Source organism: Stenotrophomonas indicatrix, assembly GCF_050573115.1.
GTDB classification, from domain to species: Bacteria; Pseudomonadota; Gammaproteobacteria; order Xanthomonadales; family Xanthomonadaceae; genus Stenotrophomonas; species Stenotrophomonas lactitubi_A.
Genome location: NZ_JBNYZT010000004.1, coordinates 57,672 through 114,253 on the forward strand (window position 1 = coordinate 57,672; position 56,582 = coordinate 114,253).

Consider the following 56,582-nt stretch of genomic DNA (forward strand, 5'->3'; position numbering starts at 1 on the left):
ATGGGTGCTGAAAGCGAGGGCATGGATCGCGGCCTGGCCAGCCTGTGCGACCAGCAGTTGTCGATTCCCGGCAGCGGTGCGGTGGAAAGCCTGAATGTCGCTTCCGCCACGGCCGTGTTGTTGGCGCAGTGGGTCAGCCAGCGCGGCTGAGCCCCTGACCGGGGTCAGATCCCTCGCCACGGCGAGGGCTCTGACCCCACTGTGTCACCGCATCATTCGTTCGGCGGCGTGGTTGCCTTCGCTTCACTGCCGAAACTGCCATCGGCTTCGGCGGCCAGATACGCAAACACGGTGTAGGCCGCTACGTTCTGCGCCAGCGCCTTCGGGTCGATCTTGTCGAGCGTGTCGTCGGCGGTGTGGTGCAGATGGAAGTAATCCGAGCCATCCTGCGCCAGCCACGCCCACGCACCGCCCTTGGCGGCCAGCGGACCGACATCCGGGCCCGGGCCCCCCTTGTCGGCGGCGTACTCGATGCCGAGCGGCTTCATCACCTCGGCGATCTGCTTGGTAGCCTCGCGCGAGCCTTCCGGGTTCGGCGAACCTGTGTTGAAGGCGTAGATGCGGCCAGCGCCGAAATCGCTCTCGGCGGCCAGCTGGTGCAGGGCTACGTCCTTGGCATGTGCCTCGGCGTAGGCCTTGCCGCCATACAGCCCCTGTTCTTCATTGGCGAAGGCGATCACGCGGATGGTGCGCTTCGGTGCCTGCTTCAGCTGGCCGATCAGATGGCCGGCGGCCATGGTGATGCCCACGCCCGCGCCGTCATCGACCGCGCCGGTGCCCAGGTCCCATGAATCCAGATGGCCGCCGATCACCACCACTTCCTTCGGCAGCGTGCGGCCGGTGATCTCACCGATCACGTTGTACGAGGTCGCCGTGCCATCCCAACCGCAGTCCAGCGCCACCTTCACCGTGGTTGCGCCACGGGCCAGCAGGCGCGCCAGCTGGTCGGCATCGGGTACCGACAGCGCCGCCGACGGCACCGGGGTCAGGCCGTCATCGAAGCGGGTGATGCCGGTGTGCGGCACACGGTGCGAGTCGGTGCCGGCCGAGCGCATCAGGAAGCCGACCGCACCCTTGCGGATCGCCTCGGACGGGCCCTTGCTGCGGATCGCACCGCCGCGGCCATAGTCGCGGCCATCGCGGAACGGCAGCATCTGGTAGTCGACAAAGGCGATCTTGCCCTTCAGCGAGCCCACCGGTGCGGCCTGCAGTGCAGCCAGATCAGCGAAGCGCACGACCTCGGCTTCGACGGTGCCGCCAGGGCTGCCGCCCAGCGCAGTGATCTGCAACGGCTGCGGGTTCCTGCCGGTCACGGCGGCGTGTTCACTACGGCGCTCCCACTTCGGGAACGTCACCGGTTCCTTCCAGACCTTGTCAAAGCCCAGTGCCTTGAACTTGGCTTCGGCCCAGGCCACCGCGCGGGCATCGGCTTCGCCGCCGGCGATGCGCGGGCCGATCTCGGTGGTCAGCGATTCGACCACCTTCCAGCCGGTGTCATCGGCCAGCGCCTGGTCGCGCAGCTGTGCGGCGGTGGCCAGCGAGGCTGGCGGCAGGGTGGTGGCATGCGGCGCCGCGAAGGCCGGCGCGGCCAGCAGGGCGAGGGAGGATGCGATGGCAAGGACGCGGCGACGCATGGACAGCTCCGGGAAGGGTGTAAGCCTTGGAGCTTAACAGTCGTTCAGCGCCGCGCATGGGCGGGAGGTCATGGCTGGTGCGGATGCTGTTTTCCGCCAGATGCGGCAAAGCGAAAGCCCCGCCGGAGCGGGGCTTTCGTGTGTTCAGGGTAGTGCCGGCCGCTGGCCGGCACCTCCGCCATTCCGACGTTGCCGGCCAGCGGCCGGCACTACCGGTATGCGTTCTTACTTCTTCAGGCTGTCGCGGATCTCGCGCAGCAGTACCACTTCCTCGGCCGGCGCTGCCGGTGCGGCTTCCTTCTTGCGCGACAGGCGGTTGATCACCTTGATCACCAAGAAGATGGCGAAGGCCACGATCACGAACTGGATCAGCGTGTTGATGAAATCACCGTAGCCGATCACCACTGCCGGGATTTCCTTGCCATCGGCGCCGATGCTGGCCGGCGACAGCGTCCACGCCAGATGCGAGAAATCCACACGGCCGATCAGATAACCCAGCGGCGGCATGATGATCTTTTCCACCAGCGCGGTGACGATCTTGCCGAAGGCCGCGCCGATCACCACGCCGACGGCGAGGTCGATGACATTGCCGCGCATCGCGAATTCCTTGAATTCGGTGAGCATTCCCATTGTTGTTTTTCTCCTGAGGGCGAGGGGGGACAGCGCGAAGGGTAGCGCAGGTGATGTCAGCCGGCGATCACGCCGTGGCGCTCGGCCACGTTCTCAAGGCGTGCGCTGAAACGGTCGCCAGGCTTCAGCGCGGCCACGCCGGACGGCGTACCCATGAACACCAGGTCGCCGGCACGCAGCTGCCACAGCTTGGACAGCTCGTGCAGGACCTCCGGCACGTTCCAGATCATCTGGTCGAGCAGGGACTGCTGGCGTACTTCGCCATTGATCTCCAACGACAGGTTAAGCGCGGCCAGGTCACCGACTTCACCGGCATGCACGATCTCGCTGATCGGCGCGGAGGCATCGAAGCCCTTGGCCGCATCCCACGGGTGGCCCTTTTCCTTGGCGGCGGCCTGCAGGTCGCGGCGGGTCAGGTCCAGGCCCACGGCATAGCCATACACCAGTGCCTCGGCATCGGCCACGGCCAGTTCGCCGGCGGGCGCATCACGGCCGATCGCCACCACCAGTTCCACCTCGTGGTGCAGGTTGCGGGTGGCCGGCGGATAGGGGATCACATCATCGTGGCCGACCACGATGGCGTCGGCCGGCTTGGTGAAGAACATCGGGCGGCCGCGATCGTCTGCTGCAGGCACGGCAGCGCCCATCTCACGCGCATGGTCGGCGAAGTTGCGGCCGACGCAGTAGATGCGGTGCACAGGAAAACTGCCGCCGCCAACAACCGGTACACGCGGCGTGGCTGCAGCAGGGATCACATCGGAGACATCGGACATGCGGGCATCCAGGAAGGGAGTGCCCGCAGTCTAGAACGCAGCAAGGCCCGCCGTCAGCGGGCAGCGTCGATCAGCGCGAGGCCGGCAGCGCCGACTTGCGCACCACGTGGTACTCACCCTCGACCACGTTCGGGTCGGCAGGACGGCTCGGGCCGGGCTTGCGCGAAGCCAGCAGCTTCCACGCCAGACCCACCAGGATCATGGCGGCACCGACGAAAACGCCGATGAACACCATCGCGGCCAGGATCGCCAGGCCGAGCAGGCCTACGGCAACGCGCACCAACGGATGGCGCGGCTTGCGCGGGGCAAACAGGGTGCGGAACTGGTTGAAGGCGAAATCGCGATTGAACATGGTGGCTCGATAGGCTGGAAATCAGCGAGCCATGAGTATCGGCAGCTGCCACTGTCATTGAGTGAAAAACTCGTTAAATATAGCCTTGGCTTATTACGGATCAATGACTTGTGTTCATGTCGCAGCTAGTCACATGACCAGGCATGCGACAATGCGCGATTCCGTCCGAGCCTTCGCCATGACTGCCGCTGTCGCCCTGATCACCCTTGATGCCATTGCCGATGGCGCGTTTGCCGAGGTTGAAGCGGTGGTCGATGGCGATGCCGAGTCGCTGCTGCTGTACCGCGACGGTGAACAGGTGCGCGCGTTCCTGAACATCTGTCCGCACGCGGGCCGCCGCCTGGACTGGGCACCCGGCCAGTTCCTGAAGAGCCGCGAAGGCCACCTGGTCTGCGCTGCCCACGGCGCCTCGTTTGCGCTGGACAGCGGCGACTGCATCGCCGGCCCCTGCAAGGGCGACCGCCTGCGCGCCGTGCCGGTGGACGTGCGCGACGGGCAGGTCTACCTGGCCTGATGTATCGGTGTGCGGACCAACGGTCCGCACCCACCAAGCCAACAGTCCGCACCCAATAGATCAACAGGTATCCAGAGATCCATCCACGCATGGCGTGGATCTACTGCAGATTGCGGTGATCTGTCGAAGGCGGGGTGGGTCCGGTTGCGGGGGCGTGAGCGCCATGGATGGCGCGACCGAGCTTACATGGACGTACTTGCAGCGCCCCCCGCAACCGTGCCCACCCTGCCATCCCACGGATAGCAGGCTGTTGTTGTTGTCGTTGCTTCTGCGGGTGCAGGGCGCAGCCCTGCAGAGAAGACCCCTCAGAACATCAGATTGATCATCACCACCACCACGCAGGTATAGATCAGCGACAGCGGGCCGCCGACCCGCCACATCTCGCGCGGGGTGTAGTTGGCCGGGCCGGTGATCATCGAAATCACCGGGTTCGACGCCGTCATCAGGTTGTTGGACGCCGACAGCGCCACGATCAGCGCGAACGCGGTCGGGTTGCCACCGGCCGCCAGCGCCAGGTTCACCGCGATCGGCACCATCACGATGGTCGCCCCCACATGGCTGATCACCAGCGAGAACACCGTGGTCAGCAGGGCCAGCGCCAACTCCAGCACCCAGATCGGAATGCCGGTGGGCAGCTTGTCGATGGTATGGCCGGCCACCCACGCCGCGGCACCGCTGGAATCCATCGCCCAGCCGAGCGGAATCAGCCCGGCCATCATGAATACCGTCTTCCAGTTGATCGAGGCATAGGCCTCGTCCATGCGCAGCACGCCGGTCAACAGCATGCCGGCCACGCCGGTCATCAGGGTCAGCGCGACCGGCAGTTTGCTGGTCAGCGCGATCAGGATGGTCAGGGCGAAGATCGCCATGGCGATCTTGAACTTGTGCGGGCGCTGCTCGCCAGTGGGGTAATCGGTGACCACCACGAAGTCGCGGCTCTTGGCGGCCTGCGCGAGGTCGGTCCAGATGCTGTGGAAGACCAGCATGTCGCCGGCGCGCAGCTGCACATCGCGTACATCCTCGCGGATCACCTGCTTGTCGCGGTTGATCGCCAGCAGGCTGATGCCGCGTTCCTTGCGCAGGCGCAGCTCGCCTGCGGTCTTGCCGATGACGCCGGAGGTCGGCGGCACCACCGCCTCGGAAATGCCGGCGCGGCTGGGATTGAACAGATCGCCAAGGTGCTTCAGGCGCGAGGACATGCGCAGGAACTGGTTCTGCGCGAAATCGTGGATCTGCTGGCGCGGTCCCATCGCGCCGAGCACGCTGCCCACCCAGATGCGCATTTCCGCCGGCGGTGCCAGGCGGGTGTCATTGCCGGTCTTCAGTGCCAGCAGCAGCGGCGCGTCATGCAGGTTCTCGGCCTCGCCCAGGGTCATGCCGACCAGCGGGCTCTCGGCGGTGACCACCAGCTCGAACACGTCGCCTTCGATGCCGTAGGTCTTGGCGAAGTAGCTCTCGGTGCGGGCCGGCGTGGTGCCGTCGTTGACCAGGCTTTCCTCTTCCACCAGCTTGCGGTCGCCGTAGTAGCGGAAATACAGCAGCGAGGCGATCAGCAGGGCGATGCCGATCGGCAGCGGCGCGAACATGCGCAGCGGCTCGATGGTGGCCAGGCCGGAGGGCAGGTTGTTGTTGGCCGAGGCCAGCAGATCGTTCAGCAGGATCAGCGGCGAGTTGCCGACCATGGTCAGCGCGCCACCCATCACGATCGCCGCCGAGATCGGCAGCAGCAGGCGCTGCATGGTCAGCCCGGTGCGCGCGGCCAGGCGCGAGGCAACCGGCAGGTACAGCGCCATCACCGACGGGTTCTGCATGAAGGACGAGTTCAGGCCGGCGATGGCCGTGGTCATCATCAGCAGCCGCTGCTCCACGCCATGGCCGCGCCGCAGCAGCCAGGCCGCGAGCCGGTTCAAGGCACCGGTGCGGTCCAGGCCCGCGCCGAGGATGGTGGTGGCGATGATGCTCATCACCGCGTTGCCGGAGAAGCCGCCGAAGATCTCCTCCGGCGCGATCAGGCCGGTCACGCCCAGCACCACCAGCACCACCAGCGCGACCACGTCGGCGCGGATGCGCTCGAACAGGAACATCGCCATTGTGAAGCCGACCAGCCCGAGCACGAGCTTCATGTCAGTGGTCAGCGTCAGCGCGGTATCCATGTGGGGCGCGGCGTCCTCAGGCGTTCATCAGGTGCGGTCGTACAACAGGTCCCAGACGCCATGGCCGAGCTTCTGGCCGCGGGTCTCGAAGTGGGTCTGCGGGCGCCAGTCCGGGCGCGGCACGCTGCCACGCGGGCCGGCGCGGTTGACCAGGCCGGGGGTGGCATCGAGCACGTCCCACATCTGCTCGGCGTAATCCTCCCAGTCGGTGGCACAGTGCAGGCGGCCACCGGGGCGCAGCTTGCGCACCAGCAGCTCGGCAAAACCCGGCTGGATCAGGCGACGCTTGTTGTGGCGCTTCTTGTGCCACGGGTCGGGGAAGTAGATGCGCACTTCGTCCAGCGCGCCATCGGCGATTTCCTTTTCCAGCACTTCCACTGCGTCGTGGTGGTACAGGCGCACGTGGTCGGCGTTGTCGTCGGCCAGCGCGTTCAGCAGGCGGCCCACGCCGGGCGCGTGCACTTCAAGGCCGATGTAGTCGCGGCTGGGGTCCTGCTGCGCGGCGAAGCGCAGCGCGGCGCCGTTGCCGAAGCCGATTTCCAGCACCTTGTGCGCATCGCGGCCGAAGGTGGCATCCAGATCACGCGGTTCACCGCTGAAATCCAGGCCGAAACGCGGCCAGCGCTCGTCGAACGCGCGCTGCTGGGCGGGGGTGAAACGGCCCTGGCGCAGCACGAAGCTGCGCACTTCACGGCGGCCTTCGTTGACCGTGAACGGCTTGGGCGGCGCCTTCGAACCGGCGCTGTCGAATGGATTGGTCATCAGCCGATCAACCCATCGATCGGCGAGGACGCACTGGCGTAGCGCTTGCGCGGAATGCGCCCGGCCAGGAATGCCTCGCGGCCTGCTTCCACGGCCTTGCGCATCGCGCTGGCCATCAGCACCGGGTGGCGCGCACCGGCGATGGCGGTGTTCATCAGCACGCCGTCGCAGCCCAGTTCCATCGCGATCGCCGCGTCCGAAGCAGTGCCCACGCCGGCGTCGACGATGATCGGCACCTTGGCGTCTTCGATGATCTGCAGCAGGTTGTACTTGTTCTGGATGCCCAGGCCCGAGCCGATCGGCGCGGCCAGCGGCATCACCGCAGCGCAGCCGAGCTCTTCCAGGCGCTTGGCCAGGATCGGGTCGTCGGAGGTATAGACCATCACCTCGAAACCGTCCTTGACCAGCTGTTCGGCGGCCTTGAGGGTCTGCACCACATCCGGGTACAGCGACTTCTGGTCGCCCAGCACTTCCAGCTTGGTCAGGTTGTGGCCGTCCAGCAGTTCGCGGGCCAGGCGGCAGGTGCGCACGGCATCCTCGGCGGTGTAGCAGCCGGCGGTGTTGGGCAGGATGGTGTAACGGTCCGGCGGCAGCACGTCGAGCAGGTTCGGTTCGCCCGGGTTCTGGCCGATGTTGGTGCGGCGGATGGCCACGGTGACGATCCGGGCGCCTGCGGCCTCGGTGGCCAGGCGGGTTTCTTCCAGATCCTTGAACTTGCCGGTGCCGGTGAGCAGCCGCGAGCTGTAGGTCTTGCCGGCGATCACCAGCGAATCGGGGGAGACATGAGCGTTCATGGCGCGATTATCGCTTATCCGCCTGAAGATGGGGTCACGTAATGGAGTGCCGGCCGTAGATCAATGAGGGTAGTGCCGGCCGCTGGACGGCAGATGCGGCGCGTCGGACAGCATCGGATTGCCGGTCAGCGGCCGGCGCCATCTTGACTGACGTCAACCACCGCCCAGCGCATGCACGATCTCCACCACATCGCCTTCGGCCAGCACATGCTCGGCATGACGGCTGCGGCTGACGATCTCGCCGTTGACCTCCACCGCCACCCGGCGTTGCAGCAGCTGCTCGGCCGTGAGCAAGTCCAGGAGGGTTGCCGAAGCGGGCAGGGTGCGGGGGGCGCCATTGAGCTGGATGTTCATGCAGCCATTGTCGCTGATCGCCGGTTCGCATCGGAACTGTTGCAAAGTTGTGCGCTACACCCGCACCGGCAAAGCCCGCCGGGCGTGGCTCGGGCGACAATCCATGCGGCGGCGCAGCGTGAGCAATTGGCGGCGCAGTGAAACCATTCACCGTGCGCCGGCGTACGTGCGTCGGATCCTCAACGATATCCCCACAGGAGTTTTTACATGCTGCTCAGCAAACGCCCGATCCGCTCCCTCATGGCGGCCGCGATCGCGCTGGCCGCGCTGCCGGCCATGGCAGGCGAATCCCCGTTCTCGCGCACCGTGTTCATCGGTGACAGCCTGACCGATAGCGGCTACTTCCGCCCGCTGCTGCCGGTCGATGTGCGTCCGGTCACCGGCCAGTCCACCACCAACCCCGGCTGGGAGTGGGCACAGTGGGTGGCCGATTACTACGGCACCAATGCCGGCCCGAACGGTAACGGCCAGACCGGCGACAACTACGCTGTCGGCGGCGCCCGGGTCGGTACCGACTTCCGCAACCCGCAGCTGGGCAACGTGCTGGTGCCGTCGTTGAAGACGCAGACCGCCAACTACCTGGCTGCCAACGGTGGCAAGGCAGATCCGCGCGCGCTGTACACCGTGTGGGGTGGCGCAAACGACCTGTTCCAGATCACCAACCCGGCCCAGGCGCCGGCCGTGATCGGTTCTGCGGTCACTGACCAGATCGGCATCGTGGCCAGCCTGAAGCAGGCCGGCGCCGAGTACGTGCTGGTTCCGAACCTGCCCGATATCGGCTCCACTCCGGGCTTCATCGATCGCGGCGCTGCCGCGCGCGTGCAGGGGACGGCGCTGTCCAACGCCTACAACAGTGCCCTCTACGGCGGCTTGAAGCAGGCCGGCATCGACTTCATTCCGCTGGACACCTATACGCTGCTGCGCGAGATCATCGCCACCCCGGGCATGTACGGCTTCAGCAACGTTACCGGCCGGGCGTGCACCGTGCCGTCGTCGCTGACCTGCAGCCCCCTGGCCTATGTGCGTCCGGATGCGGCAAGCACCTACCTGTTCGCCGATGACGTCCACCCGACCACTGCCGCCCACCAGATGCTGGGCCAGTACGCCATTTCGATCCTGGAAGGCCCGCGCCTGCAGCAGGTGCTGAGCCACTCGGCACAGACCATCGGCCGCTCGCGTGCCGACCAGGTCAGCCTGCACCGGGCCGGCCGCCCGGCTGATGGCCTGTCGTGGTGGGGCGGCGTGCGCGGCGACATGCAGCGCTACGACCACGCCGATCTGTACGACGGCCTGGCTCCGGCCGGTCTGTTCGGTGTCGACTGGGCGCGTGACGGCATGGTCTTTGGCGGCTTCGCCGGCTTTGGCCGTCTGAATGCCGACTTCGGCAACAGCCGTGGCGATTTCACACAGAAGGACACCACCGCCGGTCTGTTCGCCGGTTGGTATGGCGACCGCATCTGGGTCAATGGCCAGGTCAGCTACACCTGGCTGTCCTACGACGTGAACCGCAAGGTCCAGCTCGGCCCGGCGACCCGCGAACACGGCGGCTCGCCGGACGGCAGCAACCTGACCGCCGCCTTGAACGCCGGTTACGAGTTCGGCACCGAAGGCGGCTTCCGCCACGGTCCGATCGCCTCGGTGATCTGGCAGCAGGTCAAGATCGACGGTTACACCGAAAGCGCCGATGCCGGCACCATGGCTACCGCGCTTGGCTACGGCAAACAGGATGTCGATTCCACCGTGGGCCGTATCGGTTGGCAGGCCCGCTTCGACGGCGGCACCGTCAAGCCGTACGTGCAGGTGACCTACGACCACGAGTTCGAAGACACCAAGCAGGCCAGCGCCTGGGTGCAGAGCCTGCCGGACGTGGGCATGTACCGCGTGCCGGGCATGGACTTCGACAAGAACTATGCAACCGCCATCATGGGCGCGCGCATGGAACTGTTCGGCCTGCAGAGCAACATCGGCCTGAGCGCCACCACCCTGCAGAAGCGTGCGCAGGACGCGACGTTGTTTGCCAGCTTCAGCGGCAGCTTCTGATGCGGACGACGGCGGGCCTGCGGGCCTGCCGTCTACTCAACGGGCAGGCTCCACGGGCCCGCCCGTTGCGTTTGAACACGTGCCCCGCATAGACTTGTCGGGCAATGCGGGCGTAGCTCAATGGTAGAGCTGTAGCTTCCCAAGCTACTGACGAGGGTTCGATTCCCTTCGCCCGCTCCAGAATCCAGACCCCGGTAGCGGCATTGTCGCTTCCGGGGTTTTTCGTTTGCGCACGGCGCAAAGATTCAAACAATCGGCATGTCCGGCCGCTGCGGCCTCCGCTAGCGTATTGCTCTCATTTCAGGGAGTACACAGGCATGGATCGCAGGGATGACGTCGTCACCGCGCTGCATCGGATCTTTCTTTCCGCCGGCATCGGCTCGGCCAAACAGGTCGAAGCGGTTCGAGCACTCGGGCGCGCCGGTGGTCCAGAGGCAGCGCAGTTGATCGGGCAGATCTATCAGGACGCCTTCAGCGGGTCGGCTATCCAGATGGCCTGCATCGCGGCGCTGGGCGAAGCGGCGCGTGCCTACCCGTCGGTGCTGCCGGGCACGGAGTGAGCTGGGCAGCCACTGCCGCGCAAAAGCATCATCCAGGCGCAACGCCGCCACGCTATGCTGCGCGCCTGCCGACCGATCCCACTGCGATGAAGCTCGCCATCCTGTCCCGCAACACCCGGCTGTACTCCACCCGCCGGCTGGTCGAGGCCGCGCGCGCGCGCGGCCATACCGTACGCATCCTCGACCCCCTGCGCTGCTACATGCGCATCGCTGCGGACGGCTTTTCCATGCACTACAAGGGGCGGCCCATGACCGGCGTGGACGCAGTCATTCCGCGCATCGGTGCTTCGGTCACCCGCTATGGCACCGCCGTGCTGCGCCAGTTCGAACTGATGGGTGCACGCACGCCCAACCCGTCCGACGCGATCCTGCGCTCGCGCGACAAGCTGCGGGCACACCAGCTGCTGGCGGCCAAGGGCATCGACATGCCGGTCACCGTCTTTGGCGACAACCCGGATGACACCGTCGACCTGTTGTCCATGCTCGGCCCGCCGCCGCACGTGGTGAAGCTCAATGAAGGCACCCAGGGCCGCGGTGTGATCCTCACCGAGAAGGCCAGCGCTTCGCGCGGCATCGTCGAAGCCCTGCGGGGGCTGTATGCCAACTTCCTGATGCAGGAGTTCATCGGCGAGGCGAAGGGCGCCGACCTGCGCTGCTTCGTGGTCGGCGACCAGGTGGTGGCGTCGATGCAACGCCAGGCTCCGGAAGGGGATTTCCGCTCGAATCTGCATGCCGGCGGTACCGCGGTGGCGTCCAAGGCCAGCCGGGCCGAGCAACAGGTGGCAGTGCGTTCGGCCAAGGCGCTGGGGCTAGGGGTATGCGGGGTGGACCTGATCCGCTCCGAGCGCGGCCCGCTGGTGCTGGAGGTGAACTCCACCCCCGGTCTGGAAGGCATCGAGGCTGCCTGCGGGGTGGACGTGGCCGCACGCATCATCGAGCATGTAGAGAAAATAAAAAAATCCTGATATTTCAGTGACTTGAAATTAAATTCAGGCGAGGTTTGCGGGTTTAACACTGCTTTAATCGCCCCGGGCGTAGCCTTCAACGAACCGCAGCTCTGCCTCTCAGCAGGATCGGTATCGGGATACAACTTCAGGCCCAGGCGGGTGCACCGCCTGGGTCTTTTTTATGCCCAGTGTCCCCCTGCCAAGGGGCCCTTGTGGGCACGTGGGGACACTCGTAGAGTTGGGCCTTCGTTCCGAAGGATCGGGAGGTTGGTGATGTACCGCACCACGATGATCGTGCTGTTGCTGTGCCTGCCTGGCGTTGCACTGGCCAAGCCGGAAAAGGCGGCTGTGCAGATGGACCGCCAGAGCCCGGTGGCCGAGCAGGTCCGCCAGGTCGAAAAAGCCCTGCAGCAGGGCGACTACAACGAAATCTCCGCCGACGACCGCAGTCAGGTCCAGCAGGCCTTGGCGCGGATTACCCAGCGGATGGGCGACCGGCAGACCGTCCAGGAGCTGCCGCCGCAGGTACAGAATGATGTTTTCAACGATCAGGAACGGGTCAACAGCATCCTGACGCGCGCCCACGACGACAGTCGCCAGATCTGCTCGTACCAGCGCACTACGGGCAGCAACATGCCCAAGAGCCGCTGCCTGACCGTCGCCGAACGTCGCCGCATCGAGGAGAAGGGCAAGGCCCTGCTCAACGACCAGCGCACCTACAGCAACTTGAACCCCGATTCCAAGCTTTAGGGCCGCCTGCACCCTGCCGGCCAGCACTTGCTGGCAGAGCGCGCATCCGCATACAGTCGGCGTTCACCTCAGACAGGGATTCGTTTGTATGAAGCATCCAGTGATATCAGCGGTTCTGGTTTCGGCGTTGGCCCTGGTTGCTGCCTCGGCAGCGGCCAAGAGTGCCGAAGAGGTATTCCTGCCGGGCAAGCCGCTGCTGCAGCAGGTTGAGCGCATCGAGATCGAGCTCAACGATGGCGAAACCTATTCCGAGCTGCGTCAGGAAGAACGAGGCAAGGTCCGCGAGACCCTGGTTCGCATCCGCACTGCCGCCGAGCAGTATCCGACCAAGGACGCGATGCCTGAATCGGTACGAACTGAGGTCTTCAACGATCAGCAGGTCGTGAACACCGTTTTGACACAGGCGCGTGAAGATAGTCGTCTAATATGCCGACGTGAGAAGGCCATCGGTTCCAACATGTCGTCCACGCAATGCATGACCGTCGCCGAGCGTGCTCGGCAGAAGGACAAGGCACAGCGCGACATGGGCCAGGCCCAGCGCGTCGGTAAATTCGTCAATTAGAGGTGACAGTGAGAATCCTGGTAATCGAAGACAACAGCGACATTGCGGCCAATCTGGGCGACTACCTGGAGGACCGGGGCCACACCGTGGACTTCGCTGCCGACGGAGTGACCGGGTTGCATCTGGCTGTCGTGCATGAGTTCGACGCGATTGTCCTGGATCTCAACCTGCCCGGCATGGATGGTATCGAGGTATGCCGCAAGCTTCGCAACGAAGCGCGCAAGCAGACCCCGGTGCTGATGTTGACCGCGCGCGATTCGCTGGACAACAAACTGGCCGGCTTCGATTCCGGTGCTGACGACTACCTGATCAAGCCGTTTGCGCTGCAGGAAGTCGAAGTACGTCTGAACGCCCTGTCGCGTCGCGGCAAGGGCGTGCAGACCCGCGTACTGGAGACCGGTGATCTGGAATACAACCTGGATACGCTGGAAGTGCGCCGCCAGGGCAAGCTGCTGCAGCTCAACCCGACCGCACTGAAGATCCTGCAGGCGTTGATGGAAGCAGCCCCGGCCGTGGTCACCCGGCAGGAACTGGAAACCCGTGTCTGGGGCGAAGAGCTGCCGGACTCCGATTCGCTGCGCGTGCACATCCATGGCCTGCGCGCCGTGGTGGACAAGCCCTTTGAAGTGCCGATGATCCAGACCCGCCATGGCATCGGATACCGCATCGCCACGCCGGAAGCCTGATTCTGTGGCAAGCAAGGGGGAGCGCCGGCGCACGCCTTATCGGCGGCGTCTGCGCAGCCGCATCATCGTCTCGTTCGTGTTGTTGGGCTTCTGCCTGACGACACTGTTCGCGTTCGCCACCAACTGGGCCCGCATGCGGGTGGAAAACCAGTTGGTGGAAGACGTGATGAACCGCAACATCAGCGAGTACGTGCGGCGTTACTACGAAAGCCCCGACCGCAATCCCGACCTGCCCGTGCAGCAGATGCGCGCGCGCCTGATCAAGCCGGACAAGTTCGAAGCGCTGCGCGAGGAAGAGCCGGACTGGTACGAGTTCAAGGACGGCCTGTACAACATGGGCGGTGTGGACGAGCGCGGTGAGCGCTATTCCTACAAACTGGCCGTGCGCAAGACCCCCGATGCCTGGGCGTTCCTCGCCTACGACATGACCGACAGCGTTCGCGGTGGGCAGCAGCTCAACCGCGCGCTGTTCCTGTCGGTGCTGGTGTTCAGCCTGCTGTCGCTGGTGCTGGGCTGGTGGTCGGCCTCCAAGGTGATGAAGCCGGTCTCGGATCTGGCCGCACGTCTACGTGCGTACCGTGGCGGCACCAGCGACCCCGAACCCTTGGCGCCGCGCTTCCCCGATGACGAAGTGGGGCAGCTGGCCCAGGCGCTGGATGACTATTCTTCGCGGCTGACTGAAGTGGTGCAGCGCGACCGTGAGTTCAATGCGGACGTCAGCCATGAACTGCGCACGCCGTTGGCGGTGATCCGTGGCGCTACCGAGCTGCTGCTGACCCGCCCGGGCCTGGACGAGAAGGTGCTGCAGCGCCTGCAGCGCATCCAGCGTGCCGAGCAACAGTGCAGCGATCTGATCGGTGCCTTGCTGCTGCTGTCGCGCAACGAACGCGGTCAGGGCAGCAGCAATGTGGCCCGTGTGGCCGAACAGCTGCTGGATGCCCATCGCGCGCAGTTGGGTGGCAAGCCGCTGGAACTGCACCTGGATGGCGAACGCGATCTGGTCATCGATGCCCCCGAAGCGGCGTTGTCGGTGGCGCTGGGTAACCTGATCGGCAATGCGGTGAAGTACTCGCAGGATGGCGAGGTCCGTGTGCATGTGGGCGCCAACGCTGTGTCGGTGACCGACAGCGGGCCGGGCCTGAGCGAGGAAGATGCCGCCAAGCTGTTCCAGCGCGGCTATCGCGGTACCCATGCCGGTCACTCGCAGGGCGGCGGCATCGGCCTGTCGATCGTCAGCCGCCTGTGCGATCTGTACGGCTGGCAGGTGAGCGTGCGCCCGGGCGGTGCCCGCGGCGTGATCGCCACGCTGACGTTCTCGCCGAAGCCGCTGTAACCCGTTTTGCCTGCTGCTTTGGTAGGTGCCGACCTTGGTCGGCACGAATCCATCCGTCGTCGAAATCTCACGCTCGGTCAAGTGGGCGCGGAGAAGCTTCAACGCAGCCATGCGCTGGCCGCCATTCAATAGTCCTTCAACAACTGTTGTCAGTTGTGTCGGCATGTTCATGGCGAGTCGGCGGATAGCGTATGGGCAGAAACGTTGCCCCAGGGAATGCTGGGAGATGTCCACACGAGGATGAGGAATGTCAAAGCGTAGACCGAAGCGCAGGCCCCTTGTCGCACTGCTCAGTCTGGCCCTTGCCACCTGCTCGGCTGTGAGCGGCTGGGCCGTACTCCATTATGGAGTCAACGAACTCCCCGGTCGCTGCCGCGCGTTTTGTGGCGTGGGCGCGATGGTCAAGCATCTCTTCGGACCGTTGGCGTATCAATGGGGTGTTGCGATGATCTTCTTTCTCGTCGCAGTCCTGCTTGTGGATCTGGCAATCCGCCGGGGCATTCAAGGACGTTGATTGCCCCGGAGCGACCTGGTGAATTGCCTTGATCGACGCATTGTCCTGCGCGGTGCAGATCCCAAGGGGGCCAGCATCAGCCATGCCATGCATGCTGAGGCCCGCCCTTACCCGGCTGCCAACCCCAGATACCGAGCGTGCAATCGCTCCACCTGCGCCTGCAGGTCATCCGGATGGCCGTCATTGCCCACCACGTCATCGGCCAGCGCCAACCGCTGCGCGCGGGTGGCCTGGGCGGCAATCATCTGGTCGGCCAGCGCTGCATCAATGCCGTCGCGCTGCATCAGTCGGGCGTGCTGGACGGCTTCCGGTGCATCCACCACCAGTACGCGGTCCAGCCATGGGTAGGCCGTGCGCCCGCCCACTTCGGTCAGTAGCGGAATAGCCGCCATCGCGTAGGGACTGACCGCCTGCTCGCACTGCTGTTGCATGAGCAGGCGGATAGCCGGGTGGGTGATCGCTTCCAGCGCCGTCCGCTCGGCCGGGTCGGCAAAGATGTGGGCACGCAGGCGGGCCCGGTCAAGGCTGCCATCGGCCAGCAGGATTCCCGTGCCGAAGCGCTCTGCAATCAGGGCAAGGGCAGGGCTGCCCACCGCCACCACCGCGCGCGCGGCCAGATCGGCATCGGCCACGACAATCCCCAGCGCCTCGAAGCGCCGGGTCACTTCACTCTTGCCCGAGGCGATGCCGCCGGTCAGGCCCACCACATAACGGCTCATCGGTGCGCCCTCAGCGCAGCCCGCTCATCACCAGATACTGGTTCAACAGGGGCTCGCCCCACATGAAGAACAGCCAGCCGGCCAAAGCCAGATAGGGTCCGAACGGGATCGGCGTCGCCCGGTCACGGCCACGGCTGTACAGCCAGATCGAGCCGATGATGGCGCCCAGTACCGACGACATCAGGATGATCGGCAGGATGCCCTTCATCCCGCACCAGGCGCCCAGCGCGGCCAGCAGCTTGAAATCGCCGTGGCCCATGCCTTCCTTGCCGGTCAGCTGCTTGAACAGCCACCACACCGACCACAGCGACAGATAGCCGAGCAGGGCGCCCAGCAGGGCCGGTTTGGCGGGCATGTACAGGTTGTCGATGCTGCCTATCAACCCCAGCCACATCAGTGGCAGGGTCAATTGATCCGGTAGCAGTTGGGTGCGCAGGTCGATGCCGGACAGGGCGATCAGGAAGCAGGTCAGCACGATGGCGCCGAAGCCCTGCCAGCCGAAGCCGAATTGCCATACGCACGCCAGCACCATCACAGCGGTCAGTGCCTCCACCAGCGGGTACTGGATGGAGATCGGTGCCTTGCAGTGGCGGCACTTGCCGCCCTGGATGATCCAGCTGAACAGCGGGATGTTCTCGTACCAGGCCAGCTTGTGCTTGCAGTGCGGGCAGTGCGAAGGCTCCACCACGATGCCCGGCGGGGGCGGCTCGTAGAAGTCCGGCTCCTCCAGTACTTCGCGGGCGTCGCGCTTCCACTCCCACTCCAGCCGCTTGGGCAGGCGCAGGATGACGACATTGAGGAAGCTGCCCAGCAGCAGTCCAAAGGCGGCCGCGGCGGGATAGCCGAGGCCGGGATGCTGGTCGAGAAATGCCATTGTTACCTTTAGCCGACGACGGCGCCGAGTTTGAAGATGGGCAGGTACATCGCAATGACCAAACCACCGACAAGGGTACCAATGAATACCATGATCATCGGTTCCAGCAGGCTGCTCAGGGCGTCCACTGCGTTGTTGACCTCCTGCTCATAATACTCGGCTACCTTGAACAGCATCGTGTCCAATGCGCCAGCCTCTTCGCCGATGCCGGTCATCTGGATGACCATGTGCGGAAACAGGTTGAGCTGTTTCATGGCCATGTTGACCGGATAGCCCACCGACACGTCGTCGCGCATGCGCAGGACGCCATCGCTGTAGACCTTGTTGCCGGTCGCGCCGGCAACGATGCCCAAGGCCTCCACCAAGGGGACGCCGGCCTTGAACGTCACTGCCGTGGTGCGGGCGAAGCGGGCAATGGCGCTGTTGTGCATGATCTGGCCGATCACCGGCACCTTCAGTATCAGGCGGTCCACCGTATGTTGCATCTTTTCCGAGCGCCGGTAGGTCATTGCGATTGCGACAACCGAGCCGATCAGCACGATCGCCATCAACCACCACCACGACACCATGAACCGGGACAGGTTCACCACCATCTGTGTGAAGGCGGGTAGATCGGCGCCGAAGCTCTGGAACACCTCTTCGAACTGAGGGACGACCCATACCAGAAGGATGGTGCTGACCAGGAATGCGACGGCCAGGACCATCGCGGGGTAGAACAAGGCCTTCTTGATCTTGCCCTTCAGAGCTTCGATGTTCTCTTTGTAGGTGGCAATGGTGTCGAGCACCGTTTCCAGCACACCCGCGCTTTCGCCTGCCCTCACCAGGTTTCGATACAGTTCGTCGAACTGCACCGGGTGGCGGCTGATCGCTTCATACAGGGAGGAGCCGCCCTCGATGTCGGTGCGCACCGTATCGACCAGCTTCTTCATTCGCGGATTTTTGTGGCCGCTGCCGATGATTTCCAGCGCCGACACGATCGGCACGCCGGACTTCATCATTGTGGCCATCTGGCGACTGAAGAACGCAATGTCCTTCGCCGATACCGGCTTGCCGGCAGCACCGAAAAACGGCTTTGGCTTTACCTTTACCTGGCCGGGGTTGATGCCCTGGCGGCGTAGTTCGGCGCGCAGCAGATTGGCATTCTTGGCCAACTGCTCGCCCTTCATCTTGATTCCCCGCTTGTCGGTCCCCTCCCAGACAAACGGCTGCAACTCCATGGTGCTTCGCGCCACGGGCTCTTTCTTGATCGCACTGCGACTGACAGACATGTTGGCTCCCCGGCCCGCCATCCCCAGACGGGCATCTGCCGATGGTAGCGGGTTCGTCGCCGTCTTGGCAGATCCGGAAGGGGGCAGAATGCGAATTCGTGCCGGCTGCCGACCAAAGGTGACGCACTGCGTCACATTGCTGGGTTCGTCGCAATTCCTGTTAAGGGGGCTTCCCATTCAAGAATTTGCTGCCATCATTGGCCCCGGGGAAATCCAGGGGGAGGCGTGCCGGGGTTGGCACGCAACCTGCGTAGATCCACCCGCAGGGTGCAGGACACGCTCAGCCGACCGTAGGTCGGACCGATCCAGCGCACTGACTCAACCACCACTATCTTGGGGATGTATCACTATGAAGAACCAGAAGGGCTTCACCCTTATCGAACTGATGATCGTTGTTGCGATCATCGCCATCCTGGCCGCCATCGCGCTGCCGGCATACTCGAACTACACCAAGAAGGCCAAGGTCTCGGAAGTGATCCTGGCAGCTTCTTCGCTGCGTACCGACCTGTCGGAGTACGTGGCCAGCAACAACAAGCTGCCGGACAACAAGTGGCAGCCGGACTTCCAGGAAACCAAGTACGTGAAGTCGCTCGCATGGAACGGCACCGCCATCGTTGCGACCGCTCAGGCGATCGGTGATGCGGCCATCGATGCCAAGACCATCACCCTCACCCCGGACGCCTCCAAGGTTGCCAACGGCGTGATCCCGTCCTGGGTCTGTGAAGGTTCGATCGACACCAAGTTCCGCCCGGGTTCCTGCCAGGGTGCTACCAAGGCTCCGTAACTCTACGGATCTGTTGGAAGCTTTGGACGGGGAGCGCAAGCTCCCCGTTTTTGTTTGCAGGCGAGGTTGGCGGTGCCTGCGCTGCCTGGCTCAACCAATGGGGCTTGCCTGCAGCCGGCCAATAGTGTGTTGTTGGCAGCTGGATTCTGCGACTGGGGAGCTCGCAATGAACCGCACCATCGTCGGCCATGGTCCTTGGCTGCTGCTTGTTTTCGTTCTGTCTGGCTTTGCCGGCCTCATCTATCAGTCCATCTGGACGCAATACCTAGGGCTGTTCCTAGGCCATTCCTCCCACGCGCAATCGCTTGTGCTGGTCCTGTTCATGGGCGGAATGGCGCTGGGTGCCTGGCTCGTCAGCCGACGCTCCGCACTGCTGCGCCGGCCGCTGCTTGCCTATGCTGTGATCGAGCTGGTGATCGGCGCACTGGGCATCGGTTTCGACGGCATCTTCCAGGGTGCGACGGGCTGGGCCTATGCGCACTGGCTGCCGGGGATGGAGGGGGCTTCGTCAACCAGCCTGCGCTGGGCATTGGCCACCGCGCTGGTATTGCCCCAGTGCGTGCTGCTTGGCGCCACATTCCCGCTGATGAGCGCCGGCTACATGCGGCTGCAGCCAGGCGCACAAGGCGAAGTGCTGGCAGGCCTGTATTTTTCCAACAGCTTGGGCGCTGCTGCTGGTGCCCTGTCTGCAACCTACCTGTTGCTGCCTGCGGTGGGACTGCCCGGCACCGTACTCAGTGCGGGTCTGCTCAACGTGATCGTGGCACTGCTGGTGTATCCGCTGGCCCGCAACGATATGCCGCTGCCCATCAATGTCGGCGTTGCAGCGGATGCGGGCTCCAGCGGGAGGGATCGTGCCGTTCCGGTGTTGCTGGTGCTACTGGTAGCTGCAATGACGGGTGCCTCGTCCTTTGTCTATGAGATCACCTGGGTGCGCATGCTGTCGTTGGCGCTGGGGACCACACTGCACTCATTTGAACTGATGCTCGCCGCGTTCATCGCTGGCATCGCATTTGGTGGCTTGTGGTTGCGACGCCGGGCGGATCGCATGCCTTCGCCGCTGCGCGTTGCGGGCTGGGTCCAGGTCTGGATGGGACTGGCTGCGCTGGCGTCGATGTTCGTGTACGCCCACGCCTTCGAGTGGGTCGGCTGGTTGATGCGTGTCATTGTCCGGAGTGCAGACGGCTATGTACTCTACAACCTCGCAAGTGCTGTAATCGCCGCGCTCGTGATGTTCCCGGCAGCCTTCTTTGCCGGCATGACGTTGCCCTTGCTGACGCTGGCGTTGCTCCGTAGCGGGCAGGGTGAGAAGGCTATTGGGCAGGCATATGCGTTCAACACATTGGGCGCAATTGTTGGCGTGTTGGCTGCAGTGCACCTGCTGATGCCGATGTTGGGCCTGAAGTACGCCCTTGTGGTGGCGGCAGTGGTGGACATACTGCTGGGCATTCTGTTGCTACGCCATTTTTCATCGGAACTGGCAGGAAAACTGCACTCACCAGCTTGGCGAGCAGGCTTCGTCGGTACAGCAGGTGTAGCAGCCGCAGTGCTGCTGGTGCAGTTCGATCCGTTGGTGCTGAATTCGTCTGTCTATCGGCACGGCAATGCGCGATTGGATGCAACGGCGGAGATGCTGTTCAGTCGCGATGGGCAGACTGCAACCGTCGCAGTGTATGAAAACACGCATGCCAACGGCCGCATCCGCGCCATTGCCACCAATGGCAAGGTTGATGCAGGTATGGCCGTATCGATGCAGCAAGCTCCCAGCAGCGACGAGTCGACCATGATCCTGTTGTCGGCGTTGCCCTTGGCGCTACGTGATGACTACCGACGCGTCGGGGTAATCGGGTTTGGTTCGGGGCTCAGTACCCACACGCTGCTGGGGGATCGCCGTGTCGGCAATGTGGACACTGTTGAAATCGAGCCGGCAATGGTGGAGGGAGCGCGTCTGTTTGGTGACCGCGTCGAACGCGCCTTTAATGATCCCCGCTCGAGGGTGGTCATCGACGATGCCAAGGCCTATTTTGCCGCTAGTTCACGCAAGTACGATTTGATCATTTCCGAGCCGTCCAATCCTTGGGTGGGGGGTACGGCCGCGTTGTTCAGCGATGAGTTCTACAGCTTCGTCCCACAGCACCTGAACGAACGCGGCGTCTTCGTGCAATGGCTGCAACTGTATGAAATCACGCCGGAGCTGGTGAGTTCGGTATTGAGCGGGATGTTGGGAGAGTTCTCTGACGTTCGCGCTTATCTGGCCAATCGAGGTGATCTCATACTCGTGGCTACGCCCACTGGAAAGCTGCCGGCGATGAACGAAGGTCTGTTCCAACAGCCTGCGTTGAAGCGTGAGCTGGCCCGCATCGGCGTGCATTCAGTGCAGGATCTGCAGGACACCTTGGCGATGGATGACCGCGCGCTGCGTGCATTTGTGCCGCTGTATCCTTCTGCGCGCAACTCGGATTATTTCCCGACACTGAAGCTCAATGCCCCGGTGGCCCGATTCCAGTCCGCGTTTACACGCGACTTCCAGGAGGTGATGGTTGCGCCGTGGCCTGTCGTGAGTCGCGAGACCGGCAGCGCCGTCTCGCTGGCACCGGGCCTTGCGCCGCAACCGTCCAGCCTCGAGGACCTTCGGCCCAGCGCGCGTTCGCTCTCGGCGGTGCTGCGCGGGACAGATGCCTCTCCCGGTTCGTTGTCAGCAGGTGACTGGCTGCGCGCGCAGACCCTTCGCGGACTTGCTCAACGCTGCGAACTTGATCGTTCGCCAGTGCAATCTATCGAACTGATCTTTGCTGTGGCGGGGAGAACCATACCGTTCCTGGGGCCGGCCGAGCGCCGGGAGCTATGGAAGCGCAGGGCCTGGTTGGAGTGCAGTATTGCCGACCCCAATGTAGCCGCTGCCTTGGCGCTGGCCGGCGCCGCGGCCACGGATGATCATGCAGGCGTACTTGCCACTGGCCAGTTGCTGCTGGATGGATCAGCGGCACGCGAGCTGCTTGCCGACCCAGGGGCAGGTCTGTACCTCTTTGGTGCAATGCAATATGCGGCGCTATCCACCGATAATGCTCCCTTGGCCAGGCAACTGTCGGACAAGCACTGGAAGTCCCTGGCACCGGAAGCCCGGAACAGCGGTACGCTACGGTTGCTGACCTACATGGCGACGACCGGCGCACCATCGGCTGTCCACGCCGGAGCGCCGTAGACCAGACAGGATTGAAAAGAGGAATTCCATGAGCGTTGTTTCCACCCCCAACCTCGTCGGCATCACCGGCCTGGCCCGTCGCCTGGTCCAGGACGGCGCGCTGGATGAAGCCGCCGCCCGCGACGCCATGGCCAAGGCAACCGCCGCTCGCCAGCCGCTACCGACCTGGTTCGCCCAGAACAAGGTGGTCGGGGCCGCGCAGCTGGCGGCCGCTAACGCGGTCGAGTTCGGCATGCCGCTGTTCGACGTGTCCACGTTCGACAGCAGCCAGAACGCAATGAGCTTGGTCAGCGAGGAGCTGCTGCGCAAGCACAACGTGCTGCCGCTGTTCAAACGCGGTGGCAAGCTGTTCGTGGGCACCAGCAACCCGACCCATCCGCTGGATGAGATCAAGTTCCACACCAACCTGGTGGTCGAGCCGATTCTTGTCGATGAGGATCAGATCCGCCGGACTTTGGAACAGTGGCATGCCAGTCACGACACCATTGGCGACTCCCTTGGGGGCGATGACGAGGGCATGGCCAACCTTGACGTCGGACTCGGCGATGACGACGGCGCGGGTACCGATTCGGGCATCGACGCCAAGGGCGATGACACCCCGGTGGTGAAGTTCGTCAACAAGGTGCTGGTTGATGCCATCCGCAAGGGGGCGTCGGATATCCATTTCGAGCCCTACGAAGACGATTACCGGGTGCGCCTGCGCATTGATGGCCTGCTGAAGCTGGTCGCGCGCGCACCGGTCAAGCTCAGCCAGCGCATTGCCGCGCGCCTGAAGGTGATGTCGCAGCTGGACATTGCCGAAAAGCGCGTGCCGCAGGACGGGCGCATCAAGCTCAATCTTTCAAAGACCAAGCAGATCGATTTCCGCGTCAGCACGCTGCCCACCCTGTTCGGTGAGAAGGTGGTGCTGCGTATCCTCGATGGCAGCGCGGCCAAGCTGGGCATCGACAAGCTGGGTTACGAGCCAGAGCAGCAGAAGCTGTTCCTGGAAGCGATCCACAAGCCGTACGGCATGGTGCTGGTGACCGGCCCGACCGGTTCGGGCAAGACGGTGTCGCTGTATACGGCGCTGGGTATCCTCAACGATGAAACCCGCAACATTTCCACTGCCGAAGATCCGGTGGAAATTCGCCTGCCAGGCGTGAACCAGGTGCAGCAGAACAACAAGCGCGGCATGACCTTCGCAGTGGCGCTGCGTTCGTTCCTGCGTCAGGATCCGGACATCATCATGGTGGGCGAAATCCGCGACCTGGAAACGGCCGAGATTGCGATCAAGGCGGCGCAGACCGGTCACATGGTGCTGTCCACGCTGCATACCAATGATGCGCCGCAGACCATCGCGCGCCTGATGAACATGGGCATCGCGCCGTACAACATCACCAGTTCGGTGACGCTGGTGATCGCCCAGCGGCTGGCGCGTCGGCTGTGCGGCAACTGCAAGCGCCCGGCCAACCTGCCGGCGCATGCGCTGCTGGCCGAAGGCTTCACCCAGGCGCAGCTGGATGCGGGCATGGAGCTGTACGAGGCGGTGGGTTGCGATGAGTGCACCGAGGGGTACAAGGGGCGTACCGGTCTCTACCAGGTCATGCCGATGACCGATGAGATTTCCACCATCGTGCTGGCTGGCGGCAATGCGTTGCAGATTGCCGAGGCCGCGCAGGCGATCGGCGTGAATGACCTGCGGCAGTCGGCGTTGAAGAAGGCAGCTGCAGGTGTGACCAGCCTGGCCGAGATCAACCGCGTAACCAAGGATTGATGCAGTAGATCCACGCCATGCGTGGATGCGCGGTGCACTAAGTTGCCGGCCAGCGGCCGGCACTACGCGGTAGGAAGCTTCCAGTAGATCCACGCCATGCGTGGATGCGCGGTGCGTGAGGTTGCCGGCCAGCGGCCGGCACTACGCGGTAGGAAGCTTCCAGTAGATCCACGCCATGCGTGGATGCGTGGTGCATGAGGTTGCCGGCCAGCGGCCGGCACTACCATCTCGACGCAGAACGTTTAGTAGATCCACGCCATGCGTGGATGCGCGGTGCAAGAGGTTGCCGGCCAGCGGCCGGCACTACCTATTCCATCCCCAGCTTCTTCAGCTTGTAACGCAGTGCGCGGAAGGTGATGCCCAGCTGCGCGGCGGTACGGGTCTTGTTCCAGCGGTTCTCTTCCAGCGCGCGCTGGATCGCACTGCGCTCGAGCTGCTCGATGTAGGAGGGCAGGGCAGCACTGCCGGGGTGCAGATCGACCACGGCTTCGGCATGGGCGGCACTGCCCGGTGAGCGCGGCGCGTGCTGCGGCAGGCGCAGGTCGTCGGCGCCGATTTGGTCTTCTTCCGCCAGCGCCAGTGCGCGTTCGAGGATGTTCTCCAGTTCGCGTACGTTGCCCGGGAAGCCGTACTGGGCCAGTGCGTCCAGCGCCGAAGGCGCCAGCAGCGGGGTGCCGCGACCGTGGCTGCGGGCCAACCGCGCCAGGATCGAGGCGGCCAGCGCAGGCAGGTCCTGGCGGCGCTCGCGCAGCGGCGGCACGCGCAGTTCAATGACGTTGATGCGGTAGTACAGGTCGTGGCGGAAGCGCCCGTCCTCGACCAGCTCGGCCAGATCCTTGTGGGTGGCCGAGAGGATGCGCACATCTACCGGTTCTTCGCTGGGCGCGCCGACCGCGCGCACCGATTTTTCCTGGATCGCACGCAGCAGCTTCACCTGCATCTGCAACGGCAGCTCGGCCACTTCATCCAGAAACAGCGTGCCGCCGTGCGCGGCCTGGAACAGCCCCGGCTTGTCGGCATGGGCACCAGTGAAGCTGCCCTTGCGGTGGCCGAAGAACTCGCTCTCCATCAACTCGGTGGGGATGGCGCCACAGTTGACCGGCACAAACGGCCCGGCAGCGCGTGCGCCCTGTGCGTGGATGGTGCGTGCGACCAGTTCCTTGCCCACCCCGGATTCGCCCAGGATGTAGACCGGTGCCTGGCTGCGCGCGACCTTGCTGATGGTGGCGCGCAGCACGTCCATGGCCGGTGAGTCGCCAAGCAGGCGCGCGGCCTGCTCGGCAGCAGGGCCAGCAACAGGGCGTTCGCTGTTGTTGAGTTCCAGTGCGTGCTTGACCAGGCCGCGAAGCACGGTGATGTCCACCGGCTTGCTGACGAAATCGAAGGCACCCGCCTTCAGTGCTTCCACTGCCAGGTCCATGCTGCCGAAGGCGGTGATCATCGCCACCGGCGTGCGCGGGTAGTGCTGGGCGATCTCGCTGACCAGTTCGATGCCGTTGCCGTCGGGCAGGCGCATGTCGGTGATGCACAGGTCATAGGGATTGCTGGCCAGCAGTTCGCGGGCTTCGGCGAGGTTGGCGGCGGTGCTGATGCGCAGGCCCATGCGGCCGAGGGTCAACACCAGCAGTTCGCGGATATCGCGTTCATCGTCGACGACGAGGGCGCTGCGGGTTTCGTTCATGGGTGGGAAAGATAGCCGAGGGGGTGGGATGCGACAAATGTTTGACGGGCGGAATCAGTCCGGAAACAGGGTGTGCGGGCCAGGCAGAACCAGGCGGAAGCAGGAGCCGCCGGCGGGGACGGGGATGTAATCCAGTCGCGCCTGGTTGGCCCGGCACAGCTCCCGGGCGATGTACAGCCCGAGCCCGGTGCCGTGCTCGGAGGTGGTGAAGAAAGGGCGGAACAGCTGCGCGGCGACGGTCTCGGGAATGCCGGGGCCGCGGTCCATCACGTCGATCACCGCACTGCGTTCGTGCTGGGCCACGCGCAGCCTTACGCGCGCGGGCTGCTGGCCGATGCGGCCGTACTTCAGGGCGTTGTGCACCAGCACGGTCAGCACCTGGTACAGGTGGCGCGGGTCGACCTGTGCCGGCACCGAGGTGTCGTTGATGATCGGCTCGATGCTGTCGGTTTCCAGCGTCTGCCCTTGCTTGTACTCCAGTACGAAGCGGCGCACGAAGGCGGCCAGATCCACGTTTTCCGGGTTGGCGCGTTCGCGTCGGGCCAGGCCCAGCACGCTCTCAACGATGCCGTTGGTGCGTTGGCACTGCTGGTGGATGATCTGCAGCAGGCGGCGGTCGCTGTCGTTGAAACCAGTGCCTTCCTCGAGCAGCTGTACGGCGTAATTGATGGCCGCCAGCGGGTTGCGGATCTCGTGGGCGAGGCTGGCCGAGAAACGCCCCATCGCCGACAGGGTGAGTGATTCGGCGCGGCGCGAGACCACGCTGGAGTCATCCAGGAACACCAGCACCAGATCGCTGCCGGCCAGCAGCCGGGCGAAGCGCGGTTGCACTTCCGGCTGGTCGGGGTTGAGCTGCAGCGGCATTTCATCCTGCGCCCAGCCGTTGCGCCAGCGCTGCAGGCGGCGCGCCAGCTCGGGGGCGACGCTGGCCAGGTCGAGGCGGCCGGATTCACTGTTGCCGTCGTTGTCACCCAGCAGAATCGATGCGGCTTCGTTGGCCAGGGTGATGCGGTTGTCGGCGTCCACCACGACCACGCCGGTACGCATGCGGCGGATGATCAGTTCGTTGATCTGGAACAGGTTGGCCACTTCGTCGCCACGCTGGTTGGCCAGCTGCTGGTTGCGGCGCGCACGGTTGCCGACCTGGTAGCTGATGAAGGCCAGGGCCAGGTAGCTGGTGGCGAACATTGCCAGCTCGGCCAGCGTGCGGGTGGGATCGCCGCCTTCCAGCACCTTCCACATGTATTCGGCGGCGGTGGCGACGCTGGCGGCCAGCGCCAGCAGCAGGCCCCAGCTGAGCGGCAGCAGGGTGGCGGCGGCAGCGATATTGAACAGCAGCGACATCGAGATGCCGGCGCTGGCGCCGGGCAGGGCATGTGCCAGCAGACTGGCGGCGACGATGTCCAGCAGCACGCCGCCGACGACGATGGGCCGCAGCCAGCGCTCGTTGCGGCCGATCACCAGCAGCAGCAGCGACAACAGCAGATAGACGGCGCCGACCGAATAGGCCAGGCGGGGGTGATGGGCTTCGCCGCTGATCGCCGACAGCGGGCTGTACAGCAGGGCGGCGATGACCGAGGCGATCAGCACCCGGTACAGGGCGAAGAAATACAGCTCTCGCCGCGGTATCGATTCGATGCGGTCGATCAATGAAGCACTGGGTGACACGCCGGAACTCCCCTTCTGGCTGCCTGGAACTGGATCATGACGGCGGTGGGCCGAACCTGCCCGACGTCCCCCGATCGTCGGATGTGCTCGCTGCCCGGTTGCCGGCACCGTGGGCTCGAATTTACGGGACCAGTATAGGGGGCCCGTAGCGGGCTGGGCTGCGCAATCGACCCGGCCCGGCCTTCGGGTGGCGAGCCGGGCCGTGCCGCAACTGCCTGAATGCCCGTGGAAATCTGGCCGGTTGCGGCCTTTTGTCCATACTTCTTTGCGCCCCGGCGCCGGCTCGGCCACAATAGTGGGCCCGCCGCGGTCCATGCCGGCGCCCCGCCGGGGCCCTGAGGAATTGCGTGCGGTCGTTCCTATTCCCACGGTGACGCATGAATTTCCACGAATACCAGTCAAAACAACTGCTTGCCGAGTACGGCATCCCGGTCCCGGCCGGCAAGGTCGCTGCGACCCCGGACGAAGCTGTTGCCGCTGCCAACTCCCTGGGCCAGGGCCCCTGGATGGTCAAGGCGCAGATCCACGCTGGCGGCCGCGGCAAGGCTGGCGGCGTCAAGTTCTGCAAGACCACCGACGACGTGAAGGCCGCTGCGGCCAAGATGCTCGGCACCAAGATGGCCACCTACCAGACCGCTGGCGTTGAACTGCCGGTCAACCTGGTGCTGGTGACCACCGCTGGCGAGATCGTCAAGGAACTGTACCTGTCGGTGCTGGTTGACCGTGGCACCAAGACCATCACCTACATCGCCTCTTCGGAAGGCGGCGTGGAGATCGAGCAGGTCGCTGCTGAAACCCCGGAGCTGATCCACTCGCTGAACGTCGACTTCGTCGAAGGCGTGCAGGGTTACCACGGTCGTGATTTCGGCTTCAAGCTGGGCCTGACCGCCAAGCAGGCCGGCCAGTTCGCCAACATCATGGTGAACCTGTACCGCCTGTTCAACGAAAAGGATCTGGCGCTGGTTGAAATCAACCCGCTGGCCATCCTGGACGACGGCAACCTGTACGCGCTGGACGGCAAGTTCGACAGCGACGACAACGCCGCGTTCCGCCAGAAGGCCCTGGTCGCCATGCGCGACAAGACCCAGGAAGATCCGACCGAAGTGATCGCTTCGGAGCTGGACATCAACTACGTCACCATGGACGGCAACATCGGCTGCATGGTCAACGGCGCAGGCCTGGCCATGGCCACCATGGACGTCATCAAGCTCAACGGCGGCGAGCCGGCGAACTTCCTGGACGTGGGCGGCGGTGCCAACAAGCAGCGCGTCATCGAAGCGTTCAAGCTGATCCTGTCCTCGGACAAGGTCGAAGGCATCTTCGTCAACATCTTCGGCGGCATCGTCCGCTGCGACATGATTGCCGAAGGCATCATCGCCGCTGTGAAGGAAGTGGGCGTCAAGGTTCCGGTCGTGGTGCGTCTGGAAGGCACCAACGTGGAAGAAGGCAAGCAGCTGCTGCGTGACAGCGGCATGGCCATCATCCCGGCCGACAACATCAACGACGGTGCCAAGAAGGTCGTCGAAGCTGTCAAGAACGCCGCCTGATCCGACACCGAAGGAAATCCAATGTCAGTTTTGATCAATAAGAACACCAAGGTGATCGTGCAGGGCTTCACCGGCCAGCAGGGCACCTTCCACGCCACTCAGATGATCGAGTACGGCACCCAGGTTGTTGGCGGCGTGACCCCGGGCAAGGGTGGCACCACCCATATCGACCTGCCGGTCTTCAACACCGTTGCCGACGCCGTGCAGAGCACTGGCGCCAACGCTTCTGTCATCTACGTGCCGCCGCCGTACGCGGCTGATGCGATCCTGGAAGCCGCTGCTGCCGGCATCAAGGTCATCGTCTGCATCACCGAAGGCATCCCGGTGCTGGACATGCTGCGCGTCAAGAACGTGCTGACCCGTTCGCATCCGGACACCGTGCTGATCGGGCCGAACTGCCCGGGCGTCATCACCCCGGGTGAGTGCAAGATCGGCATCATGCCGGGCCACATCCACAAGCCGGGCAAGATCGGCATCGTGTCGCGTTCGGGCACCCTGACCTATGAAGCGGTCAAGCAGACCACCGAAGTCGGCCTGGGCCAGTCCACCTGCATCGGCATCGGTGGTGACCCGATCAACGGCCTGAACTTCGTCGACTGCCTGAAGCTGTTCAACGAAGACCCGCAGACCGAAGGCATCATCATGGTCGGCGAAATCGGCGGCGACGCTGAAGAAGCCGGTGCCGAGTACATCAAGAACCACGTGAAGAAGCCGGTCGTCGGTTTCATCGCCGGTGCTTCGGCTCCGGCCGGCAAGCGCATGGGCCACGCCGGTGCGATCGCATCGGGCGGCAAGGGCACTGCCGAAGGCAAGTTTGCTGCAATGGAAGCTGCTGGCGTCGTCACCGTGCGTTCGCCGGGCGACCTGGGCGCTGCCATCGCCAAGCTGGTGAAATAAGACCGCAGCCGCGCAGCGGCTACGTGTTTGTAGAGCCGGCCGCTCGCCGGCTGTCTGAAACAGAAAGGCCGCCTTCGGGCGGCCTTTCTGCGTCCGGGCATCGACGACCCGCTGAACGGCATCCACGCATGGCGTGGATCTACTGTGGCACACACCCGGGTGCGCTCCATCCACGCATGGCGTGGATCTACAATATGCGTATTGCAACCACAGGCTGGACCCTCATGGCTTCGATCCGCATCGCGATGGCGCAGTTCGACTTCCCGGTCGGCGATGTCGCCGGCAACACCGAGCGCATCATCGAGATGATCGGTCAGGCGCGCGACGAATACGGCGCCGGGCTGGTGATGTTCCCCGAGCTGGCAGTCAGCGGCTATCCGCCGGAAGACCTGCTGCTGCGCCCGGGCTTCCTGTATGAGTGCGAGCAGGCGATGACCCGCATTGCGGCTGCGTGCCGTGGCATCACCGCCGTGGTCGGTTGGCCGCAGGCGGCCGGTGCGGTGGTCTACAACGCGGCCAGCGTACTGCGCGATGGCCTGGTGGAGCAGACCTACCGCAAGCGCGAGCTGCCCAATTACGCGGTATTCGACGAGCGTCGCTACTTCGACGTCGACCCGGACGGTGGCAGCTGCGTGTTCGAGGTCGACGGCATTCCGGTCGGCCTGCTGATCTGCGAAGACCTGTGGTTCGCCGAGCCGCTGGCCGATACGGTGCGTGCCGGTGCACAGCTGGTGGTGGTGCCCAACGCTTCGCCCTACGAACGCGGCAAGCATGCCCAGCGCGATGCGGTACTGGCTGCACGTACCCGCGAAAGCGGCGCGGCCATCGCCTACCTCAACGTGGTGGGCGGCCAGGATGCCTTGGTGTTCGATGGTGCATCGGTGGTGGCCGATGGTGATGGCACGGTGCATCCAGCCGCAGCTGCCTTCGTCGACCAGTGGCTGGTGGTGGAGTACGACGGCGCTACGCGCCGCTTCATGCCGCACGTGTGGATGGACGACGGCGACGAGAGCATGGACGCGCTGGCCTGGCGCGCGGTGACCCGCGGCATCCAGGACTACTGCAGCAAGAATGGCTTCAAAAAGGTGTGGCTGGGCCTGTCCGGCGGCATCGATTCGGCGATCGTGCTGGCGATGGCGGTCGATGCGCTGGGCGCGGAAAACGTCACCGCGGTGCGCCTGCCCTCGCGCTATACCGCAGGCATGTCCAACGACCTGGCCGCCGAGCAGTGCGAAGCACTGGGCGTGAAGCTGGAAGCCGTTTCCATCGAGCCGGCATTCCAGGGCCTGATGCAGGCGCTGGCACCGATGTTCGAGGGCACCACGCCGGATGTGACCGAGGAGAACCTGCAGTCACGCAGCCGTGGCGTGATCCTGATGGCATTGGCCAACAAGTTCGGTGGCCTGCTGTTGACCACCGGCAACAAGAGCGAATACGCGGTCGGCTACGCCACGATCTATGGCGACATGTGTGGCGGCTACGCGCCGCTGAAGGATCTGTACAAGACCGAGGTGTTCGGCTTGTCCAAGTGGCGCAACACGGTGGGCGGTGCACCGGTGATCCCGCCGGCAGTGATCAGCCGCCCGCCCTCGGCCGAACTGCGCGAGAACCAGACCGACCAGGATTCGCTGCCGGCCTACGATGTGCTGGACGGCATCCTGTATCGCTACATCGACCAGGAGCAGTCGCGTACGGAGATCGTCGCCGCCGGCTACGACGCGGCGGTGGTGGATCGTGTGCTGCGGCTGGTCCGCATCAGCGAGTGGAAGCGTCACCAGGCCGCGCCGGGCCCGAAGGTCTCGCGCCGCGCGTTCGGGCGTGAGCGCCGGTACCCGATCAGCAACGGCTACAAGAGCTGAGGGTCGGTCGCCGGGCATGGCCCGGCGCTACCAAACGATAGGTAGTGCCGGCCGCTGGCCGGCAACCCGATGCACCGTGCATCCACGCATGGCGTGGATCTACCGGGTGTCGTCCAGCAGCTGTTCCAGGCCGGCGGTTTCAGCGGCCTCGTTGAAGGAATCGTTGCCCAGCCGCGCACGAACGAATGCCAGGCCATCGGCCGCCGCTGCGTCGAGCGTGCCCCGATGGTCGACCGGGTATCGGCGGAACGCCACCGGCTCGCCGCGCAGGGCCAGGCCGACGGCATACAGCAGGGTGGTCAGATAGGGCACGTCGCGATCCTGGCTGCCGTGGCCCAGCATCAGCGGCTGGCTGAAGCCCCGCCGTGGCACGCCCAGATAGTCATGCAGCAGTGCCCAGACGCCCGGTACCGAGGTCAACGGCGCGCTGAACATTTCCCCTGTGTTGGCGCCTTCCAGGGTGGCAGCCAGCGGGCCGAGACATTGCTGGCGTGCCAGCGCGACCCGCGCATGGCCTTCATCGCTGAGCACGCGTGCGATACGCGGCTCCACCTGCAGCAGGCCATCGAGCAGGTAGGCGTGATAGGCGTTGACCGCACCGGGATTGGCTGTGCGGTTGTCGGGCTTCATGACCAATGCGGTCAGTTCGACGGCCGTGGGCGTGCCGGTGGTGAAGCTGCCGCGGTACTGCAGCGAGGGCCCATAGGTCGGTGCCAGATGGCCGGCAGTGAGCGCGGCGGCGCCGCCCTGCGAGTGGCCCACGGAGACCCAGCGCGGCGACAGTGTGGCATCGCCGAGGAAATGGCGGCCGGCCTTGATGAGATCGATGGCGTTGCGCGCGGAGGTACGTACGTGCAGGTAGGCGTGGTCACCTGGGCTGCCCAGGCCTTGGTAGTCGGCGGCAACGACGGCATAGCCCTGTCCCAGGAACTGGTCGAGGAAACGGCCATCGCGCTCGGGCTGATAGGGTCCGGATACCGAAGGCGCGCAGTGGTCGGCGATGCCCTGGGTGCCGTGTGCCCAGGACACCACCGGCCAGCCACCTGCCGGCGCAGGCCCGGCGGGCAGGTAGACCAGCCCGGTGGCCTGGGCCAGGCTGCCGTGATGATCGGGGGTGCGGTAGGCCAGCTTGTAGGCCTGGGCGGCCTTGGAGGGCACCCAGCTGGCACGGTAGGGCGAGGCTGAGAGCAGGTCACCTGGCTGCGCCGCGAGGGCGGCAAGGGGGCTGGTGGCCAGAGCGAGAAGGGCCGTGACCAGCAGGGTCGGGCGGGGTCGCAACCGCTGGGACGATGAGGACATGTGGCGCTCCGTGCAGGCCGGGATGGCCTTTGCGCCGCAGTCTGGAAGCTGTCCCTTCGCGCTGACTGGGACGGACGTCGCAGCGATCGCGGATTCGGAGAATTCCTAGCGATGGCGCCAGGCAAAAAAAAGGCCCCTTGCGGGGCCTCTTTCTTACTTCTTTTCCAGTCGCGCGTTGCGCTGGCCGGTGGCGGCGGACTTCTCGCCGGCAAACGGGTTCAGCTTGCGGATCATCCAAGGATACTTCGGCCACTTGCCTTCCAGCCACGGGTGGTCCGGCTGGTTCAGCTGCAGCACGCGGCGGGCGTCGTCGGCCAGGGTCTTGTTGCCCAGGTGGGTGTAGGAGTCGGCCAGTACCGCCACGGCATCGTTCTGGAACGCGCTCTGCGGGTAGGTTTCCAGCAGGTAGTTGGCGCGGCCGGCGGCCGAGACCCAGGCGCCACGGCGCATGTAGTACAGGGCGTTGTCGAGCTCGTGCTGGGCGAATACGTCACGCAGCACCAGCATCCGCTGGCGCGCATCGGCGGCATAGCGGCTGTTGGGGTAGCGGTCGACCACGATGTTGAAGTCTGAATACGCCTGGTGCGGCGTGGACAGATCGCGGCGGCTTGCGTCCAGCGACCATACGCGACGCAGGAAAACCGTATTGCGGTTGGAGTTGGCCAGGCCGCGCAGGTAGTACAGGTACGCGATGTTGCGGTGGGTCGGGTAAGTACGGATGAAGCGGTCGATGCTGGACACCGCGTCATCGTGCTTGCCGGCCTTGTACTGGGCATAGGCCGATTCGATCATCGCCTGCTCGGTGTACGGGCCGTAGGGATACTGTGCCACCAGACGGCGGAAGCTGGCTTCAGCGCCGCTCCAGTTGCCGCCTTGCATCAGCTTGTGGCTCTTTTCGTAGAGCTGTTCGACCGGGGTGCCTTCATCAGGGCGATCGCCCTTGGTGCCGCGGTTGCAGCCGGTGGCGACGATGACCAGCACCAGCAGAAGGGCGGTCAGGCGGACGGGCGCGGAGAGCAGGACGGAGCGTCGGATCATGGGGTCAATGCGGGACGCGGCTGGAATACGAAGGGTCGATGATAGCCTAGTGTCCTGTCCAGCGACTGAAACCGGCTCGCCGGGACCCCAAAATTTCAAAGATGCCCCCTGCCATGTCTGAACAACCCTCCGAATCGGCCCGCCAGGCCATTGTCCCCGACACCTCCGCCGGCCGTCGTTTCGACGCGGTCGTGGCCGAGCTGTTCCCCGAATACTCCCGTTCCCGCCTGACCGAGTGGATCAAGGCCGGCGACGTCCTGCTGGACGGCGCACAGGCACGCCCGCGCGACGCACTGCGCGGCGGCGAGGTGGTCACCCTGCAGGTGGTGCTGGAAGCCCAGACCACGGCCGAGCCGGAAGACATCCCGCTGGACGTGCTGTTCGAGGACGAGCACCTGCTGGTGATCAACAAGCCCGTTGGCCTGGTCGTCCACCCCGGTGCCGGCAACCACAGCGGTACGCTGGTCAATGCGCTGCTGTACCGCGACCCGTCGGTGGCGGTGCTGCCGCGCGCGGGCATCGTGCACCGCCTGGACAAGGACACCAGCGGCGTGATGGTCGTGGCCCGCACGCTGGAAGCGCAGACCGCGCTGGTCGAGCAGTTGGCTGCCCGTGACGTGCACCGCCAGTACCTGGCCGTGGTGATGGGCGCGCTGGTAGCGGGTGGTACGGCGGATGCGCCGATTGATCGCCACCCGCGCGACCGCCTGAAGATGGGCGTGCGCGAAGATGGCAAGGAAGCGGTGACCCACTACCGCCTGCGCGAGCGCTTCCGCGCGCATACCGCGCTGGAATGCCGCCTGGAAACCGGGCGTACCCACCAGATCCGCGTGCACATGGCCCACCTGCGTCATCCGATCGTGGGCGATCAGCTGTACGGCGGCGCGCTGAAGCTGCCCAAGGGTGCCAGCGACGAGCTGGTGGCCGCGCTGCGCGGCTTCAAGCGCCAGGCCCTGCACGCAGAGACTCTGGAGTTCGTGCACCCGATCAGTGGTGAGCCGGTGCGCAATACCGCGCCGGCACCGGCCGACATGCTGCACCTGATGAAGGTGCTGCGCGAAGACAGCGCTGCCTTCGCCGAGCGCGAGCGGGACCGCTGGTAATGAATACCGCCCTGCCGTTGCTGCAGGCCGATTGGCCGGCGCCCCCGGGCGTGCATGCACTGACCACGCGCCGGCACGGCGCGGGGGTCTCGCCCGAGCCGTTTGCCCAGTTCAACCTGGGCAACCGGCACGCGGCCGACGGCGACACCCCGGCCAACGTCGAGCACAACCGGCAGTTGCTGCAGCAGGGCCTGGCACTGCCGTCGGCGCCGCATTGGCTGCGCCAGGTGCACAGCAGCACCGTGCTGCGTTTCGCTGCGCCGCCGGTGGAAGGGGCCAGCGAACCTGTAGCCGATGCCGCGGTGACGTCGGTACCCGGCGTGGTGCTGGCGATCCTCACCGCGGACTGCCTGCCGGTGGTGTTCGCCGCTGTCGATGGCAGCGAGGTGGGCGCCGCCCATGCCGGTTGGCGTGGCCTGGCCGACGGCATGCTGGAGGCCACCGTGGCCGCCATGCAGACGCCACCGGCACAGCTGCGGGCGTGGCTGGGCCCGGCAGCGGGACCGGCCGATTACGAGATCGGCGAAGAGGTGTACCACGCCTTCGTCGGCCACGACGCGGCCGCTGCTTCGGCCTTCGTGGCGACCCGGCCCGGGCACTGGAAGGTGGATCTGTTCGCGCTGGCGCGACAGCGCCTGCAGGCGGCGGGCATGGAGGTGGGTAACATCCATGGCGGCACGGTCTCGACCATGGCGGATGCGGATCTGTACTCGCATCGCCGCGATCGCCGTACCGGTCGGATGGCGACACTGGTGTGGATGGAATGAGTCCGGTTGGCGGCCCTGTGGGGTCAGAGCCCTTTTCAGCTGAAAAGGGATCCGACCCCAGTCAGACCGCTGTGATCGTCTTCGACGGCGTCTGCGCATTGTGCAGCCGCTGGGTGCGTTTCCTGCTGCGCTTCGACCGGCAGGAGCGCTTTCGCTTCGCGGCGATGCAGGGCGCGCAGGGCAGCGCGCTGTTACGGGCGCACGGCCTGGACGCGCACGACCCGACCTCGTTCCTGCTGTTGGACGGGCAGGGCGCGTGGACCGATACCGATGCGATCCTGCGCGTGCTCCGGTCACTGGGCGGTGGTTGGCGCCTGGCGGCCGTGCTGCGCGTGCTGCCACGGCGTTGGCGCGATGGTGCGTACCGCGTGCTGGCGAGCAACCGCTATCGATGGTTTGGGCGGCATGACGCGTGCTTCCTGCCGACGCCGGCACAGGCCGCGCGCTTCCTCGATTGATCGCCTGTTGTTGTAGAGCCGAGCCATGCTCGGTTGGCTTTTGTAGAGTCAAGCCATGCTCGATTGCTCCGCTCGACTCTACGGAAGAGCCAGCCGAGCATGGCTCGGCTCTACAGGAGCTCTTGCCTCAGCCTTCCAGCGCCTCGAGGTAGCTGCGGCGCCAGTGGTTGATGTCGTACGTGCGCAGGTGCTCCATCATGGCCTGCCAGCGCTCCTTGCGCCTGCGCAGGGACATGGTGGCGGCGGTGGCGATGGCATCGGCCACACCATCCAGGTCGTGCGGATTGACCAGCAGCGCCTGCTTCAGTTCATCGGCGGCGCCGGCCAGCAGGGACAGCACCAGCACACCGGGATCTTCCGGGTCCTGTGAGGCCACGTATTCCTTGGCCACCAGGTTCATGCCATCGCGCAGCGGCGTGACCAGGCCGACAGCGGCAGCGCGGTAGAAGCCGGTCAGGGTGGCGTGGGTGAAGTTCTGGTTGACGTAGCGCAGCGGGGTCCAATCGGGCTCGGCGTGGCCACCATTGATGTGGCCGGCGATCTGCTCCAGCTGGCTGCGCAGTTGCCGGTACTCGGTGACATCGCCGCGCGAGACCGGCGCGATCTGCAGGTAGGTGAGCGAGCCGCGCTGGTCGGGATGGCGCTGCAGGTAGCGTTCGAAGCCGAGGAAACGCTCAGGCAGCCCCTTGGAGTAGTCCAGGCGATCCACGCCGATGGCGAGCTGGCGATCGCGCAGGCTGCTGCGCAGGTTCTTCACTGCCGCTTTGCTGGCGGCGGTGCTGGCCTGGCGGGCGATCAGCTCGGTGTCGATGCCGATCGGGAACGCCGCGGCGCGGAAGTGGCGTCCACCGGGCGCTTCAAGATTGCCGTTGTCGAGCACCCGACCGCCGCCGAACAGCCGCAGGTAAGTCTGGAAGCGATCGGCATCGCGCTGGGTCTGGAAGCCGACCAGGTCGTAGGCATACAGCGCCGAGAACAGCCGCAGATGGTCGGGCATGGCCTGCAGCAGATCCGCTGAGGGCATCGGGATGTGCAGGAAGAAACCGATGCGGCAGCCGATGCCGCGCTCACGCAGCATCGCGCCGAGCGGAATCAGGTGGTAATCGTGGATCCAGACGATGTCGTCTTCGCGCAGCAGCGGCGCCAGCTTGTCGGCGAACAGTGCGTTGACCCTGTGGTACGTCTCGCGGGTGCCGCGGTCGTAGTCGACCAGGTCCAAGCGGAAGTGCAGCAGTGGCCACAGTGTGCGATTGGCGAAGCCGTTGTAGTAGCCATCCACATCGCGCTTGGCCAGGTCCATGGTGACGTACTGGATATCGCCGTCGCGCTGTTCGTGCAGCGTGCCACTGGCCTCGCGCACGCTCTTCCCACTCCAGCCGAACCACAGCCCGCCGCGTTCCTTCAGTGCCGCCAGCAGGCCCACGGCGAGTCCACCGGCGCGGTTCTCGCCGGGGACGGCAACGCGGTTGGAAACGATGACAAGACGGCTCACGAGGCCTCCTGCCAGGACCGCGACAGGCGCATGGCCGCGGTGATCAGGCCGACATGCGAGTAGGTCTGCGGGAAGTTGCCCCAGGCTTCACCACCGTCGAACGCAAGGTCTTCCGACAGCAGGCCCAGATGGTTGCGCTGCTGCAACAGTGCCTCGAACATCTCGCGTGCTTCGTCCATGCGGCCGATGGCAGCGAGCGCATCGATGTACCAGAACGTGCAGATGGTGAAGCTGGTTTCCGGCTCGCCGAAATCATCCGCTGCGATGTATCGGTACAGCGCGTTGCCGTGCTTGAGGTCGCGGCCGATGGCCTCGACGGTGGCGATGAAGCGTGCGTCGTTGGCGTCGATGAAGCCGATGTCGGCCAGCAGCAGCAACGAGGCATCCAGGCGGTGGCCATTGAAGGTATCGGTGAAGTGGCCGAGTTCATCGCTCCAGGCTTTTTCCATGATGCGTGCGTGGATGGTGTCGGCACGCTCGCGCCAGTACTGCGCGCGGTCATCACGCTTCAGGCGCACGGCGATCTTGCACAGGCGATCACACGCCGCCCAGCACATCGCGCTGGTGTAAGTGTGCACTTCGGTACGGCCGCGGAACTCCCACAGGCCGGCGTCGGGCACGTCGTGCAGTGCGAAAGCCTGTTCGCCCAGCGGTTCCAGCCGTGCGAAGGTATGGCTGTCACCGGGATCCTGCAGGCGACGGTCGAAGAACAACTGGGTGGAGGCCAGCACCACGCTGCCGTATACATCGTGCTGGCGCTGCACCCAGGCCAGGTTGCCGCGCCGCACCGGGCCCATGCCGCGGTAGCCGGACAGGCTGGGTACTTCGTCCTCGTCCAGCTTGGCTTCGAAGCCGATGCCGTACAGCGGTTGCAGCGTGCCGTCGGTGGTGGCCAGGTTGAAGATGTAACCGAGGAACTGCTCCATCGTGCGGGTGGCGCCCAGACGGTTCAACGCGCGCACCACGAAGGCGGCATCGCGCAGCCAGCAATAGCGATAATCCCAGTTGCGTACGCTTCCGGGCGCCTCCGGAATCGAGGTGGTCATTGCCGCGATGATCGCGCCGCTGTCCTCGTACTGGCAGAGTTTGAGGGTGATCGCACTGCGGATCACCGCGTCCTGCCATTCCAGCGGAATGGACAGGTAACGCACCCATTCGCGCCAATAGTCGCGGGTGCGCTGGAAGGCTTCCTGCACGTAGCCGCTGATGGAGCGGTTGAGGGATTCATCCACGCCCAGGATCAGATGGATGGGATGGTTGAGCACGAACGGCAGGCCATCACGCACGAAGCGCACAGGAACGTCGGTAGTCAAGCGCAGCACATGCTCGGGCAGGATCCAGCGCACGTGGTTGCTGCCCCAGGTGGACTCCGGCACGCGCGCGCCCCAGTCGGCCAGCGGGCGCGCACGGATCACGATGCGCGGGCTGCCGGACAACGGACGCACCTGGCGGATCAGGCTGACCGGCCGGTAGAAGCGGTCGTTCTGGCGCCAGCGCGGGGCGAAATCGAGGATTTCCAGCGCGCCGCCATGCGCATCGCGCAGCACGGTGCGCAGGATCGCGGTGTTGGTGAGGTATTCCTGTTCGCTGTCGGCGAAGTCCTCCAGCTCGATGGCGAAGTCGCCACCGGTCTGCTGGTTGGGGCTGAGCAGGGCACAGAAGGTCGGGTCGCCGTCGAAAGTCGGCAGGCAACTCCAGACAACACGGGCGTGTTTGTCGACCAGGGCGCCGAAGCTGCCGTTGCCGACCACGCCCAGATCAAGATCGGGTTGGGTCATCACGCGGTACATCTCGGTTGCGGCCGTGGGGGCCGGGGTCAATACGCATTCTCACGCAGCCAGGCGTGCACGCTGCGTATGTCGGGCAGCGCGAACACCGCCGCGCTGGGTTCACGTTCGCCGATCAGCACGCTCCAGCCGTGCAGGCCGTTGGCCGCATCGAAGCCGAATTCATCGGTCAGGTCATCGCCGAGGAACACCGGCAGACGCCCGCGAAACGGCAGGTACTGCATCAGCCGGCGTACGGCCCGGCCCTTGTTGGTAGCCACCGGCACGAACTCAACGACATGGTCGCCCGGCTGCAGGCGGTAGCTGGCACGGCCGCGAATGTGGCGGTCGGCGAAGGCACGCACGTCGTTGGCTGCATGCGGTGCACCACGCCAGTGCAGGGCCAGGCCTATGCCCTTGTTCTCGACCAGTACGCCGGGGTGGCCATGGGCGAAACGCATGGCTTGTTGATGAAGGGCATGCAGCCAATCGGCGGTGTCATCGCCATGCTCATCGCGTATCACGCGGCCATCATGCGCACGCAGCTCGTGGCCATGCAGGCCCGCGGCGGGAAGCTGCAGCGGTGCGAACAACTGGTCCAGTTGCTCAAGCGGGCGACCACTGACCAGTGCCACGGCACCTTCCAGTCGATCGCTGATGCGGCCGATGGCTTCACGCACATCGGGGAGAAGCTGCACGGCGTCGGGGCGTGCAGCGAATTCGATCAGGGTGCCATCCACATCGAGGAACAACGCGCAGGCGTCGTCCAGCAATGGAGGTGGCGGACGCAGGGGGAGCGGTTCAGCCATGGCGACCACCATGCCAGCGCCAGCGTGTACGTGGGGTCGAGGTCAGGCTACGGCTGTGGGTCGTGCCGGCTGTGCGGACCAACGGTCCGCACCCACCCGCAGCGATCAATGGCGCCCGGCGGGTGCCGACCGTTGGTCGGCACGCCGTTCGCGGCAATCAGAACGTGTAACGCACGCGCCCGTAGTAGTACGCACCGTTGCTGCCGATCGGCGACAGCACGTCGTAGGGCAGGTTGCCGAAGTAGTGGATGTCCTCGTTGGAACGATCCGGGTAGTTGTCGGTCAGGTTCTGCCCACCGATGGCCACGCTCCACTGCGGCGTGATGCGGTACTCCACTTCCGCATCCAGCTGCCATTCGGCCTGGTAGGTCTGGCGCGGAATGTAGCCATCACCGAAGTTGAATACGCGGGTCGCGCTGCCGTAGCGGTTCACCCGGCTGCTCAGCGACCAGCGGTCGTTGCTCCAGCTGGCCGCGAAACTGCCACGGGTGCGCGGTGTGGCGTCGGTCAGCGTATTGGTCTCTTCGATGCCGAACAGTACGTAGTCCGGGTCGAGTGCCTGCAGCTGCGCCGGCGTGGCCAGTACGTTCTTCAATGTGGTCTTGGTGTAGGCGTAGGTGCCGGTCAGCAGCAGCTGGCCATCGCCCAGCGACTGCCGCCAGTTGCTCACCAGCTCGGCGCCGCGGGTGCGCGTGTCTGCAGCGTTGACGAAGAAGCTGGCGCTCTGCAGGCCGCTGACGCCGTAGTTGGTGGCCACGTAGTCGGTCAGCGCATCGCCGGTGATGCTCTCCGACAATGCGATGCGGTCGTCGATGTCGATCTGGAAGAAGTCCAGCGACAGGTCGAAGTGCTCGCCGATGCGGCTGGTGAAGCCGAGCGAGGTGTTCAGCGACTTCTCCGGCTTCAGGTCCTGCGCACCCAGGCCACGGGCGATGGGATTGTTGACCGACAGCAGGCGGCCCTGCACCAGCTGGCCACCGGCGTTGTAACCGGTGGAGGTGGATTCGTAGCCGATCTGCGCCAGCGACGGCGCGCGGAAATTGTTGGAGATCGCACCGCGCAGGGCGAATGCGGGGGTGAATTCGTAGCGCAGGCCGAGCTTGCCGGTCAGTTCGCCGCCGAAGTCATCGCTGTGCTCGTAGCGCGCTGCCAGATCGGTGGAGAATTTTTCGCCGAACTGGCTGGACAGGCTGGCGTAGGCGCTGGCCACATCACGCGACAGGGTGGCCGCGTCCTGCGGGGTCAGGCCGCCGCCAGCCTGCGAGCCGGTTGGACGATCGGTGTACGGGCCGGCGGCGTAGCTGGCCGGGTCGCCTGGACGCGTCTGGTAGCGCTCGTGGCGGGCTTCCGCGCCCAGGCCCAGGGTGTGGCTGATGCTGTCGGACTGGGAGAACACGCGGCTAAGATCGAAGTTGCCCACGGTCTGCGCGTATTCGTAGTCGGCGGTCTTGAAGCGGGTCGGGCTGGTCGGGCCCAGCGAGGCGTTCAGCGAATCACGCAGGCGGTAGGTGAAGTCGTTCTGGCCGTAGTCGAGGCTGCCGTCGTAAGCCCATTCGCCCCACTGCCCGCGCACACCGGCCACTGCCTGCACATCGCGGTTCTCGCCTTCGGAGATCGGCCGGTAGCCGTTGGGGTAGACCTGCTTCCAGTTGGCATCGCCGTCGGGATAGCGGAAGTAGTTCGCGCCTTCGGTGTCACGCTGGTTGAACGTGCCGAACGCATAGAACGTCGCGGTCTTGCCGACCGGAATCTCGGTGTTCAGCCACAGGTTGATGTCCTTGCTGGCGCCATCACCGAGCACGTAGTTGCGCTTGCCCTGCAGGGCAAGATTGGCTTCGGTCTGGTCCCACGGCGGTATCTGGTCGAAGCCGGCGCGGTTGGTGCCGTTGCGCTTCTTGTATTCCAGGCCCACGCGCAGGAAGCCGCCGTCCTCGCCCAGCGAGGTGCCGACCTTGGCGCTGATGTTGCCGGTCTGGCCATCGGTGAGGGTGCGGCCGATCGGCTTGAGATCGGTGTGGTTGGCGCCGTAGCTGGCTTCGATCTCGCCACCGTCGCCACCGTTGTCGAGGATCACGTTGATCACCCCGGCCACCGCATCGGAACCGTACAGCGCACCGGCGCCATCGCGCAGCACTTCGATGCGCTTGATGGCGCTGACCGGGATCGAATTGAAATCGACCGGGGTGGTGCCCTTGCCGATCTTGCTGTCGGTGTTGACCAGCGCGGTGTGGTGGCGGCGCTTGCCGTTGATCAGCACCAGCACCTGGTCCGGCGACAGTCCGCGCAGTTGCGCGGCGCGCACGTGGTCGGCGCCGCCGGAGTTGGACTGGCGCGGGAAGTTGAACGAGGGCAGCAGGGCCTGCAGGGCGCTGCCCAGCTCGCCGTTGACCACACCGGCCTTGCGGATGTCCTCGGCGGTCAGCACGTCCACCGGCGAAGTGGATTCAAGCACGGTGCGGTCGGCAGCGCGGGTGCCGGTGACGATCACCGTGTCCAGGTTGGTGGCAGCGTCCTGGGCCGAAGCCAGGGTGGGGGACAGGGCGAGCGCGATGGCGAGGCCGAGCGGCGACGCGGACAGGCGGGGGGACATGCGGACTCCAGCAACAACGACGTGGGGAAGGGGCGGGGGAGATAGTTTCACTTACATCCATCCGGATGAAGCGATATATTATCTTGGCGTGAGGAGGTGGTGCGATGCAAGCCCCGTCTCCCATCGCATCACTTCATGCCCTGCCGGCATGAGGGCATTGGTTGCAGCCGCAACCGAGGCGCAGGTGTACCCTCCGTGCCCCTTCGTCGTGCTTTTTCCCCTTCCCGGAGTGCTGTTCCCGATGAAACACCTTGGCCTTGTCTTCGCCGTGCTGCTGGCCACCAGTGGCTGCGCCAGCCTGTCCTCCAAGGCGCCCAGCGCCTATGCCACCACCGCCGATCTGCAGGGCGACGCCGCGCGGCCGTCCAGCGGCCACGGCTGGGTGCGCAGCGAGCTCTACTTCGGCGTGGGTGAAGAGCAGGGCGCCGGTGACCGCCCGCAGGCCGACACCATCAGCGATGCGCAGTGGCGCGCGTTCCTGGACAAGGAAGTCACGCCGCGCTTCCCGGACGGGCTGACTGTGTTCGATGCCTACGGCCAGTGGCTGTTCCGTGGCGATGCGACGCCCAACCGCCTGCGCACCAAGGTGCTGGTAGTGCTGCACGAGGACAGCCCGCAGCGTCGCGCCGACATCGAAGCGATCCGGCTGGCCTGGAAGCAGCAGACCAAGCACCAGTCGGTGCTGTGGTCGCGGCAGCCGGTTGACGTATCGTTCTGACCCAGAGGCGCCATGGTGGCGCTGCAGGGAATGACGATGAAACCCAGGGATGCGTTGTTGGGCGTGATGCTTGCCGGCGTGTTGGCGCCAATGGCGCAGGCGCAGGCGCAGGATGAGGACCGGGGCCCGCTGCAATTCTCACCAGCAGCGGGCGTGCAGGTGACCGCCGAGGTGCAGGAGGACGGCATGCTTGCCGTGCTGCTGCAGCCGGCAGGGAAGCGCCAGCGCCTGCCTGGCGCGCCGGACGCCGATGGCAATTCGCGCCTGAGCGCGGAGGACCTCGATTTCGATGGACACCCTGAACTGGTCGCGCGCGCGGCGGTGGGCATGGTCAATGAGGCCGTTGCGGTCTATCGCTTCGACGCGGGCAGTGGTGAATTCCGCGCGCTGAAGGCGGTGACCCATGGACACGACCAGTGCGGCGAACTGATGGGCCTCACCGCCGATGCAGTCACGCGCACGCTGACTGCCAGCTGCCGCAGCGGGCCGATGTGGTACACCGACGTGTATCGCTTCAACGGCCCGCAGCTCTATCTGTATCGCGGTGAGAATGTGCTGATGCTGGGCGATATGCTCAACCAGGCGCTGCACTGGAAAGAGACCGAAAGCCAAGGCCCGCTGGCGGTGTGGCGCACCTATGATCCTGCCGGCAAGGTGCTGGAAAGCGCCATTGGTGACGGATTGGGCGCACCAGCCAGCGGCGCACCGCTGCGGGGCCAGGAAGCCACCGTGGTGCCAGCGCGCCTGTTCCTGTTCGACTGGCCCGGCGCATCAAGCACTAAGCGTTACCTGGTACAGGGCGATCAGGTGGAAATGCTGGATGAGCAGGACGGCTGGGTGAAGCTGCGTTACCGCACTCCGAAACAGGGCGCGATCGAGGGCTGGATCAACGTCAATGATTAACGGCAGCGCTGCCCGGAGTTTGCACAACAAGGCGATCGGCCTCTTGCCCACGGGAGCATCACTTCACCGGGTCTAGCCTCGGGTTTCCCCCGAACCAGGCTGCAGCACCATGAGCAAGCGCGTTGCCGAGATCGTCGTCGATACATTGCAGCAGGCGGGCGTCCGCCGTTGTTATGGCATCGTCGGCGACACCCTGAACCATGTCACCGACGCACTGCATCGCAGTGAAATCGAGTGGGTGCATGTGCGCCACGAAGAGGTCGCGGCGTTCGCGGCCGGTGCCGATTCATTGATCAGCGGCCAGCTGACCGCCTGCGCGGGCTCGTGCGGGCCTGGTGGCCTGCATTTCATCAACGGCATCTTCGAGAGCAACCGCAACCGCGCACCGATGGTGCTGATCGCCAGCCAGGTGGTCACCAGCGAACTCGGCATGGAATTCCCGCAGGAAGTGGATTTCAAGGCGGTGTACGGCAGCTGCACGGTGTTCTGCGAGCAGGTGCACAGTCCGGCACAGGCACGCCGCGTGGTGGCGCTCGCCTGCCAGGCGGCAATCAGCCGGCGCGGCGTGGCGGTGGTGATCCTGCCGGCCGACATCAGCGAAGCGGACGTGAAGCACGATGTGCCGTTCTCGGTGCATTACACGCAACCCGTGCTGCGCCCGTCCGATAGCGAACTGCAGCAGATTGCTGAACTGCTGGGGCAGGGCAAGCGTATCGGCATCTATGCCGGCGCCGGTTGCCAAGGCGCGCATGCGCAGTTGCTGGAACTGGCGCGGCGCCTGCAGGCACCGGTGGCGCATACCTCGCGTGCGAAGGACTTCGTCGAGCCGGACAACCCGTACAACATGGGCATGACCGGCGTCTTCGGTATCGAATCCGGATTCCATACGTTGATGGCGTGCGACACGCTGCTGCTGCTCGGTGCGGATTTCGCCTGGGGCCAGTTCTATCCGGACAAGGCCACGATCATCCAGGTCGACCGCGACGGCAGCCACCTCGGCCGTCGCCATCCGGTGAACCTGGGCGTGGTCGGTGATATAGCGCCGACGCTGGATGCACTGTTGCCGATGCTGCCCCCGCGCGAAGACAGCAGCTTCCTGGACGAGTGCATCGAGCATCGCGACAAGGCGCTGAAGAAGCGCGAGCAGGAGGAGCAGCCGGGTGAAGGCGAGCTGATCCATCCGCAGCACCTGACGGCGTTGCTGTCGAAGTACGCCACCGACGATGCACTGTTCACCGCGGACGGTGGCTCGCCGATGGTGTGGGTGCTACGGCACATCCGGGTGAACGGCAAGCGCCGTACGCTGACCAGCCTGCTGCACGGCACGATGGCCAACGCGATGCCGCAGGCACTGGGCCTGCAGAAGGCCTTCCCGGGCCGCCAGGTGATCTCGCTGTCCGGTGACGGTGGGCTGGCGATGCTGCTGGGCGATCTGCTGACCGCGGTACAGGAGAACCTGCCCATCAAGGTGGTGGTGTTCAACAACGGTTCGCTGAATTTCGTCGAGCTGGAGCAGAAGGTGGAGGGCCTGCTGGACAACTACACCGACCTGAAGAATCCGGACTTCGGCCGTTTGGCCGAGGTGATCGGCTTCCATGGCCGCACGGTGACCCGCAGCGAGGACCTGGAAGAAGCGGTGCAGGATTTCCTGGCCCAGCGTGGGCCTGCGTTGCTGGACGTGCACACCAGTCGCGCGGAGCTGGTGATGCCACCGCAGATCGAGGCCAAGCAGGTGGCGGGGACGGCGCTGTACGCGGCCAAGGCGGTGCTGAGCGGTCGCATCGACGACGTCAAGCATCTGCTGGTGGACAACTTCCTGAAGAAATGAGGGTTGGGGTCTGATGCAGGGCTGCGCCCTGCACCCGCAGAGGCAACGTCAACGTCAACGTCAAAAGCCGGGTATCGGTGGGATGGCGGGGTGGGTCCGGCTGCGGGGGACGCCGTAAACCCTTCCCTGGGGGCTTGGCCGCGGCTTGCTCGTGTGCGCTGTCCTGCGTACACGGCAAGACCTGGGTTGGGCATCCTGCCCAACCCGCCCGAGGCATGCCTCGGGCCCATGCCGCGGACACCCCCGCAACCGGACCCACCCCGCCTTCGACAGATTTCCACTGCTGTTGGTAGGTGTCGACCTTGGTCGACACGGTAGATCCACGCCATGCGTGGATGTTTCCCGGTAGTGCCGGCCGCTGGCCGGCAACCAGATAAATGCCTGCGATCAGGCGCTCGCGAGCGTAGCGACCGGCTTCTGCTTTTGATCTTTGATTCTCTTCCGTGGCTGGCGCCCGCAGGAAACTGTCAGGGGCCGGGCGGGCAGGCTGCGCAGGGGCGTGAGCCGCATGGATGCGGCGACCGAGCTTACATGGACGTACTTGCAGCGACCCCTGCGCAGCCTGCCCGCTCGGCCCAACCCGGGAAATCGCAGTTCGCGACCAACCACGAGGGGCTCCGCCGTTGGCTGGAACCCATCATTCCACGCGGGAATTGGCGCGCCGGCCCCGCTGGGCCTACCATCGGCGGTCCCCACCCCCACCGCCCCTTCCATGTCCGCTCCCGCTTCCACCGCGCCGCGCCGCTGGTTCGTCGCTGGCGACTTCAATGGCTTCTTCGGCCTGGTCGTCGACAATCTCTCCATCCTCGGCTTCATCGCCATGGCCCTGGTCGGGATGTTCCAGTTCCCCGCCGACGTGGTCTTCGGCCGCATGTTCCCCGGCACTGCCCTGGGCGTGCTGGTCGGCAACCTGCTGTACACCCTGATGGCACGGCGCCTGGCCGCGCGGACCGGGCGCGACGATGTCACCGCCATGCCGCTCGGCCTGGATGCGCCGACCAGCATCGGCATGGCCCTGCTGGTGCTGGGCCCGGCCTTCCTGGCCTTCAAGCAGCAGGGCATGGACCCGCACGCTGCGGCCATCGCCACCTGGCAGCTGGGCATGGCCTCGCTGGTCATCATGGGCGTGCTCAAGCTGATCCTGTCGTTCTTCGGTGAAGCAGTGACCCGCGCGCTGCCGCGTGCCGCGCTGCTTGGCTCCATCGCTGGCATCGCGCTGGTGCTGATGGGCCTGCTGCCGCTGCTGGAAACCCTGCGTTCGCCGCTGGTCGGTTTCACCACGCTGGGCCTGCTGCTGTACGTGCTGATTGCCAAGGGCAAGCTGCCGCTGCGTGGCCCCGGCGTGCTGCTGGCCTTCGTGTTCGGCACCGTCCTGTACTACGGGCTCGGCCTGGCCGGGCTGGGTGTGCCCGGCTTCCAGATTCCGGCCTGGGTACCGCCGCAGGTGGTGCTGCCGCTGCCCACGCTGGGCTTCATCGAGGGCCTGCCGACTGCGATGACCTACCTGCCGCTGCTGCTGCCGTTCGGCCTGCTGATGGTGGTCGGTGGCATCAACGTCTCCGAGAGCGCGCGCGCCGCCGGCGATGACTACCGCACCCGCGACATCCTGCTTGTGGAAGCGGTGGCCACGCTGGTGGCTGGCGTCTGCGGTGGCGTGGCGCAGACCACTCCGTACATCGGCCAGCCGGCCTACAAGCACATGGGCGCGCGCAGCGGCTACACGCTGCTGACCGGCCTGTTCGTCGGCATCGGCGGCATGCTGGGCATCATTTCCGGGCTGGTGCAGTGGCTGCCGCTGGCGGTGCTGGCGCCGATCATCGTGTATGTGTCGATCGACATCACCACCCAGGCGTTCCAGGCCACGCCGCGCCAGCATGCCGGTGCGATGGTGCTGGGCTTCCTGCCGTCGGCGGCCTACCTGCTGGCGATCAAGGCGCCGGGCTGGATTCCGGCCGAGCAGATGGGCGCGCTGCTGACCCACGTCGATGGTCATGGCCTGCCGGAACTGGCGGTAATCTTCGCGCTCGGCAATGGTTTCATCATCACCTCGATGCTGTGGATCGCCACGGTCGCGGCGATGGTCGATGGTCGCCTGCGCCGCGCCTGCGGCTTCCTGCTGGTGGCGGCGGCGCTCACCCTGTTCGGCCTGATCCATTCGGTGGATCCACGCGGCGGCATCTACCTGCCGTGGGACCTGCAGGGCCTTGCCCGTGTCATCAGCTGGCAGTTCGCGGGCGCGTATGTGGCGTTGGCCATCCTGTTGGGGCTGTTGTCGCTGCAGAAGCAGGCGGTGAAGCCGCTGGCTGGGACCGACTGATCACGCGTGGTGCCGGCTTGGCCGGCACCCTCCTGGGCTCCGGTTGGATCCTGCAGTTGCCGGCCAGCGGCCGGCACTACCGCTCTGAATCCAGCTCCGGGTAATGCCGGAAGATGCCGTTGGTGTTGAAGGCAAGCCGCCGCTCCGAAGCGAGATAGGCGGCGATGCCAGGCCGTTGCTCCACTCGATCCTTCAATGCGCGCAGCAACGGCAGCGTGGGCCACAGTGCCTGCATGCGACGCGGAAACATGTAGTCCAGCCCGCTCAGCAGCTGGAACAGCGACAGATCCACGTAGGAGTGTTCGCGCAGCGGGTGGCGACCGCCGTTGGCCTTCAGCACCTGCTCGAAGTAGCCGAGGAACTTCGGCAGGCGCTCACCGCGCATCGCAGCTGCGCGCGCCTTGGCTTCGGTCTTCTGGTCTTCGTAGTACTTCGACGCGGCGATCGGATGATGGGTGTCGTGCACCTCGGCCACCAGATCGGCGATGGTCAGCTGCAACTGCAGCGCCTGCATGCGCCGCGAGGCTGCCTGCGGGACCAGATCCAGCGTCGGACCGAGGAAATCGAGAATGACCGCGACCTGTGCGATGACCTGTCGCCCTGCCTTCAGGAACGGTGGCGCGAAAGGTTGCGCACCTTCGCCTTGGCCGTCGAGGAACGGTTGCATCACCGCGTCGCCATGCACCCGCGCCATGTCGATGTAATCCGCGCCGGCGTCTTCCAAAGCCAGGCGTACGAATTCGCCACGGCCCTGGATGCCGGTCCAGTAGTACAGCGCGTACTGCATGAAGACTTCTCCGCCAGGCAGGAACAACAGGGTCGCGCGTACCGCGCAAAGCAGGCGTGAACCACAACGCCAGCGGAATGGGTGGGGAACCCCCCGGAATCCGGGGAGTCACACCTTGTCCATGCAGGTGAAAAGCGAGGTACTGCATCATGCAGAGTGGAAAAGCGGTCTGGCCCTGGGTTCTGGGCGTGGTGGTGGTGGGCGGCGCGGGCACATGGTTGTTCCGCGACCAGTTGCAGGGCCTGGCAGATGGCGTATCGGTGCCGGTGCAATCCAACCCGACCTCGGCAGGCGCCGTACCGAAGCCGGTTGCCGTCGAAGAGCCCGCACCACCGCCGATCAGGCATCCGCTGGATGCCGAGGCTGCCGCCGACCCGGCGCTGCCGAAACTGGCTGACAGCGATGCCGTTGCCTGGAGCGCATTGAGTGAACTGTTTCAGGGTGAGGGGGCATTGACTGCGCTGCTGCGCGATCACCTGATCCAGCGACTGGTTACCCAGGTCGACAACCTGGACAAGGCCAGTGTGCCGCCAACCGCGCTGGCCGCTCGTCCGCTGCCGGGCAGCCTGCAGGTTGAGCAGGGAGAGGGCGGCGAACGCATCGCCGCGGCCAATGCGGCGCGCTATGCGCCCTACGTGCAGGCATTCACCGCGATTGACCCAGCAGCCGCAGCCGTTACCTACAAGCGCTTCTATCCGTTGATCCAGCAGGCCTACGTCGATCTTGGAAAGCCCGACGGCTACTTCAATGATCGCCTGGTGTCAGTCATCGATCACCTGCTGGACACCCCTGAGCTGGCTCAAGCGCCGCTGGTGGAGCGCGATGAACGCGGACGCTACCGATTCGTCGATGCCACGCTGCAATCGCGCTCGATCGGCCAGAAGGCCTTGCTGCGCATGGACGCGGCGCAGGCGCGGGCGGTCAAGCAGCAGCTGCGGGCGATCCGGGCAGCCATCACGCATGGCTGAGGACTACAACGACTGCAGGAAGGCTTCGATGTCCTGCAGTTCCTGGCGGCTGAGCCCACGCGGGCGCAGCAACGGATCGGGTTGCGGGAACGGATCGGCGTTGGCTGCCGACGCTGCGGGCGGGCGCGGACGCGCACCGCCCGCGTTGTAGAACGCCAGCACGCCGGACAGGCGCGGAATCAGCCCGTTGTGCATGTAGGGCGCGGTGCTGGCCACACCACGCAGCGATGGTGTGCGAAAACGGCCGCTGTCGGCAGGATCGCCAGTGATCTCATACCGCCCAAGATCCTGCCGGGAGCGGCCATGAAAGTGCAGGCCGAGATTGTGGAATCCGTTGTCGGTCAGGGCCGGGCCGTTGTGGCAGTTCATGCACCCGGCAGTGGTGCGGAACAGATGCAGGCCACGAAGCTGCGCATCCTCCAGCGCATGGACATTACCGCGCAGGAAACGATCGAAACGGCTGTTGCGTGGCGACAGGCTGCGTTCGAAGGCAGCTATCGCCTGGCCCAGCTGGGCGGCGTCAATGCGTGGTTGCGCAAACACCTCGTTGAAGGCATGGCGATAGGACGCATCGCCGCGCAGGCGGCGCACCGCGCCCTGCGCCGTGAATCCCATCTCGATTCGATCGGCGATGGGGCGCAGGGCCTGCTGCTCCAGCGTGGAGGCTCGGCCATCCCAGAACAGCGGCGCAACGTGTGCACTGGCAGCGACGCTCGGTGCATTGCGGCGACCGGGCTGACGGTCGTGCCCGAATGACACGCGGCGGCCATCGGCCCAGCCCAGGTCCGGGTCGTGGCAGCTGGCGCAGGCCAACTGCCGCGACTTCGACAGGATGGGGTCGAAGAACAGCCGTCGGCCCAGCGCCACCTTGGCAGGTGTTGATCGATTGTCCGCAGGATCGACCGGTGTCGGCAGTGGCGCCAGCTCGTACCAGAGCACCCCGGGCTCCACGTCGGGTGCGGGCCAGCCTGCGCTGGGCCCGCTGTACAGGGCGCGCAGGCAGACGCCCTCTGGCCGCGGAGGCAGCATGTCGGGGCAGGGCGTGCTGCGCGCGGGCGCTGGCCCGCCCGCGCCGCCCAGCAACAGGGCAGCGACGGGCAGCAACATGCGCAGGGGACGGGTACGCTTCATCTGCAATGGCCCGACGCAGCTGCGCGGGCCGCAGGCTCAGAACGAATAGCCCAGTTCCAGCCAGAAACTGCGGCCGGGTTCGTAGTACATGGTGGTTGCTGCAGTGCCACTGGCGGTGGTCAGGTTGCTGCGGTTGAGCACGTTCTGCACCTCCATGCGTGCGTAGGCCTCCTGGTCGCGTGGAAGTGCAAGGCGATATTCCAGGTTGGCGTCCCAGGTCCAGGTGCCGGCGTACTTGCGGCTGGTGAGGTTGGGTGCGGTGATGCCATCGATGGTCTGCGACGCACCGGTGGAAAAGCCTTCGAAGCCGGCGCGGTAGCGGAAGAAATTGTTCCAGCTCAAGCCCAGCGCGGGAATTTCGGTGCGGGTGCTCAGGCGTGCACTCCACGGGCGCAGGAACTGCGTGGCGGGCAGCTCGTAGCGGTACATCAGCTTGCCATCCAGGCGTACCAGCTCGAACATGTCGTCGCTGTCTTCGTAGCTGTTGTAGTTGCGCTTGACGTCGGTGTAGTCAGCCGAAAGCTGGAAGCTGTTGCGCGTGCCCAGCACCTCCCAGGGCCGCTGCGAAGCGACCGACAGGGTCCAGATCTCCGCATCGCTGCGGCCTTCGTTGGTGTATTCGAAGGTGTTGAGGTTGTAGAGGGTGCGATCGGGGCCGTCGACCTTGCGGCGCAGGATGTCCTTGCGCGTGGCACGGTTGACGTACTTCAGGTTGAAGACCAGCCCTGCCACACGCTGGTCCACGCCCAGGGTCCACTCATCGCTATAGGGCGAATCGACGTCGCGCAGGCGGTTGGTCGCCACGTTGGTCGTGCTGGTGGCATCGGCCCACGTAGTGGATGCCTTGGTGCGCACCAGCGTCTCGCGCAGGCGTTCACGGCCATCGCGCAGCAGGTAGCTGTAGAAGCTGCGGCCGTAGTAGCGGTTCACGCCGGCATTGATGACCGTGCGCCGGTCGCCCAGCACATCCCAGGAAACGGCTACGCGCGGGGACAGGTTGGTCTGGCTCCAGACGTTGTTGCGGTCCAGGCGCAGGCCCGGACGGATGTTCCAGTTGCCCACGTGGATGTCGTCCTGCAGCCACGCTTCGTATTCCTCGCCGCTGACCTCGAACCTGCCGGCGTGGTAAAGCTGCCGCTGCTTGAAGTACTGCCCGGCGCCACCGGCACGCAGCGGCGAGAGCGAGCACGAGAACGTATCGATGGTGCCGTCGGAAAGCTTGCAGCTGCTGGTGACGCCCGTGGACAGATACACCGAATGATCATTCAGGCGCTCATAGCTGCCGTCACGGCGCTGCACGCCCAGGCCGAACTGCAGGGAGTGTTCGCTGCGCCCGACCGTGAAGATGTCGCGGTCCACCACCGCCCGGTAGCCAATGCGGCGGTCATTCTGGTCGACATTGCCATAGCTGCCCTCGGAGCTGATGCCGGTCGGGCTCCAGTTGAATTCCTCGGAACTGGACCAGTTGCGCATGTAGTCCAGGTCGCTGCGGCGCGAGGATTCCACGTTGCTGTAGTTGACCGTATTGCGCAGGGTCCAGGCGCCGTGGGTCCAGTTCGCACGCAGGCTGGCGGTAGGCCCTCCGGATTTGATGTCGAACCAGGAATCACGGCCGTTCATGATGTAGTAGCGGTCATCGGTGGGCGCATATGAAAAGCTTGCGCCCAATGTCAGGCCATCGTCGTTCTGCCAGTCCAGGGCAACGCTGGCACTGGTGTTCTCGCGGGTCTGGGTCTTCTGGTTGACGTCATCGCCGGCAGAGTTGCGGCCGGCGGAATAGGCGCGCAGCGGAATGTCCGAGTGGGTGCGGGTGACCGTGCCGATGATGCCCAGGCCAAACGAAGTTCGGCCCTCCAGGCGCGCGCCCACGCGGTATTTGTCGTACTGCGGCTGGTAGGCATAGGTGGCCGAATCGGCGTAGTTTTCAGCCTGTGCGTCGTTGGCGATGATCTGGTCCCAGGCCGAGCGTGCCATGCGCATCCACACCTTGCCATGCAGGCCATCGCTGGCCTTGCGGCTGCGCGCATCGACCACGCCGCCGGTGAAGCCGCCATACGCCGCCGGAACGTTCGCGTCATATACCGTCAGCGATTCCAGAAGGTCCACATCCACGGCGATGCCCTGTGCCGCGCTGGGCACGTCCACCGCGTTGTTGGGGTTGCCGGTGCCGGAGACGTTGAACGCGGGGTCGATGTCGTTGTTGATGGTCGCGCCATCGAGCAGGAACAGGTTCTGGTAGTACGGCGCACCGTTGATGCTGAAGTCGTCCGGCCGGATCTCGCCCATGTTGCGGCTGCTGTTGTTCGAATCGCTGAATTGCACGGCCGGGTTGCTGCGCAGGGCCGTGGCGATATCACCATTGCCCTTTACCTGCGCTTCGAGCGCATCGGCGTCCATCGTCATGCCCTGTCCGTAGGGCAGGGCCTGTGGCAGTGCAACCCGGCCATCGGCGCCGCCCACGCGCAGCGGCTGGGTCTGGCGGGTGGCGGTGGCGCGGCGCAGGGTGTAGCTGCCGTCCTCGCGGCGTACCGCGCGCAGCCCACTGCTCTGCAGCAGCGCGCCAAACCCTGCATCCACATCGAGTCCTTCCGCCACTGGCGCTGCCTGGCGGCCGCGGGTCAGCGATGGATCGAAGGACAGGGCGACACCGCGTTCGGCGGCGAACGTGCTCAGTGCGCTGCCCAGCGAAGGGGCGGTGGCAGGTGCTGCTGGCGCGACAGGTGCGCTCTGGGCGAACACCGGGGTGGCGACGAGGGCGGCGGCCAGCACGCTCACGCGCAGGCGGGTGGAAGTCATGGGCATGGAAGAGGGGCGGAATAAGAGGGTTCACTTCCTCTGCCCCCCGAAACGGGAAAAAGTGTCACCCGCGGGTGTCGGCCGGCCGCAGCTGGATCCACAGCCCCCGCTGGGCCTGCACGGCGTAGGTCGCTGCGAGCATGGACAAGCTGCGGTCCAGGTCATCCAGCGGGTAGGCACCGGACACGGGCAGTGCGGCGATCGCCGGATCCACACGCAGCCAGTGGCGGTGGTAGCGACCCAGTTCCTGCACCAGCTGCTGCAGTGGCAAGGCGTCGGCTACCAGCATGCCGTGGGTCCACGCATCCGCGCCGGGGTTGGCGGGCTGCGGCTGTGGCAGCGACTGCCGGTTCCAGCGCAGTTGCATCCCTGCATCGACCCGGCGATGCCGCGTGCCTGTATCGATGCGAACTGCACCCTCCTGCACCACCAGAAGCGCGTCCTCGGCGAACAGGCGCACGCTGAAGCGGGTGCCGAGCGCTTGCAGGATGCCCTGCGGTGTAGCGACCCGGAACGGCCGGGTCGGCTGCTGCGGATCGGGCGAGGTAGCCACCTGCACCTGCCCGTGCCGCAGCCTCAACAGGCGTTGCTGACCATCAAAGGCGATATCCACGGCGGTGTCGGTGTCCAGCTGTAGCACGCTGCCGTCGTCCAGCACGTGGCGCAGGCGCTCGCCCACGGCTGTACGCACGCTGGCGTTCCATGCGGCCTCGTCGTACAGGCGCCAGGCCAGCCACCCACCCAGCGGGGCGACCAGCAGTGCGGCGACACTGCGCAATAGCGCGCGCCGGCCCGGCGAGGCGGCGCGCTGCAGTGCGCTATGGGCCAATGGCGGTGGAACCTGCCCGCTCAGCGCCAGCAAACGTTCCGCGCGCTGCCATGCGCGCGCATGGTCGGGATCGGCATCGTGCCAGCGCTGCCACCGCGCGCGCTGCGCCGCGCTGCCGTCTTCGTGCAGGCGCATCAGCCAATCGGCTGCCTGCTCCAGTATGCGCGGCGGAAGTGCCGGTGCGGCGGCGGTCTCAGCCGGCATACGCCAGGCAGCCCAACAGTGCCCGTTTCATATGCCGCTTCACCGTGGACAGCGACAGTCCCAGCTCTTCGCTGATGGCCTCATAGCGAAGCCCGTCGAACTGCGCCAGCAGGAACACCCGGCGTGCCATCGCCGGCAACCCGTCCAGCATCGCATCAATCTGCTGCAGTGCTTCGCGCACCAGCGCCTGTTCCTCCAGCGAGGGCAGCACTGGCTCTGGAAACTGCGCCAGATACTCCAGATACGTGCGTTCCAATGCCTGGCGGCGGAACCAGTTGGCGGCCAGCCCGCGCGCCACGGTGGTCAGGAACGCGCGCGGCTCGCGCAGCGCAGCCAGGTCGCGTCCCTGCAGCAGGCGAGCGAAGGTGTCCTGGGTAAGGTCATCGGCCACATCGCGATTGCCCACGCGCCCACTCAACCAGCCTTGCAGCCAGGCGCGGTGATCGCGGTACAGCATGCCCAGTTGTTCGTGATGAGGAGCCATGGGGGAGCGGGTGGCGGGCTTGATCGAAATGAGAATGATTCGCAAGTATTGCATCCGCGGTGCGCGGATTCCAGTGCCAAGCGCGCAGTGGCTTGCGCAGGATCAACGCGGCTGCAACATGCGGTGCGGCATGCTGGCCGCAGGCTGACTGGCCTTCGAATGCAGTCGCAGCCACCCTTGAAACGGGGTGGGGCAACCGCATCTTTCCAGCATCGCCGGCACGGCCGGCCAAGATGACCGATGAGGTTTCACAATGCGCATGGACAAGCTCACCTCGCGTTTCCAGCAGGCGCTGGCAGACGCGCAGTCGCTGGCGGTAGGCCGCGACAACAGCATCATTGAACCGGTACACGTCTTCAGTGCCCTGCTGGACCAGCAGGGCGGCAGCACCCGGCCGTTGCTGGCCCAGGCCGGCGTCAATGTGCCGGTGCTGCGCGAGCGTCTGGACGAGGCGCTTGAGGCGCTGCCGAAGGTGTCCGGCCAGGCCGGTAATCTGTCGATCGGCAATGATCTCAACCGCCTGCTCAACCACACCGACAAGCTGGCACAGCAGCAGGGCGATGCCTTCATCGCCAGCGAGTGGTTCGTGCTTGCCGCGCTGGAAGATGGCGGCACGCTGGGCATGGCGCTGCGCGCTGCCGGCGCCGACAAGGCGCGCCTGCAGACCGCCATCGACAAGCTG

48 protein-coding genes and 1 tRNA gene (2 of these 49 cut by a window edge) are annotated in these 56,582 nt (G+C 65.5%); 25 read left to right on the forward strand and 24 right to left on the reverse strand.

Annotated elements, in window-relative coordinates; translation table 11 throughout:
• Positions 1–150, forward strand: partial view of a TrmH family RNA methyltransferase gene (locus ACQ5SA_RS11245; RefSeq protein WP_499314279.1) — the 3' end only. It extends 684 nt beyond the left edge of the window; only the last 150 of its 834 coding nucleotides appear in the window; its start codon lies beyond the left edge, outside the window; it ends in the stop codon at positions 148–150.
• A 62-nt stretch (positions 151–212) separates the two neighbouring features.
• Here ACQ5SA_RS11245 and ACQ5SA_RS11250 read toward each other — a convergent pair whose 3' ends face one another.
• From ACQ5SA_RS11250 to ACQ5SA_RS11265, 4 genes are all read right to left on the reverse strand, one after another.
• Positions 213–1,634 carry a M28 family peptidase gene (locus ACQ5SA_RS11250; protein ID WP_353099371.1) on the reverse strand — a complete coding sequence of 474 codons (1,422 nt, stop codon included), beginning with the start codon at positions 1,632–1,634 and terminating at the stop codon, positions 213–215.
• A 225-nt stretch (positions 1,635–1,859) separates the two neighbouring features.
• Positions 1,860–2,264 carry a large-conductance mechanosensitive channel protein MscL gene (gene mscL / locus ACQ5SA_RS11255; protein ID WP_230112622.1) on the reverse strand — a complete coding sequence of 135 codons (405 nt, stop codon included), beginning with the start codon at positions 2,262–2,264 and terminating at the stop codon, positions 1,860–1,862.
• 56 nt (positions 2,265–2,320) lie between these two features.
• Complete coding sequence (locus ACQ5SA_RS11260; RefSeq protein WP_499314280.1) at positions 2,321–3,037, reverse strand: fumarylacetoacetate hydrolase family protein; 717 nt, start codon at positions 3,035–3,037, stop codon at positions 2,321–2,323.
• 70 nt (positions 3,038–3,107) lie between these two features.
• On the reverse strand, positions 3,108–3,389 hold the full coding sequence (locus tag ACQ5SA_RS11265) for a hypothetical protein (protein WP_089236615.1): 282 nt from the start codon (positions 3,387–3,389) through the stop codon (positions 3,108–3,110).
• A 178-nt stretch (positions 3,390–3,567) separates the two neighbouring features.
• On the opposite strand from ACQ5SA_RS11265, the gene ACQ5SA_RS11270 reads away from it, so the two are divergent.
• Positions 3,568–3,903: a Rieske (2Fe-2S) protein gene (locus ACQ5SA_RS11270; protein WP_049469607.1), complete on the forward strand. Its 336-nt coding sequence runs from the start codon at positions 3,568–3,570 to the stop codon at positions 3,901–3,903.
• A 305-nt stretch (positions 3,904–4,208) separates the two neighbouring features.
• Here the strand turns inward: ACQ5SA_RS11270 and ACQ5SA_RS11275 are convergent, their stop codons facing one another.
• The 4 genes from ACQ5SA_RS11275 to thiS form a co-directional block, all read right to left on the reverse strand.
• Positions 4,209–6,056, reverse strand: coding sequence for an SLC13 family permease (locus tag ACQ5SA_RS11275; protein WP_025874276.1), 1,848 nt, complete (start codon positions 6,054–6,056; stop codon positions 4,209–4,211).
• 27 nt (positions 6,057–6,083) lie between these two features.
• On the reverse strand, positions 6,084–6,818 hold the full coding sequence (gene trmB, locus ACQ5SA_RS11280) for a tRNA (guanosine(46)-N7)-methyltransferase TrmB (RefSeq protein ID WP_025874277.1): 735 nt from the start codon (positions 6,816–6,818) through the stop codon (positions 6,084–6,086).
• Positions 6,818–7,612, reverse strand: coding sequence for a thiazole synthase (locus ACQ5SA_RS11285; RefSeq protein ID WP_499314281.1), 795 nt, complete (start codon positions 7,610–7,612; stop codon positions 6,818–6,820). The genes trmB and ACQ5SA_RS11285 overlap by 1 nt, the downstream gene beginning before the upstream one ends.
• A 153-nt stretch (positions 7,613–7,765) precedes the next feature.
• Positions 7,766–7,966: a sulfur carrier protein ThiS gene (gene thiS / locus ACQ5SA_RS11290; protein ID WP_353099367.1), complete on the reverse strand. Its 201-nt coding sequence runs from the start codon at positions 7,964–7,966 to the stop codon at positions 7,766–7,768.
• Between the two features lie 207 nt (positions 7,967–8,173).
• Here thiS and ACQ5SA_RS11295 point away from each other — a divergent pair, with 207 nt between their 5' ends.
• The 8 genes from ACQ5SA_RS11295 (at position 8,174) to ACQ5SA_RS11330 (ending at position 14,844) form a co-directional block, all read left to right on the forward strand.
• Complete coding sequence (locus ACQ5SA_RS11295) at positions 8,174–10,006, forward strand: autotransporter outer membrane beta-barrel domain-containing protein (RefSeq protein ID WP_499314282.1); 1,833 nt, start codon at positions 8,174–8,176, stop codon at positions 10,004–10,006.
• A gap of 106 nt (positions 10,007–10,112) precedes the next feature.
• Positions 10,113–10,186: transfer RNA gene (locus ACQ5SA_RS11300), tRNA-Gly, on the forward strand.
• Between the two features lie 137 nt (positions 10,187–10,323).
• Entirely contained in the window at positions 10,324–10,566 is a 243-nt protein-coding gene (locus tag ACQ5SA_RS11305; protein ID WP_230112616.1) for a hypothetical protein, read from the forward strand.
• 86 nt (positions 10,567–10,652) lie between these two features.
• A complete protein-coding gene (gene rimK / locus ACQ5SA_RS11310; protein ID WP_025874283.1) occupies positions 10,653–11,531 on the forward strand; it encodes a 30S ribosomal protein S6--L-glutamate ligase in 879 nt (292 codons plus the stop codon).
• Positions 11,532–11,786: 255 nt separating this feature from the next.
• The gene (locus ACQ5SA_RS11315; RefSeq protein ID WP_353099366.1) at positions 11,787–12,263 is read left to right on the forward strand and encodes a hypothetical protein; all 477 of its coding nucleotides are present in this window, start codon (positions 11,787–11,789) and stop codon (positions 12,261–12,263) included.
• 88 nt (positions 12,264–12,351) lie between these two features.
• The gene (locus ACQ5SA_RS11320) at positions 12,352–12,825 is read left to right on the forward strand and encodes a hypothetical protein (RefSeq protein WP_499314283.1); all 474 of its coding nucleotides are present in this window, start codon (positions 12,352–12,354) and stop codon (positions 12,823–12,825) included.
• An 8-nt stretch (positions 12,826–12,833) separates the two neighbouring features.
• Complete coding sequence (locus tag ACQ5SA_RS11325) at positions 12,834–13,511, forward strand: response regulator transcription factor (protein WP_025874286.1); 678 nt, start codon at positions 12,834–12,836, stop codon at positions 13,509–13,511.
• Positions 13,474–14,844, forward strand: a complete 1,371-nt coding sequence (locus tag ACQ5SA_RS11330; protein WP_100460170.1) for a sensor histidine kinase — start codon at positions 13,474–13,476, stop codon at positions 14,842–14,844. Before ACQ5SA_RS11325 ends, ACQ5SA_RS11330 begins: the two co-directional genes overlap by 38 nt.
• Before the next feature lie 621 nt (positions 14,845–15,465).
• Here the strand turns inward: ACQ5SA_RS11330 and coaE are convergent.
• From coaE to ACQ5SA_RS11345, 3 genes are read right to left on the reverse strand one after another with little or no spacing between them, the layout of a single operon-like run.
• Complete coding sequence (gene coaE / locus ACQ5SA_RS11335; protein WP_499314284.1) at positions 15,466–16,077, reverse strand: dephospho-CoA kinase; 612 nt, start codon at positions 16,075–16,077, stop codon at positions 15,466–15,468.
• Positions 16,078–16,087: 10 nt separating this feature from the next.
• Positions 16,088–16,951, reverse strand: coding sequence for a prepilin peptidase (locus tag ACQ5SA_RS11340; RefSeq protein WP_499314285.1), 864 nt, complete (start codon positions 16,949–16,951; stop codon positions 16,088–16,090).
• Positions 16,952–16,959: 8 nt separating this feature from the next.
• Complete coding sequence (locus tag ACQ5SA_RS11345; RefSeq protein ID WP_499314286.1) at positions 16,960–18,219, reverse strand: type II secretion system F family protein; 1,260 nt, start codon at positions 18,217–18,219, stop codon at positions 16,960–16,962.
• A 349-nt stretch (positions 18,220–18,568) separates the two neighbouring features.
• On the opposite strand from ACQ5SA_RS11345, the gene ACQ5SA_RS11350 reads away from it, so the two are divergent.
• The 3 genes from ACQ5SA_RS11350 (at position 18,569) to pilB (ending at position 23,961) form a co-directional block, all read left to right on the forward strand.
• Positions 18,569–19,003, forward strand: a complete 435-nt coding sequence (locus tag ACQ5SA_RS11350; RefSeq protein ID WP_499314287.1) for a pilin — start codon at positions 18,569–18,571, stop codon at positions 19,001–19,003.
• Between the two features lie 166 nt (positions 19,004–19,169).
• Complete coding sequence (locus ACQ5SA_RS11355; RefSeq protein WP_499314288.1) at positions 19,170–22,205, forward strand: fused MFS/spermidine synthase; 3,036 nt, start codon at positions 19,170–19,172, stop codon at positions 22,203–22,205.
• 28 nt (positions 22,206–22,233) lie between these two features.
• Entirely contained in the window at positions 22,234–23,961 is a 1,728-nt protein-coding gene (gene pilB / locus ACQ5SA_RS11360) for a type IV-A pilus assembly ATPase PilB (RefSeq protein ID WP_499314289.1), read from the forward strand.
• A gap of 307 nt (positions 23,962–24,268) precedes the next feature.
• Here pilB and ACQ5SA_RS11365 read toward each other — a convergent pair whose 3' ends face one another.
• Both ACQ5SA_RS11365 and ACQ5SA_RS11370 read right to left on the reverse strand, forming a co-directional pair.
• A complete protein-coding gene (locus ACQ5SA_RS11365; RefSeq protein WP_230112603.1) occupies positions 24,269–25,642 on the reverse strand; it encodes a sigma-54-dependent transcriptional regulator in 1,374 nt (457 codons plus the stop codon).
• Between the two features lie 54 nt (positions 25,643–25,696).
• The gene (locus ACQ5SA_RS11370; protein ID WP_353102060.1) at positions 25,697–27,310 is read right to left on the reverse strand and encodes a sensor histidine kinase; all 1,614 of its coding nucleotides are present in this window, start codon (positions 27,308–27,310) and stop codon (positions 25,697–25,699) included.
• 377 nt (positions 27,311–27,687) lie between these two features.
• On the opposite strand from ACQ5SA_RS11370, the gene sucC reads away from it, so the two are divergent.
• From sucC to ACQ5SA_RS11385, 3 genes are all read left to right on the forward strand, one after another.
• A complete protein-coding gene (gene sucC, locus ACQ5SA_RS11375; protein ID WP_025874298.1) occupies positions 27,688–28,857 on the forward strand; it encodes an ADP-forming succinate--CoA ligase subunit beta in 1,170 nt (389 codons plus the stop codon).
• Positions 28,858–28,878: 21 nt separating this feature from the next.
• Positions 28,879–29,754: a succinate--CoA ligase subunit alpha gene (sucD, locus tag ACQ5SA_RS11380; protein ID WP_017356169.1), complete on the forward strand. Its 876-nt coding sequence runs from the start codon at positions 28,879–28,881 to the stop codon at positions 29,752–29,754.
• 224 nt (positions 29,755–29,978) lie between these two features.
• On the forward strand, positions 29,979–31,613 hold the full coding sequence (locus tag ACQ5SA_RS11385; protein ID WP_230110602.1) for an NAD+ synthase: 1,635 nt from the start codon (positions 29,979–29,981) through the stop codon (positions 31,611–31,613).
• A 99-nt stretch (positions 31,614–31,712) separates the two neighbouring features.
• On the opposite strand, the gene ACQ5SA_RS11390 is transcribed toward ACQ5SA_RS11385, so the two are convergent.
• Positions 31,713–32,912, reverse strand: coding sequence for a lipase family protein (locus ACQ5SA_RS11390; protein ID WP_230110603.1), 1,200 nt, complete (start codon positions 32,910–32,912; stop codon positions 31,713–31,715).
• Positions 32,913–33,065: 153 nt separating this feature from the next.
• The gene (locus tag ACQ5SA_RS11395) at positions 33,066–33,950 is read right to left on the reverse strand and encodes an outer membrane protein assembly factor BamD (RefSeq protein WP_089236594.1); all 885 of its coding nucleotides are present in this window, start codon (positions 33,948–33,950) and stop codon (positions 33,066–33,068) included.
• Positions 33,951–34,063: 113 nt separating this feature from the next.
• Between ACQ5SA_RS11395 and rluD the strand changes: the two genes are divergently transcribed.
• The 3 genes from rluD to ACQ5SA_RS11410 are packed head-to-tail and all read left to right on the forward strand — an operon-like array spanning position 34,064 to position 36,278.
• Complete coding sequence (gene rluD / locus ACQ5SA_RS11400; protein ID WP_089236593.1) at positions 34,064–35,053, forward strand: 23S rRNA pseudouridine(1911/1915/1917) synthase RluD; 990 nt, start codon at positions 34,064–34,066, stop codon at positions 35,051–35,053.
• Complete coding sequence (gene pgeF / locus ACQ5SA_RS11405; protein WP_499314290.1) at positions 35,053–35,820, forward strand: peptidoglycan editing factor PgeF; 768 nt, start codon at positions 35,053–35,055, stop codon at positions 35,818–35,820. Before rluD ends, pgeF begins: the two co-directional genes overlap by 1 nt.
• Entirely contained in the window at positions 35,817–36,278 is a 462-nt protein-coding gene (locus ACQ5SA_RS11410) for a thiol-disulfide oxidoreductase DCC family protein (protein WP_499314291.1), read from the forward strand. Before pgeF ends, ACQ5SA_RS11410 begins: the two co-directional genes overlap by 4 nt.
• A 127-nt stretch (positions 36,279–36,405) precedes the next feature.
• On the opposite strand, the gene otsA is transcribed toward ACQ5SA_RS11410, so the two are convergent.
• From otsA to ACQ5SA_RS11430, 4 genes are all read right to left on the reverse strand, one after another.
• On the reverse strand, positions 36,406–37,770 hold the full coding sequence (gene otsA, locus ACQ5SA_RS11415) for an alpha,alpha-trehalose-phosphate synthase (UDP-forming) (protein WP_230110608.1): 1,365 nt from the start codon (positions 37,768–37,770) through the stop codon (positions 36,406–36,408).
• Positions 37,767–39,548, reverse strand: a complete 1,782-nt coding sequence (locus ACQ5SA_RS11420) for a glycoside hydrolase family 15 protein (RefSeq protein WP_499314292.1) — start codon at positions 39,546–39,548, stop codon at positions 37,767–37,769. The genes otsA and ACQ5SA_RS11420 overlap by 4 nt, the downstream gene beginning before the upstream one ends.
• A 38-nt stretch (positions 39,549–39,586) precedes the next feature.
• A complete protein-coding gene (otsB, locus tag ACQ5SA_RS11425; RefSeq protein WP_499314293.1) occupies positions 39,587–40,345 on the reverse strand; it encodes a trehalose-phosphatase in 759 nt (252 codons plus the stop codon).
• A gap of 157 nt (positions 40,346–40,502) precedes the next feature.
• The gene (locus ACQ5SA_RS11430) at positions 40,503–42,935 is read right to left on the reverse strand and encodes a TonB-dependent receptor plug domain-containing protein (RefSeq protein WP_499314294.1); all 2,433 of its coding nucleotides are present in this window, start codon (positions 42,933–42,935) and stop codon (positions 40,503–40,505) included.
• Between the two features lie 241 nt (positions 42,936–43,176).
• On the opposite strand from ACQ5SA_RS11430, the gene ACQ5SA_RS11435 reads away from it, so the two are divergent.
• The 4 genes from ACQ5SA_RS11435 to ACQ5SA_RS11450 all read left to right on the forward strand — a co-directional run bounded on the left by ACQ5SA_RS11435 (position 43,177) and on the right by ACQ5SA_RS11450 (position 48,701).
• The gene (locus ACQ5SA_RS11435) at positions 43,177–43,653 is read left to right on the forward strand and encodes a DUF3574 domain-containing protein (protein ID WP_165780999.1); all 477 of its coding nucleotides are present in this window, start codon (positions 43,177–43,179) and stop codon (positions 43,651–43,653) included.
• Between the two features lie 36 nt (positions 43,654–43,689).
• Positions 43,690–44,556: an XAC2610-related protein gene (locus ACQ5SA_RS11440; RefSeq protein WP_353100709.1), complete on the forward strand. Its 867-nt coding sequence runs from the start codon at positions 43,690–43,692 to the stop codon at positions 44,554–44,556.
• A gap of 109 nt (positions 44,557–44,665) precedes the next feature.
• The gene (locus ACQ5SA_RS11445) at positions 44,666–46,384 is read left to right on the forward strand and encodes a thiamine pyrophosphate-dependent enzyme (protein ID WP_499314295.1); all 1,719 of its coding nucleotides are present in this window, start codon (positions 44,666–44,668) and stop codon (positions 46,382–46,384) included.
• 712 nt (positions 46,385–47,096) lie between these two features.
• The gene (locus ACQ5SA_RS11450) at positions 47,097–48,701 is read left to right on the forward strand and encodes a SulP family inorganic anion transporter (RefSeq protein ID WP_230112854.1); all 1,605 of its coding nucleotides are present in this window, start codon (positions 47,097–47,099) and stop codon (positions 48,699–48,701) included.
• 76 nt (positions 48,702–48,777) lie between these two features.
• Here ACQ5SA_RS11450 and ACQ5SA_RS11455 read toward each other — a convergent pair whose 3' ends face one another.
• On the reverse strand, positions 48,778–49,488 hold the full coding sequence (locus tag ACQ5SA_RS11455) for a glutathione S-transferase (RefSeq protein WP_230112855.1): 711 nt from the start codon (positions 49,486–49,488) through the stop codon (positions 48,778–48,780).
• A gap of 149 nt (positions 49,489–49,637) precedes the next feature.
• Between ACQ5SA_RS11455 and ACQ5SA_RS11460 the strand changes: the two genes are divergently transcribed.
• Positions 49,638–50,456, forward strand: coding sequence for a DUF3014 domain-containing protein (locus tag ACQ5SA_RS11460; RefSeq protein ID WP_499314296.1), 819 nt, complete (start codon positions 49,638–49,640; stop codon positions 50,454–50,456).
• Positions 50,457–50,459: 3 nt separating this feature from the next.
• On the opposite strand, the gene ACQ5SA_RS11465 is transcribed toward ACQ5SA_RS11460, so the two are convergent.
• From ACQ5SA_RS11465 to ACQ5SA_RS11480, 4 genes are all read right to left on the reverse strand, one after another.
• The gene (locus ACQ5SA_RS11465; protein ID WP_499314297.1) at positions 50,460–51,587 is read right to left on the reverse strand and encodes a cytochrome-c peroxidase; all 1,128 of its coding nucleotides are present in this window, start codon (positions 51,585–51,587) and stop codon (positions 50,460–50,462) included.
• A gap of 36 nt (positions 51,588–51,623) precedes the next feature.
• Positions 51,624–54,383, reverse strand: coding sequence for a TonB-dependent receptor plug domain-containing protein (locus ACQ5SA_RS11470; RefSeq protein WP_499314298.1), 2,760 nt, complete (start codon positions 54,381–54,383; stop codon positions 51,624–51,626).
• A gap of 64 nt (positions 54,384–54,447) precedes the next feature.
• Positions 54,448–55,416 (reverse strand): FecR domain-containing protein, encoded by a 969-nt coding sequence (locus tag ACQ5SA_RS11475; protein ID WP_499314299.1) that lies wholly within the window; start codon positions 55,414–55,416, stop codon positions 54,448–54,450.
• Positions 55,406–55,900 (reverse strand): sigma-70 family RNA polymerase sigma factor, encoded by a 495-nt coding sequence (locus ACQ5SA_RS11480; protein WP_499314300.1) that lies wholly within the window; start codon positions 55,898–55,900, stop codon positions 55,406–55,408. Before ACQ5SA_RS11480 ends, ACQ5SA_RS11475 begins: the two co-directional genes overlap by 11 nt.
• Positions 55,901–56,153: 253 nt before the next feature.
• Here ACQ5SA_RS11480 and clpB point away from each other — a divergent pair, with 253 nt between their 5' ends.
• Positions 56,154–56,582: the start of an ATP-dependent chaperone ClpB gene (clpB, locus tag ACQ5SA_RS11485; protein WP_100553365.1), read on the forward strand. The gene runs 2,157 nt beyond the window's last position; 429 of the gene's 2,586 nt are visible here — the first part of the coding sequence; its start codon is at positions 56,154–56,156; the stop codon falls past the right edge of the window.

Bases quoted from the DNA above. Each gene is read 5' to 3' on its own strand.
- thiS (WP_353099367.1), bottom strand. From the start codon at position 7,966: ATGAACATCCAGCTCAATGGCGCCCCCCGCACCCTGCCCGCTTCGGCA.
- ACQ5SA_RS11275 (WP_025874276.1), bottom strand. From the start codon at position 6,056: ATGGATACCGCGCTGACGCTGACCACTGACATGAAGCTCGTGCTCGGG.
- ACQ5SA_RS11465 (WP_499314297.1), bottom strand. From the start codon at position 51,587: ATGAAGCGTACCCGTCCCCTGCGCATGTTGCTGCCCGTCGCTGCCCTG.
- ACQ5SA_RS11350 (WP_499314287.1), top strand. From the start codon at position 18,569: ATGAAGAACCAGAAGGGCTTCACCCTTATCGAACTGATGATCGTTGTT.
- rimK (WP_025874283.1), top strand. From the start codon at position 10,653: ATGAAGCTCGCCATCCTGTCCCGCAACACCCGGCTGTACTCCACCCGC.
- ACQ5SA_RS11430 (WP_499314294.1), bottom strand. From the start codon at position 42,935: ATGTCCCCCCGCCTGTCCGCGTCGCCGCTCGGCCTCGCCATCGCGCTC.
- ACQ5SA_RS11420 (WP_499314292.1), bottom strand. From the start codon at position 39,548: ATGACCCAACCCGATCTTGATCTGGGCGTGGTCGGCAACGGCAGCTTC.
- ACQ5SA_RS11475 (WP_499314299.1), bottom strand. From the start codon at position 55,416: ATGCCGGCTGAGACCGCCGCCGCACCGGCACTTCCGCCGCGCATACTG.
- ACQ5SA_RS11385 (WP_230110602.1), top strand. From the start codon at position 29,979: ATGGCTTCGATCCGCATCGCGATGGCGCAGTTCGACTTCCCGGTCGGC.
- sucD (WP_017356169.1), top strand. From the start codon at position 28,879: ATGTCAGTTTTGATCAATAAGAACACCAAGGTGATCGTGCAGGGCTTC.
- ACQ5SA_RS11395 (WP_089236594.1), bottom strand. From the start codon at position 33,950: ATGATCCGACGCTCCGTCCTGCTCTCCGCGCCCGTCCGCCTGACCGCC.
- ACQ5SA_RS11345 (WP_499314286.1), bottom strand. From the start codon at position 18,219: ATGTCTGTCAGTCGCAGTGCGATCAAGAAAGAGCCCGTGGCGCGAAGC.
- coaE (WP_499314284.1), bottom strand. From the start codon at position 16,077: ATGAGCCGTTATGTGGTGGGCCTGACCGGCGGCATCGCCTCGGGCAAG.
- rluD (WP_089236593.1), top strand. From the start codon at position 34,064: ATGTCTGAACAACCCTCCGAATCGGCCCGCCAGGCCATTGTCCCCGAC.
- ACQ5SA_RS11270 (WP_049469607.1), top strand. From the start codon at position 3,568: ATGACTGCCGCTGTCGCCCTGATCACCCTTGATGCCATTGCCGATGGC.
- ACQ5SA_RS11260 (WP_499314280.1), bottom strand. From the start codon at position 3,037: ATGTCCGATGTCTCCGATGTGATCCCTGCTGCAGCCACGCCGCGTGTA.
- ACQ5SA_RS11265 (WP_089236615.1), bottom strand. From the start codon at position 3,389: ATGTTCAATCGCGATTTCGCCTTCAACCAGTTCCGCACCCTGTTTGCC.
- ACQ5SA_RS11460 (WP_499314296.1), top strand. From the start codon at position 49,638: ATGCAGAGTGGAAAAGCGGTCTGGCCCTGGGTTCTGGGCGTGGTGGTG.
- trmB (WP_025874277.1), bottom strand. From the start codon at position 6,818: ATGACCAATCCATTCGACAGCGCCGGTTCGAAGGCGCCGCCCAAGCCG.
- otsB (WP_499314293.1), bottom strand. From the start codon at position 40,345: ATGGCTGAACCGCTCCCCCTGCGTCCGCCACCTCCATTGCTGGACGAC.
- ACQ5SA_RS11365 (WP_230112603.1), bottom strand. From the start codon at position 25,642: ATGAACGAAACCCGCAGCGCCCTCGTCGTCGACGATGAACGCGATATC.
- ACQ5SA_RS11315 (WP_353099366.1), top strand. From the start codon at position 11,787: ATGTACCGCACCACGATGATCGTGCTGTTGCTGTGCCTGCCTGGCGTT.
- ACQ5SA_RS11340 (WP_499314285.1), bottom strand. From the start codon at position 16,951: ATGGCATTTCTCGACCAGCATCCCGGCCTCGGCTATCCCGCCGCGGCC.
- ACQ5SA_RS11305 (WP_230112616.1), top strand. From the start codon at position 10,324: ATGGATCGCAGGGATGACGTCGTCACCGCGCTGCATCGGATCTTTCTT.
- ACQ5SA_RS11410 (WP_499314291.1), top strand. From the start codon at position 35,817: ATGAGTCCGGTTGGCGGCCCTGTGGGGTCAGAGCCCTTTTCAGCTGAA.
- ACQ5SA_RS11355 (WP_499314288.1), top strand. From the start codon at position 19,170: ATGAACCGCACCATCGTCGGCCATGGTCCTTGGCTGCTGCTTGTTTTC.
- ACQ5SA_RS11330 (WP_100460170.1), top strand. From the start codon at position 13,474: ATGGCATCGGATACCGCATCGCCACGCCGGAAGCCTGATTCTGTGGCA.
- ACQ5SA_RS11285 (WP_499314281.1), bottom strand. From the start codon at position 7,612: ATGAACGCTCATGTCTCCCCCGATTCGCTGGTGATCGCCGGCAAGACC.
- ACQ5SA_RS11250 (WP_353099371.1), bottom strand. From the start codon at position 1,634: ATGCGTCGCCGCGTCCTTGCCATCGCATCCTCCCTCGCCCTGCTGGCC.
- ACQ5SA_RS11435 (WP_165780999.1), top strand. From the start codon at position 43,177: ATGAAACACCTTGGCCTTGTCTTCGCCGTGCTGCTGGCCACCAGTGGC.
- ACQ5SA_RS11445 (WP_499314295.1), top strand. From the start codon at position 44,666: ATGAGCAAGCGCGTTGCCGAGATCGTCGTCGATACATTGCAGCAGGCG.
- pilB (WP_499314289.1), top strand. From the start codon at position 22,234: ATGAGCGTTGTTTCCACCCCCAACCTCGTCGGCATCACCGGCCTGGCC.
- ACQ5SA_RS11480 (WP_499314300.1), bottom strand. From the start codon at position 55,900: ATGGCTCCTCATCACGAACAACTGGGCATGCTGTACCGCGATCACCGC.
- sucC (WP_025874298.1), top strand. From the start codon at position 27,688: ATGAATTTCCACGAATACCAGTCAAAACAACTGCTTGCCGAGTACGGC.
- ACQ5SA_RS11440 (WP_353100709.1), top strand. From the start codon at position 43,690: ATGAAACCCAGGGATGCGTTGTTGGGCGTGATGCTTGCCGGCGTGTTG.
- ACQ5SA_RS11455 (WP_230112855.1), bottom strand. From the start codon at position 49,488: ATGCAGTACGCGCTGTACTACTGGACCGGCATCCAGGGCCGTGGCGAA.
- ACQ5SA_RS11470 (WP_499314298.1), bottom strand. From the start codon at position 54,383: ATGACTTCCACCCGCCTGCGCGTGAGCGTGCTGGCCGCCGCCCTCGTC.
- ACQ5SA_RS11320 (WP_499314283.1), top strand. From the start codon at position 12,352: ATGAAGCATCCAGTGATATCAGCGGTTCTGGTTTCGGCGTTGGCCCTG.
- ACQ5SA_RS11450 (WP_230112854.1), top strand. From the start codon at position 47,097: ATGTCCGCTCCCGCTTCCACCGCGCCGCGCCGCTGGTTCGTCGCTGGC.
- ACQ5SA_RS11390 (WP_230110603.1), bottom strand. From the start codon at position 32,912: ATGTCCTCATCGTCCCAGCGGTTGCGACCCCGCCCGACCCTGCTGGTC.
- mscL (WP_230112622.1), bottom strand. From the start codon at position 2,264: ATGGGAATGCTCACCGAATTCAAGGAATTCGCGATGCGCGGCAATGTC.
- ACQ5SA_RS11295 (WP_499314282.1), top strand. From the start codon at position 8,174: ATGCTGCTCAGCAAACGCCCGATCCGCTCCCTCATGGCGGCCGCGATC.
- pgeF (WP_499314290.1), top strand. From the start codon at position 35,053: ATGAATACCGCCCTGCCGTTGCTGCAGGCCGATTGGCCGGCGCCCCCG.